This window comes from Ruegeria sp. O5, from assembly GCF_056535105.1.
This window is the reverse complement of sequence record NZ_JBQERN010000007.1, coordinates 1-57,671: the sequence shown is the minus strand read 5'-3', so window position 1 is coordinate 57,671 and position 57,671 is coordinate 1. Positions and strand designations below refer to the sequence as shown.

Sequence of the window (57,671 nt, the reverse complement as noted above, 5' to 3'; positions counted from 1 at the left end):
CTCAAGCGTGGCATTTTCGATGTCGATATCGGCCTCGGCCGTTCCAATCTTGGCCCGCGCCGCTTCGATCCGCGAGGTCAGCCCCTCAATCTGCGACTGGCTTTCGCGCACTTTCGCTTGCGTTTCTTTGATAAGCGCTTCGAATTGCTGGTTCGACATCTCTGCTGTCCTTTTTTTCTTTAATTACCCAATAAGATAGGGAATGTTACGGTCATTTACATCCCCTTGAGTCCAAAAATCACGCAAACTCTGGCAAACTTGGGGTGGAAAGGAAAGCCACGTGATCGCAACCTGACGTAGAACTCAACGCTGCGACTATGCTGCAACGATTGGGTCTGAAAATAATTTGATCAAATCTGGGCTGATCGACCCGCATCGGTGGACATAGACAAAGCCCTCAACACCTGATTGGGTGCGGCAACTCAACTTCTGCGCGGAGAATGACATGCTGGACGCAACGACCGATCTGAAATCAATTCTGAAGAATCCTGACTTGCTTGTAACCAAAGCCTATATCGGTGGTCAGTGGGTGGACGGTGACAACGGAACTTTCGACGTGACCAACCCGGCCCGGGGCGATGTGGTGGCCAAAGTGGCCGATGTCAGCCGAGCGCAAGTCGCCGGAGCAATTGCACAGGCCGAAGCCGCGCAAAAGGAATGGGCCAAGTTGACCGGCAAGGAACGAGCGGTGATCCTGCGGCGCTGGTTCGACCTGATGATGGAGAACGCCGAAGATTTGGGCAAGATCCTGACCGCGGAGCAGGGCAAACCACTGGCTGAGGCCATCGGAGAAATCGGCTATGGTGCCTCCTTCATCGAATTTTTCGGGGAAGAGGCCAAGCGGGTGTATGGCGAGACCATCCCCGGGCATCAGCGCGACAAACGGATCATGGTACTGAAACAGCCCATTGGTGTGGCGGCTTCGATCACACCCTGGAACTTTCCCAACGCCATGATCACTCGCAAGGCAGGACCTGCGCTGGCGGCGGGGTGTGCTTTTGTTGCCCGCCCGGCGGCAGAAACGCCACTGTCCGCGCTGGTTCTGGCGCTTCTAGCGGAACAAGCCGGCGTGCCAGCTGGTGTGTTCAACGTGGTGCCTTCTTCCCAGGCCAGCGAGATCGGCAAGGAGTTCTGCGAAAACCCCGGTGTACGCAAGCTGACCTTTACCGGCTCGACCGAGGTGGGGCGCATCCTGCTGCGGCAAGCTGCTGATCAGGTCATGAAATGTTCGATGGAACTGGGCGGCAATGCACCCTTTATCGTGTTTGATGACGCGGATCTGGATGCTGCGGTCGAAGGCGCGATGCTGTGCAAATTCCGCAATAATGGCCAGACCTGTGTCTGTGCCAACCGCATCTATGTACAGGCCGGTGTTTACGACGCGTTCGCTGCCAAACTGAAAGCGGCGGTCGAAGCCCTGAAAATCGGCGACGGTCTGGCCGAGGGCACCACAACCGGTCCGCTGATCAATGCCGATGCGGTCGCCAAGGTGGAAGAGCATATCAAGGATGTCACGGACAAGGGCGGCGCTGTTCTGACCGGCGGCTTGCCTCACGATCTGGGCGGTACGTTCTTTCAGCCGACCATCGTGACCGGAGTGACTCAGGACATGATGGTGGCGCAGGACGAAACCTTTGGCCCGCTAGCCCCGCTGTTCAAGTTCGAGGATGAAGATGACGTGATCGCAATGGCGAATGACACGATCTTTGGCCTGGCCTCGTATTTCTATGCAAAAGATCTGAGCCGCGTCTACAAAGTGGCCGAAGCGCTGGAATATGGCATTGTCGGCGTGAACACCGGCATCATCTCGACCGAGCTGGGCCCGTTCGGCGGCGTCAAGCAATCCGGTCTGGGTCGCGAAGGCAGCCACCACGGCATGGAAGACTATCTTGAGATGAAATACGTCTGCATGTCGGTCTGATCTGGCGGCCATCGCCTTGGGGCGGTGGCCATTCTGCCCACAGGCAAGGCGTTGTTCCGGTCAAACGGGCCGGTGACGGCTGGGCAATGACCCAATTTCACCAAGCATGAATTCCCCGCGGGCTAGCTTCGTGGGGACTTTTCCTCTAGGCCTGATCCGATCCCAAGCTTAAGTCTTTCCCTCTTTCGTTATCACGGTCGTTACGGTGCGCGTCACCCGACTTCTGGTGATTGCAATCGCCCCTATGACCAAGGCACAGGCTATGGCTTGCGCAGTTGTGATTGCTTCTCCAAACGCGAAGAACCCGACTGCAAACATTGTGGGCAATTCAATGCTTCCGACAACCGCAGTTTGAGAAGCTCCGATCAGCGGCGAACAGATCGTGTAAACAAGCTGCGGCACAAGCGCCGTGACCAACCCAATTCCAATGATCAGAACCCATTCGGACTGACCTTCAGGAAACAGCGTGGAAACGTCTGCATTCAGCATCAAAGGCAAAAGCCCAAGAACCGATCCCAGAGACACCGAGGCGATACGTGCAAGTGGCGCAATTCGTGACAACCTGTGGACCAGAACAGAAATCCCGAAGCCAAAACCAAATGGCGCTGCCAGAGAGATTAGAAGCGTAGGAATGTGCTCGACCGGAACGGATGCTGGCGAGCCTGCTATGATGGCAGCCAGAATGATGAGACCAGACGCAAGAAACGCGCGCCTTGTGGGTGTATCGGCGAACAAGACCCACGCAATGATCAACGTGAAAACCGGATATGTCATATAGAGCACGCCCACCGTCGATGCGGGCAGTGTCTTTAGGGCTGTGACATATCCGATCCAGCCAAGCCCCATCACCACTCCGACCGCAAGACCCCAACAAATCTCGCGCCAGGCTGTTCGATGTACGACGAGAACTGGCAGTAACAAAACCGCCGGAACGATGTAGCGGTAGAATGCGACGGCGAAAGGTGCGACGCCCTGCTCGGTCAATCCCCTGCTGAAATAGGGAACAAGCCCGAAACAGACTGATGCGAAAAGTACGCCAACAACCGCAAGCGATTGAGGAATAGCCGGTCTGGTCTGCGTGGATGCCGTCGACATCTGCAAGTTCTAGCACAGGTTCACGACGAGTGTAGCCGAGTTTACCGGGCCCACGCTTTGATGTGCAAAGGCGCTTTCATCAAAGAACAACGCCCCGCGTCTGGAGGAACGCGGGGCGCGGGTGTTGCGGCAGTCCGGGAGGAGGAGACTGCCGCTAGGCTTTCAAAGCCTCAGTTCACGGCCTTGGCGTCAACCACATCTTTTTCGATGGCTTTGGCCGAGGTAATTTCGATCCGGCGCGGTTTCAGGGCCTCGGGCACTTCTCGCTTCAGGTCGATGTTCAGCATTCCGTTTTCATGGCTTGCGCCGGTGACACGGACATGATCGGCCAGAGCAAAGCGACGCTCGAACGCGCGGGTTGCGATGCCGCGATGCAGATAGCTGCGGCTCTTGTCCTCGGATGCCTTCTTACCGGCAACAACCAGCGAGTTTTCTTTCACTTCAACGGACAGGTCGCTTTCCGAAAAACCAGCGACGGCCACCGAGATACGGTACGTGTCGACATCGGTTTTTTCGATGTTGTAGGGCGGATAGCTTGGCTGTGCCACATCATTGGTCAGAACGCGATCCATCATGTCGGCGATCTGGTCAAAGCCAATGGTGGCGCGGTGCAGCGGTGCAAAATCAAATGTACGCATGTGTCATATCCTCAGTCTTGAGCGATTCACGATCTGGCCCTCCGGCTGGACGGACCAATGTTAATGACGGACCCCGTTGTGGCGATCCGATATCAGTGACATGGGAAGCGATTTGACCGAGTTCAACCCCCGCCGGAGCTGATGAATTTCGCACCAGACCCGGACGTGCCGGACCCAGCCTGTAACCGGCGGATCGTAGCCGTTGGTTTTGGCGCATCGCGCCGCATGATAGACTTGAGTTCGGCCACTATCTCGTCAAGCTCCATGCCGAACCCCACCTTTCTGCGACCGTTCGTGCCTACCGCTGAAACCACGGACAAAACCTGCCAGCGCGAGCCGTTTTTTGCCAGAATGGCGGATCCGGAAGACCCGAAGGTGACGTCGCAATCAAAAGTGATCAGGCCCTGCCTGCGATCCAATACGCGGCACGACCTTTCCCGCGTGATCGCCTCGGATCGTCCGCGCCCATACGAGGCTATGCTGATCTCGTTTCCCGAAACTCGCCCGCTGTGCAACACGAAAGGATCGGCAATCGAATACGGGATGGGCTCATTCAGCCGCATAAGGGCGACATCCATCCGAACGCCTTCGTGCGAAAGCGGGTTATTTGAAGCGTAGCCGGGCAGAACGGCAATTTGCGTAATCTGACGCTCGGCCAACACGGTGCCGTTGCTCAGACCCGCACGAAACGTGATGTCTTCGGGCGCGTATGTTTCCCCGGTACGGCGGTCCACAGCACAATGGGCAGCGGTCAGCACCATGTCCTGCGCGATCAGCGTACCTGTGCAATAGGACTCTTCGCGCACATCCAGCCGCCCGATTGCTTCCCAACCATAAAGGTCGTCCCGGTCTGTCAGCTTGCGTTTGTTGGCTTGCGCATGGGATGCGGTCGCCAGAACACTCAGGCCCAAAAGCAGACTTAGAAAGACCTTGGTCATGGCCGGATAAACCTTGCACCGACGTTCTTGCCCGTCCCTGAACCGGAGGTCGACAATCCAAATCCGTGCCCGGCAGACAGCTCGTCGCGCAGCAATTGCAGCGTATGTTCAACCGCAGTCCCGATCGCAACGCTCTGGCCATCCATGCTGGCCTTTGCCGCCACAACCGACACGATCTGAGGGCGTGCGCCTGTAAAGGAAAAAACCGGTGCTCCTGAAGATCCGAAGTCGACGTCGCAGGACATGATCATAACGCCTGCCTGCCGGTTCATGACCGAACAAACCTGTTGCAACGAAGGCGCTTCTGACCGGTCATGTGCATAAGACACCACGCCCACTTCCGCACCCCGGCGCGGCTGATCTCCTGATTCAAACGGAATGACCGATGTGTTGCGGATCGGCTGCCAAAGCTCGATCAGGGCAACATCCGCGCCGACACGGTCCGTCGACGACTCGGCACTGAATTGATAATCCGGGTGAATTACAGCCTGCCTTGCCGTTCGATAAGCCAAAGCACGGCCCAGCCGCCACCCGGCCAGAAATTCGATATCGGACGGGTTCACCCGCTGCCCGGACACCTTGTCAAACAGGCAGTGCGCCGCTGTCAGCACAAGGGTCGGCGACACAAGCGTTCCGGTGCAAAACCCTTTTCCGGCAATATCCAGACGCCCGACAGCCATCCAGTCGCGCCCGGAATCCGAGGTCTCCAGGCTTTCCAGCCTGGTGTCCTGTGCTGTAGCCGCCATCGGCAAAGCACAAAGCACAATCGCCTTAATCCATTTGCGCACTCGGGTCTCCGGGGACTCACTCTGAAGCTTTTGTCCTACGTGTCACGTTGGGCAAAAATAGGGCGATCGGTGTTCAGGTGAATTTCCTGAGGAAATGATGCGGGGCGGCATCAGAGTGGCTTATCGCAAAATTGGAACAGAATCTCCTGCCCGTTGCAACGCGGGTGGTTTCGGCCCCCCTGTTGCCCAATCCAGCAACTCGACCGTATGAACGACTGGCACTTGGGTGCCGGACCCGATTTGCATCATGCAACCGATATTGCCTGCTGCGATGATATCAGGTTTCTTGACCTCAAGTGTCCTGATTTTACGCTGCTTCAACTGACCCGAGATTTCCGGCTGCATCAGGTTGTAAGTCCCTGCGCTACCGCAGCACAAATGGCTGTCGGCAGGCTCGACCACTTTGAACCCGGCACGTTTCAGAAGGTCTTTGGGATAGGTCTTGATCTTCTGCCCATGCTGCAGCGAACAGGCTGCGTGATACGCAACTGTAAGGTCCTGATCACGCCGTTCGGGTAGACTCAGCTTCATAACCAGCTCACTGATATCCATCGCGATACCCGAGACCCGCGCAGCATCGACCGAGAGCGCGTCGTTCCGGAACATATGCCCGTAATCCTTGACCGTCGTCCCACAGCCTGAGGTATTGATCACGATGGCGTCCAATCCGCCGCCGTCCATCTCGCGAATCCAGGCCCTGATATTGGCGATTGCGGCTGCGTGGCTGTCTTTCACCTTGCCCATGTGATGGGTCAGCGCTCCACAACATCCTGCACCCTCAGCCACCACAACCTCACATCCCAGCCGGGTCAGCAGACGGATCGTGGCGTCATTAATGTCAGTATTCAGCGCTTTCTGTGCGCAGCCCGTCATCAGCGCCACCCGCATTTTCCGCTCGCCTTCGGGCGCAAAGCTTTGAGGGTCATCGTTACGGCTGACCGGCGGAATGTTCTTGGGCGCCATGTCCAGCATGGCACGCAAACGGGCATCTGGCATCAAAAACCGGAACGGGCGACCCAGTTTCGCCCCGATCAGCGCCCAGCGAAAGCGCATCGGATAGGGCAGGATCTGTGCCAGAACCCAACGCAAAATACGATCCGCCAAAGGGCGTTTGTAATTCGCCTCGATATATTCCCGCGCGTGATCGACCAGATGCATATAGTGCACACCTGATGGGCAAGTGGTCATGCAAGCCAGACAGGACAGGCACCGATCGATATGTTTGACCGTCTTTTCATCGGGCTGCCGCTCGTTTTCGAGCATATCCTTGATCAGATAGATGCGCCCGCGCGGACTGTCCAACTCGTCGCCAAGAACCTGATAGGTCGGACAAGTCGCCGTGCAGAATCCGCAATGGACGCAATTGCGCAGAATTTCGTTCGAGCGCTTGGTTGCCGGGTCTTGCAGCTGCCGTTCTGAGAATGATGTCTGCATAAACCTATCCCATCAGCCCCGGATTAAACAATTCACGTGGGTCAAACTTAGCGCGCAACCCCTTTGTCAGGCTCGAGACGGCCACGTTTTCCGGTTGAAAACGCCCCAGTCGCGCGACTGTTTCTGCATCCGCTCGTACAAGTGTCGCGTGGCCAGAAAACACACCTAGACGCGCGCGCAGATCCGTACCTTTCGGGACGCGCAGCCAGACAAGCCCACCGCCCCAGTCGAAAAGCAACTGATCCGCTTCGGCACGCGCTGAAACTTCGGCCGCATCTCCGGGTTTTACTGAAAGCCGCCAGACATCCCCGTCCTGCCCCTGAAACGGATGAGCATCGCGGATACCAGCCCACAGCGTGTCTGCATCCGCTTCCTCTGAAATCTCTCCAAACCGGGACAGTTCAGCCGCCAACTTGCCTGTGCGATATGCGACCGCGTCCGTGAAGCCTTCGACCCTAAGCAGGGCTTTCCCGGCGTCGGGATCATACGCGGCCCCCGTTACTTCGAACGGCGATCTCAGCGCAGCGGACAGAACCCGAACCGCAGTTCCAGCTTCCCGGACCCCAACAGATAATGTTGCCACCCGTTCCGGTTTTGGAAGCACCTTCAGCGAAACTTCGGTCAAAACTCCTAAAGTACCCCAGGACCCGCCCATCAATTTGACCAGATCGTACCCGGTGACGTTCTTCATGACGCGGCCACCGTTCTTGATCACCTGCCCGCGCCCATCGACATAGCGTACCCCCAGCAGAAAATCCCGGCAGGCCCCGGCCTGAATCCGTCGCGGGCCCGAAATATTGGCCGCGACGACGCCGCCAATGGTCGGTTCACCTTGTGTCCCCAGCAATCCGCGATGATCCATCGGCTCAAACGCGAGGTGCTGGCCCTCTGCTTCCAGCGTCGCCGTGATCTCGGCCAAGGGCGTCCCCGCCCGTGCAACAAGGGTCAGCGCCCCGGGTTCGTATAGCGTAATACCGCGCAAAGCTCCGGTTTCGATTTCCGCATACGGGCTGGCAATTCCACGCGTCCCGCCTCCGACAATGCGTACAGGGTTTTCTAACCCGACCACCAGCTTTGCCAGATCGGCCTCAGTCTCAGGTCTCATTGGCTTCATCTTTTCCAAAATACTCCGGGGGCAAGGGGGCAGCGCCCCCTTATTCTGCAGCCATACGCCGCGGCTCCGACACGTCGAGCGGAAACACTTTGGCCGCGTTCAGCAGCCATTTGGGATCGAAAACGTCCTTAACCGCCATCTGCGCCTCAAGATCGGCAGGTGAATATTGATGAGACATCAGATCCCGCTTTTCGATCCCCACACCATGTTCCCCAGTCAGACAGCCGCCCTCGTCAACACACAGCTTCAGAATCTCTGCCCCAAAAGCTTCGCATTTTTCCAGATCGCCGGGTTTGTTGGCATCGAACAAGATCAGCGGATGCATATTTCCGTCGCCCGCGTGGAACACATTTCCGACCGGCAACCCAAACTCCCCACTCAATTCTCCGATACGACGCAGAACGGTTGGTAGGGCTGACACCGGGATCGTGCCATCCAGACACATGTAATCGTTCAATTGTCCCATGGCACCGAATGCAGATTTCCGACCCAACCAGATCTTGGCGCTTTCCTCGGCCGACTGGCTTTCGCGCAATTCAACCGGGTCATGGCGTTTTGCTATCTCGATGATTTTCGAAAGCTGAAAATCTATTTCAGCGTCAGACCCCTCCACTTCGACGATCAGCAGCGCGTTGCAATCGGGATACCCGGCATGGGCAAAGTTTTCGCAGGCCCTGATGCACAATGTATCCATGAACTCGATCGCGACCGGCAATATGCCCGATTGGATGATGTCCGAGACACACTGCCCCGCAACCTCATTGTCATTAAAACCCATCAGGACCGGTCGTGCGCCCTCGGGCTTGCGAAGAATACGCAGCGTGGCCTCGGTCACCACACCCAGTTGACCTTCGGACCCACAGATGACGCCCAACAGGTCCAGACCTGGTGCATCCAGATGCGCACCACCGATTTCGACAACGCTGCCGTCCATCATGACCATGGTCACGCCCAACAGGTTGTTTGTTGTTACCCCATATTTGAGGCAATGCGCTCCGCCCGAGTTCATCGCGATATTGCCAGCAATGGCACAGGCCAGCTGCGAAGACGGATCGGGGGCGTAGAAGAAATCCTTTTCTTCGACCGCACCGGTAACGCTTAGATTGGTGCGACCCGTCTGTACTTTGATGAAGCGGTTGTCATAGTCGATTTCCAACACCTCATTCATCCGTGCGACGCCCAGAATGACGCAATCCGCCGTCGGCAAGGCTCCACCGGCCAGTGAAGTGCCCGCACCGCGCGGCACCACAGGCACGTTTTCGTCATGACAAATGCGCAGAACATCCGAAATCTGCTGTGTGCTTGACGGCAGCACGGCCAGCATTGGCGGGCATTTATAGGCCGTCAAAGCGTCACACTCGTAAGCGCGGGTTTCGGAGGGGTCATGGATGATCGCATCTTCGGGCAGAACCCGCGACAGCCGCGCAACAAGCGCAGATTTCCGGCTCAGAACATCCGGGCTTGGCTTTGGCATCTCCATGGCATTCCTCCTTTTGGTAAAATTATATTACCAATTTATCGCACTGGCAAGTTCCCATGCCCGACCTTACTGTCGCGGTCATGATCTGGATCGAACGTGCCGCTCTTTTTGCCCCTCTGGACTACGCATCATTGCTTTTGCTGCTGGTTGCGTGGCTGTGGATCGGGTGGAAAATCGAACATCCGTCACCGCAGAGGCAATCCGTAGCTCTTATGATGGACGATTACCGGCGCGACTGGATGCGCGAGATGGTGACCCGCCAACCGCGCATGTTCGACGCGCAAGTCGTGGCGGCCATGCGGCAGGGCAGTACATTTTTCGCGTCGACCACGATGATTGCCATCGGGGGCGGGCTGGCCCTGCTGGGCAATACCGAAAGACTGGCAGGCGTCGCAATCGACCTCGCCATCGGCAGTGTCCCGGCAATGGTCTGGGAGATCAAAATCCTTTTCGTCGTATTGCTGCTGGCCAACGCATTTCTGAAATATGTCTGGGCGCACCGCCTTTTCGGATACTGCGCCGTGTTGATGGCTGCAGTTCCCAATGACCCCGAAGACCCGCAAACCTATCCCCGCGCCCGTCAGGCGGCTGAAATCTGTGTCACCGCCGCGCGCAGCTTCAACCGTGGTCTGCGCGCCACTTATTTTGCACTGGCGTCGTTGGCATGGTTTCTTGGACCTGTCGCGCTCATTTTGGGCACAGCGGTCACGTTTGGCGTCTTGTATCGGCGCGAGTTCGCCTCACACTCCCGGGAAATACTCATGGCCCGAGCCGCCAGCACGGATACGTGATACCGATGCGCTATCCCACTGGTTACACTGGTGCGATGCGATACTTGATTCTCTGCGCCATGTTGGCGAGCCCCGCCCTTGCCGACCCGCCAACAATCGAACAGGTCCGCACCAGTGCAAACGGTGATACATGGCGGTTCGATGTGACGATCCGGCATCCCGATACGGGTTGGGATCATTACGCCGACGGCTGGCGTGTTCTGGATATGGATGGAAACGAGTTGGGAATGCGCGTCCTGCTCCATCCTCACGAAACCGAACAACCCTTTACCCGCTCTCTGGGCGGGGTGGTCATTCCCGATGGCATGACACAGGTGCAAATTCAGGCACGGTGCATCGTCGATGGATGGAATGAAGGCACCACAGTGGTTAACCTGGATTGACCCTCAGAAAATTCCCATGGCCAGACCCGCACCCAAAGCGGCTCCTGTCTCGCGGCATTGATCCAGTTGGTCTTGCGGGATTGTCTTTTCGGCCAAAATGGCCTCGGGCGTTTGCGCATGAGTACAGATGATCAGCGGAGGCTGAACAGCTTTCAATCGCCAACCGGTGGCTATCCGTGCGATCTGACGGGCGGCGTTTTCACCATCCGATCCTGCGCAAATCATCTGCGCATAGGGTCGGCCTTCTAGCTTTCCCAGCACCGGGTAGTAACAGCGGTCAAAGAATTCCTTCATCAGACCCGAAATTGCCGCCAAATTTTCTGGTGCGCAAAAAATGTAACCATCGGCAGCCAACAGATCGTCCGGCCCGGCTTGATCGGCTGGCATAAGCTTTGTGTCAGCCTCACCTCGCGCAGCTTCAGCCGCGGCTTCGGCCATCTGCCGGGCACCGCCTGTGCGGGAGTGATAAACGATCAGAAGCTGCGCCATGTCAGACCCGGTGATAGGGGCCACCTGACAGAATGGTCGCGGCCCGGTAAAGTTGCTCGGCCAGCATCACACGGACCAGCATATGGGGCCAGACCATCGACCCGAAGGAAAAGGAAAAATCCGCCTCGGTCCGCAGAACCGGGTCAATTCCATCCGCACCACCGATCACAAATGCCAGGTCCTGCCGACCCGCGTCGCGCCAATCACCCAGCTTCTTCGCGAAATCGGGCGAGGACATGACACGCCCCCGTTCATCCAGCGTGCACAACACTGCCCCTTTGGGCAGGGCCTTACGCAGCAGCGCGGCCTCGGCTGCCATCCCTGCGTTTTTCTTGTCTTCAACCTCGATCACCTGCGCAGGCCCAAGGCCCAGCGCACGGCCGGTCCGGTCAAATCGGGTCAGGTAATCGTCAAGCAGTGTCTTCTCGGGTCCGGCGCGCAATCGCCCGACCGCAACTATGCTGATACGCATGTCTCTCTCGCCTCCGGCCTGTTAATGCAGGCCGGGATAGCGCCTCAGTTCGCCGAGGCGCTGCCGCCCTGAGGCAGCCACATCTTTTCCAGCTGATAGAATTCACGCACTTCGGGGCGGAAGATATGGACGATGACGTCGCCCGTATCGATCAGCACCCAGTCGCCGGTATCCTTGCCTTCGACCTTCGAGGTGAAACCGAATTCCTGCTTGATGCGATCCGTCAGCTTTTCCGCCATGGCCGACACCTGACGGGTCGACCGACCCGAGGCAATCACCATGTGATCCGCAACCGATGACTTGCCCTGCAGGTTGATCTGCACGACGTCTTCGGCCTTGTCATCGGAAAGTGAGGAAAGGATTCGTTCAAGCAGCTTGTCGCTGATTGACTGAGAGTGGGCCATTATGTTGACCCCATCATCGGCGGGCAAACCCGCCTGTGTATGTAGAGACAGGACATAGTCCTCCTTTGCTGCGCGCCGTGAAACCCCGGCGCCGGGGTACTAATAAGGTAGCAAGGGGAATGCAACATTTCAATGAATGCACGCTGCAGGGCGCACACAGGCGCTTACTCTGTAATGATCTGTTGCGCAGTTGCGCCGTCTGGCAGCAACCGGATTTCGCGCTGCGGGAAGGGGATCGAGATACCTTCTTCCTTGAATGCGTCCCAAAGCGCCAGATAGACATTGCCCCGGATATTGGTCAGCCCCTTTGTCGGGTCGCTGATCCAGAACCTCAGCACATAGTCCACGCTGCTGTCACCAAACCCGGTGATGTGGCAAACCGGTTCATGTTTGCCGCAGCTCAGGACCCGGGCAACCGCCTTCACCGCCCTGATTGCGGTTGCGCGCACTTTATGCGGATCGTCGTCATAGCTGGTACCAAAATCCAGATCCAATCTCACGAACCGGTCGGAATGCGACCAGTTCACCACCTGGTTGGTAATCAGATCTTCGTTTGGTATCAGGTACTCGCGCCCGTCCCGCGTTACGACAGACACGTATCGCGCGCCAAGCGCATTGATCCAACCGAACGTATCCCCCAACGAGATCACATCGCCCGGCTTGATCGAGCGGTCCATCAGGATGATGATCCCCGATATCAGGTTCGACACCACTTTTTGCAAACCGAACCCGATACCCACGCCGATGGCGCCAGACAAAAGCGCGATGCCGGTCAGATCGAACCCCAACGTTCGGATCGCAGCTATAAAGACTGCCCCGTAAAGCAGAACCTGTATGCCTTTTGACAGCAGCACCTGCATGGACGGGGTTATGTCGTCATTGCTTTGCAATGCGCGTTCGGCTGCGCGCGTGCCGATACGGGCCAGTGTCAGCAGGATGCCAATCAGCAAAGTTGCCTTGAGAATCCCAAGAGCCGAAATATGCAGGTCCCCAATGGAAATCGCGACACCGTCAAGAAAACCCGCGACATCATCCGTCAGATTCAGCGCGACAAGCGTTGCGTAGATCCACATTGCCCACTTGAAAATCCGGCGAAGCGTGCGGTTTTGGACCAGTCTCGCGACCAGTGCTATCGCCAGCCACGCCGCCGCCAACGTAGCTATCACCCCGATAATATAGCTGCGCGATGGCCAGGTGAGCTGCTGCATGGTCAGATACAATGCCCACGAAAGCAGGATGAAGTAGACCAGCGCCAACCGCCGCATCAGCTGTACCAGAACCCGCAGCCGCCATTTTGGCCATCCCGTGCGTGAACGAGCCCAGGCATCCCATCTAGACTGGGTCAGGAATTTCAGCAGCAAAGCCAGCGCCCACAGCAACAGGATGATGAGCAATTGATATTGTCGCCAGCCTGGCGTGACGATCAGATCAAGCAGCCTCTCGAATTGCGCGGAAAAAGCCGCAACCATGTTGTTATAGAGGTCGGTCAGCGTACTTGGGATCAGGTCTTGGTTCATGCACGTCTCCTGCGGGGCCAGCTTGGACAGCAATGCAGGGCGATGCAAGCCTGACACTGGTTTTGAACCTTGATTGCCGGAAGGGCGCGGTATATCTGAACCGCATGAGACTCAATGTGGCCCAACTTCAGAATCTGGAAGATCGCGCGCGCTTGCGTGAACGGTTCTTTGGCGCTGCCCGCACCGTTCTGGCGCGCCTATCCGTCGCCTGAGCCAACTCGCCAGCTATTTCTCATTACATACGGGAGAGGACCGATGTCCCCCAAGACACTCTATGACAAGATCTGGGATGCCCATGTCGCGCACGAAGCCGATGATGGAACCTGCCTGCTTTATATCGACCGCCATTTGGTGCACGAAGTCACCAGCCCGCAGGCATTTGAAGGGCTGCGCATGGCAGGGCGTAAAGTGCGCGCGCCGGAAAAAACCATCGCTGTACCGGACCACAACGTGCCGACCACACCGGACCGCGTGAATGGGATCGAAAACCCGGAATCACGCATTCAGGTCGAGGCGCTGGACAAGAACGCCAAGGATTTCGGCATTCACTACTACCCGGTGAATGACGTGCGCCAGGGCATTGTCCACATCGTTGGACCGGAACAGGGTTGGACCCTGCCGGGTATGACCGTTGTCTGCGGCGACAGCCACACAGCGACCCACGGTGCATTCGGCGCGCTGGCCCACGGCATCGGAACGTCCGAGGTTGAGCATGTTCTGGCCACGCAAACGCTGATCCAGAAGAAGTCCAAGAACATGAAGGTGGAAATCACCGGCAAGTTGCAACCGGGCGTGACCGCTAAGGACATCACTCTGGCTGTGATCGGTGAGACCGGCACTGCTGGCGGTACCGGCTATGTCATCGAGTATTGCGGCGAAGCAATCCGTGATCTGTCGATGGAAGGTCGCATGACCGTCTGCAACATGGCGATTGAAGGCGGGGCTCGTGCCGGCCTGATCGCGCCGGATGAAACAACGTTCGACTATGTCAAAGGCCGCCCGCACGCGCCGAAAGGGGCGCAGTGGGAAGCGGCTCTGACATGGTGGAAAACGCTTTACACCGACGAAGACGCGCATTTCGACAAGGTCATCACTCTGCGCGGCGAAGATATCGCGCCGGTCGTGACCTGGGGCACCAGCCCCGAGGACGTTCTGCCGATCACCGCAACCGTCCCGAACCCCGAGGATTTCGAAGGTGGCAAAGTCGACGCAGCCCGCCGCTCCATCGAATACATGGGGCTTAAAGCCGGCCAGAAGCTGAGCGAAGTTGAGATCGACACCGTCTTTATCGGCTCGTGCACCAACGGCAGGATCGAGGACCTGCGAGCCGCCGCCGAGATTCTGAAAGGCAAAAAGATCAAGGACGGCATGCGCGCCATGGTCGTTCCGGGCTCGGGCCTCGTCCGCGCGCAGGCCGAAGAAGAAGGTCTGGCGGATATCTTCAAAGAAGCCGGTTTCGAGTGGCGTCTGGCAGGATGTTCGATGTGTCTGGCGATGAATCCCGACCAGTTGCAACCGGGTGAACGCTGCGCCGCGACTTCAAACCGCAACTTCGAAGGCCGTCAGGGCCGGGGCGGGCGTACCCACCTGCTGAGCCCGGCAATGGCCGCCGCAGCGGCAATCACAGGACGGCTGACAGACGTTCGTGAAATGATGTAAGCTACCCTCATAACTGGATATTTGAGGGATTGAAGACATGAGTGACTGGACAAAATGGCTATTGCTTGGACTTCTGTCCATCGTGTTCGGCATCTTTGTGCTGGGCGCACCGGTCGTGGCATCAATTACCGTGACGGTGTTCACAGGTGTATTGCTGTTGATTTCGGGCGCATTGCAGGTTGTTGGCGGCTTCACAGTCGAAGGGACCGGCAACAAGATACTGTCACTTATCATGGGTGTCGTTATGCTGTTTCTGGGCTGGTCCTTTCTGGATCACCCACTGCAAGGAACGCTGACACTGGCAACCGTCTGCCTGATCCTGTTCATGGCTGGCGGCATTGCCCGCGTGATCCTGTCGTTCCAGATGCGTGGAACACAGTATTTCTGGGCGACGCTGGTCTCGGGCATCATGTCGATTGTTCTTGCAATCCTGATCTGGCGCTTTGCTGCAATGGACCCTTCAGTGCTGCTGCAATTGCTGGGCATCCTGCTGGGGATCGAGATGATCTTTAACGGGCTCGGCCTTGTCTTCATGGCGTTCTTCGTCAAGGACGCACCAAAAGAAACGAAACAAGCTTAACGCGGGGTCTGGGCGCGGCCCTCTCCCGCAGGAGTGTGAACATGGATAAGTTTGAAAAAGTCCACGGGGTGGCCGCCCCAATGCCGCTGATCAATATCGACACCGATATGATCATCCCTAAAGTGCACCTGAAAACCATCAAACGGTCGGGCCTGGGTGTCGTTCTGTTCGACGAGATGCGTTATCACGATGACGGTCAGGAGAATGAAGAATTCGTCCTGAACAAGCCCGCCTATCGCGAGGCCGAGATTCTGGTTGCTGGCGACAATTTCGGCTGTGGGTCCTCACGCGAACACGCGCCCTGGGCGATCAAGGATTTCGGCATCAAGGTCGTGATCTCGACCAGTTTTGCCGACATCTTCTTCAACAACTGTTTCAAGAACGGCATTCTGCCGATTGTTGTCGGGGCAGAACACCACGCGATCCTGATGGATGATGCGCATAAAGGCGAAAACGCCCGCATGACCGTACATCTGGAAGACCAGCAGATCACCACATCGGACGGCGTCGTGATCGATTTCGAAATGGATTCTCACCGCAAGCACTGCCTGCTGAATGGTCTGGATGATATCGGGCTGACGATGGAAAAAGATCATCACATCGACAAGTTCGAGGATCACGCCAGTCAGGCCCGTCCCTGGGTGTGATTCTGGGGACGAATCTGTGGATACTCAACCTGACGGGGTCGCCAAGGCGGCCCCGCTCGCATTCTTGGGGTTGATTTTTCGAAAACCACAACATGTGGGTATCAATTTGAGATACACGTCGGATTTGCGTCGAAAATGATGCAATACCGCACCAGTTGCGCCATCTTTTTGCCCGAAATCCCGTGTTTTCTGCACCTCGGCTTGAGCAAAATGCCGCTTATCGTTCATGTTGACGCTGAAGAGGCATCCGTCAACGTCAGACGAAGCGACGGGCACAAGTTGGAAACAAGTCGACAAAGATCGGCTGATCCGGTTTGAAAAAGGGTTCGGATAGTGATTGCGCGCACAACAGGGGCGGCGATACGCGGTATACTTGTTGCACTTATGGTGCTGACACCTGCGTTGTACCTGCCTGTCTCATCTACGAACGGGACCGAGATACTGGTCTTTCTCGCGATCCTCGCGTTTATCCTGACCTTTGCCGAATACAATTCCGCCTTTCCCAGCTTCATCGAATTCCGCGACGCGCCCCCGGTCAATCGCCTTCGGTTTGTCGGCCTGATGTCGATGGTCACCTTTCTGACGCTGATCTGCAAAAACGCCTTTGAACCAACGCAGTTGACCACATTCTCTTATTCGGTTGGTTTGGCTGTCGCAAATGTGGTGGACTTCCCCTATTCTCCGGTGCGCCTCATCGTGTTGATGTTGCCCCCGGATGCCAGCCACGCCTTGATTGAACTGGTCCGCATCACGGCCAGCGTGGCTTATGTCGCGGCATTGGTCACGATTGTCAGCTTTGCCTATGCGGTCAGGGTTCGGGGATGGCCAACCGGAAATGGCGCCTTCAATGTTTGGACAAACCTGCCGCTGTTTGACCCGACCAAAGGGGGCGATGTCGTTACGCGCCTTCAACGGGATGGCCGCCTGAACATCTGTATCGGCATTCTGCTGCCATTCCTCATTCCGGCGATAATCAAGTTGATGAGCAGTGTGATCGCCCCGATCTCTCTCGGGAACCCACAGACCTTGATCTGGACCATGAGCGCATGGGCCTTCCTGCCCGCCAGCATGATCATGCGCGGCATGGCGACCCTTAGGATCGCGGGCTTGATCATGGAAAAACGCCGCGCTTATTCGACCAGCGAGTCAACACAGGCCGCATGATCCGCACCCTATGTCTGCTATTGCTGCCCTTTGCGGCACAGGCAGAGGTCGTGCGTATCGCCACCTATAATACCGAGCTCAGCGAAAAAGGTCCTGGCCTACTGCTTCGCGACATTCAACGCGATGACGCGCAGGTTCTGGCCGTTGTTGACGTTATTGCATCGGCACGCCCTGACATAATCGCCCTTCAGGGTATCGATTGGGACCTGAACAATACTACTGTAATCGCCCTGACCGGGAAACTGCGCAACGCGGGGCTTGATTACGGATATTACCTTGCCGCACAACCCAATGCCGGGCTGGAAACCTCGCTTGATCTGGACGGTGATGGCAAGACTCAAGGCCCCGGCGACGCCCAAGGCTGGGGGCAGTTCACAGGTCAAGGTGGGCTGGCGGTGTTGTCGCGATACGAAATCATCACCGCTGAGGTTCAGGATTATTCCGAGCTGTTGTGGCGGAGTTTACCGGGCGCCATCCTGCCTAGAGCAAACGGGCACCCCTTCCCGTCTGACGCGGCACATCAGATACAACGCCTGTCTTCGACCGCACATTGGGTTGTACCGATCGAAACCCCTTATGGGCGGCTCAATCTCATGACCTTTCATGCCGCGCCACCCGTTTTCGATGGGCCCGAGGATCGAAACGGATTGCGCAACCAGGATGAGATCCGGCTCTGGTCCGTTTTACTGAACGGTGAACTGGGGCCAGTTCCCGAAGGTCCCTTCGTAATCGCCGGCGATGCCAACCTTGACCCAACGCGTGGAGAGGGCCGTAAACAGGCCATTCAGTCCCTTCTGGCCCATCCGCGTTTGCAAGACCCGCTGCCGAAAGACCCGTCAGGTTCGACCTCAACGGTCGCGTGGAAGGCCACGGGTGAAATGCGCGTGGATTATGTGTTGCCGTCGGCCGACCTGCGCATTTCGGACGCCGGTGTAACGTGGCCGGAAGAAGGCACCACGCTATACGAATCCGCCCTGCGCGCCAGCAGGCACCGGTTGGTCTGGATTGACGTCACCCTGCCCTAAGGCGTGACCGACTCTCCGTTCGCATAGGGCAAAGCCACAAGGGTGGGTGAGATCGCAGAACGCAATGCATCATCCAGATCTGTCTGATGCACAGAACCCAGCAACTCGGTCAGGTACGATCCGTCCAACTGATGTGGCACCTTCCACAAGTACCGCATTTCAATCAGGTGTGAGGACATGCGCCAGAATGGTCGCGCCAGCTGCAATGGCCACCATTGCATAGGCTTCACGGATATGTCCCGTCCGGTCACTCTCCTCAGAGACTGCGCGATCTCAGCTCCGGTCAGGGTGTAGCCAGCAAAAGGAACATCGCAGAACCGCGGCAGATCCTTTCGGATTTCACATAGCGCGACGGCAGCTTGGGCCAGATCAGGCAGATAGGCCCAGGCGTGCGGGGCCTCCGGATCTCCGGGATACACGAATTGATTGCGCGACAGATGCTTGATCATGACCTGATCGAACCAGTTTCCAGATGCCTCAGTGTCAATGAAATCGCCTGCTCGCAGAAGGATCGTTCTGACGGTTGAAGCGCGATACGCCTCCTCCATTTCAATCCGGATACGGCCAAGCGGATTGGTGGCCAAGTGCGGTGTAAGGCCGGACCATGGGCCTTGCGTGTCCGCTCCAAACACATAGACGTTTCCGGGAACCAGTACGGTGGCTCCGGTCTCGGACGCGGCGTCTATCACACGTCTGGTCAGGTCGGGCATTTCACGCGACCAATCAGGATAGAGCGGGTTCCACCCGTTTACGATGACATCCACCCCTTTTGCCGCCTGGGAAAGAGAATCGGACCCGCGACGGAATGTCTGCACGGTCCAACCCGCATTCCGAAACGCCTTTGCAGCATTACGCCCAAACCGGCCCGACGCGCCGAGTACCAGAGCAGTTTGTGTCATTGATGCCTCCTGTTTCAGACCAATCTACCCATTCAATGCACATATGGAATTGCCGGGAAATGTAGAATGTGTATTCAATTATGAATGGATAAAGCACTGACACATGCGGATTGGTCTCTGATCCAAAGCTTTCTGGCCGTGGCCGAAACAGGATCCCTGTCTGCCGCTGCACGGCACCTTGATCGCAGCCAACCCACATTGGGGCGGCAAGTACAAAGCCTTGAGACCGAACTGGGCGTATCCTTGTTCGACCGCCACGCGCGCGGCCTGAAACTAAGCGTGGCAGGTTCCCAGCTCTTGCCGATGGCGCAGCAAATGCACAGCGCCATGACTGCCTTCAGCCTTGCCGCCGCAGGGCAGTCGCAGCAGCTTGAAGGCTCGGTCCGCATCACCGCTTCGGTCTTCGCGTCGCATCATCTGCTGCCTCCGATTCTGGCGAATATCCGAAGGCAGGAACCCGCCATTCAACTTGAGCTGGTCGCCACCGATACCACGGAAAACCTGTTATACCGCGAGGCAGATATTGCCGTTCGCATGTATCGCCCCGCGCAGATGGATATCATTTCGCGTTATCTGGGCGAGGTGCCGTTATGCTTTTGCGCGGCCAGGTCCTATCTCGACCGTAAGGGACGCCCCAAGACACCCGAGGAACTTTTTTCCCACGACCTTGTGGGGTTTGACGCCAATCAGGAAATCATCAAGGCCATGCGCGAAAAAGGATGGCCCGCAAGCCGCAACAGTTTTGCGACCCGCTGCGATCTGCAAAGCGCCTATTGGGAACTGATCCGCGCGGGATGCGGCATTGGCTTCAGTCAGGTCCAGATGGCAGAAGCCGACCCGGATGTCGAAATCTTGCCGCTGGATGTTGAAATCCCGGTTCTGCCCGTGTGGTTGGCTGCGCCGCAGGCCATGCGCCAGACCCCACGTATCCGCAGGGTCTGGGATTTGCTGGCAGAAGGGCTCAAGGCCAGCCTCTGAGGATCAAAGTGGGCCCGTATACGTTCCGCGCGCCGGGTAGTTATTGCCCAAAGTGAACTTCAGACCACCCGCGATATCCGACATCGACGGACGTCCAAAAGGCGTGGTCTGCTGCCACCCAAAATAAAGCGTCCGGTCAGGTGCGATGTAAAAATGTCCGGGTTCCGCAAACAGGTCTGGTTCGGCACTGCCTTCGCGCCTGGTCGAGATGTTCAGCCCCCAACCCTCCCGCGCCTCAGACAGGGGCAGGCTGTGGCCTACACGCAGGCGGGAAACATTGGCTTTTGCTGCGGTTTCAGCGGCACGTTCGGCGGTATCGGTGGTGATCATGATAACCTCGACACCCAGCGCCGCGAAATCGTCCAGCGCCGCCTCGGCCTCGGTCATCTGCCTGATGCAGATCGGGCAATGCAATCCGCGATATTGAATCACCAGCGTTCCGTTTTCGCCCTTGTTGGTCTCGAGGTCGAAACTGCCATGGGCGACAGTTTCAATTTTCAGCGCAGGAACCAGATTTCCGGGTGTCAGCATGTGTTTTCCTTGTGTTTTGACAGGTCTGTCTCATTGACCCGATGCTGCGCAGACGCTAGGGCCTGTGCAACAAAACGCAAGGAGACCCTTCATGCCCAACCCCTCGCTCCTCATCCTGCCCGGAGACGGAATTGGCCCAGAAGTTATGGCCGAAGTGCGCAGAATCATCGATTGGTTCGGTGCCAATCGTGGTCTTCAATTTGACGTGAGCGAGGACCTGGTGGGTGGTGCCGCCTATGACGCCCACGGCAAGCCTCTGTCCGATGAGACCATGGCAAAGGCGCAAGAGGTTGACGCGGTTCTGCTGGGCGCCGTCGGCGGTCCGAAATACGACGATCTGGATTTCAGCCTGAAACCCGAACGTGGCCTGCTGCGCCTGCGTAAGGAAATGGACCTGTATTCGAACCTGCGCCCCGCGCAGTGTTTTGACGCGCTTGCCGATTTCTCTTCGCTGAAGAAAGACATCGTTGCCGGTCTGGATATCATGATCGTGCGCGAACTGACGTCGGGCGTCTATTTCGGTGAGCCGCGCGGCATCTTCGAGGAAGGCAACGAACGCGTCGGCATCAACACCCAGCGTTACACCGAATCCGAGATCGAACGCGCCGCGCGCTCGGCTTTTGAACTGGCAATGCGCCGCAACAAAAAGCTGTGCTCGATGGAAAAAGCCAACGTCATGGAATCGGGCATCCTGTGGCGCGAAGTCGTCACCCGCGTCGCAGCGGACTACCCCGAAGTTGAGCTGAGCCATATGTACGCTGACAACGGCGCGATGCAGCTTGTGCGCGCACCGAAACAGTTTGATGTGATCCTGACCGACAACCTGTTCGGTGACATCCTGTCCGACTGCGCCGCGATGCTGACCGGGTCGCTGGGCATGTTGCCTTCGGCCTCTCTGGGCGCGCCGATGGCTAATGGTCGGCCCAAGGCAATGTATGAACCCGTCCATGGCTCGGCCCCGGATATCGCCGGTCAGGGCAAAGCCAACCCGATCGCCTGTATCCTCAGCTTTGCTATGGCCCTGCGCTACAGCTTTGATCAGGGCGAAGAAGCGGATCGTCTGGAGGCCGCGATCGAGAAAGTACTGGCCGATGGTGTACGCACCGGCGACCTGCTTGCAGATGAGGGCGTTCAGCCCGTATCAACCACTGAAATGGGCGACGCGATCCTTGCGGCCTTGGATGCCAGCGTCTGAAACACGAAACAGCGAAATGACAAAAGGCGGTGCCCGATGCACCGCCTTTTTTCGTTTTTTCCCTCAGAGAAGGCTCTAGTTTCCACCGAAAATATTCTTCAGAAGATTGTTGATATCATCGGCAAAGCCTCCGCGCTTTCGGCGCGGTTGTGGCTGTGCGACCTGAACCGGCGGCGCTGGTGCCATCATCGGCAAGGGTGTCGGTGTCATCCCTTCGGTGACACGCAGCATGGTTTCTCTCCAGATTTCCGCAGGCAAACCTCCGCCGGTCACACCAGATAGGGGCGTGTTGTCGTCGTAGCCCATCCAAACACCGGTTACGTAATCCGCAGTAAATCCGATGAACCATGCATCCCGCGCCGCCTGGGTTGTGCCCGTTTTGCCCGCCACCTGCCAGCCGGGCAACTTGGCCCGTCCACCTGTGCCTTCGGACACCACACGTTCCATCATCCATGTCAGCTGTTTGGCAGCCGCGTCGTTAATCACCCGTTCACCGATACCGGTTGTCGTAACCATGACAGGTGCTTCATCACCCAGTAGCTTCAACTCGGTCAGGCCATAAGGTTCAACGGCAGAGCCGCCGTTCAGAATACCTGCATAAGCCCCCGTCATCTCAATCAGCGTGCTTTCCGACGCGCCCAGCGCCAAGGCCGGACCTTGCGCCAGATCGCTGGCAATGCCAAAACCACTGGCCACGGTGCGGACGTTATCCAAACCCGAAATCTCGGCAACTTTCACCGCCGGAATATTCAGCGAGTTCTTCAACGCATCCGCCAGTGACACGCGCCCGTAGTACTTGTTGGTATAGTTCTTGGGGCACCATTGACCGGACCCGGGAATGTCCACGCAGTAAGGTTCATCCATCACCGTATCCAGCGGCGAATAGCCGAGTTCCAGCGCGGTAGCGTAGACAAAAGGTTTGAAGGACGAACCGGTTTGGCGCTTGGCGATGGTGGCCCGGTTGAACACCCCGGCAACCCGTGTTTCTCGGCCGCCGACCATGGCTCTCACCGCTCCGTCCGCGGACATGACCACGATGGCCGCCTGCGCCTTGGAGCCTTCGCGCACCTTTTCCTGAAAGATGAATTGCAAAGCCTCTTCCGCCGATCGCTGAATCCGCTGATCCAAAGTCGTCTGAATCACAACATCTTCGGTTGTGTTATCACCAAAATAACTGGGAAGTTCCGAAACAACCCAATCTGCGAAATAGCCGCCCGCTCGGGCAGCTGCAGCTTCAGACAGTTGCGCCGGGCGCGTACGCGCTTCGCTGGCTTGTGCGGCGGTCAGATATCCCTGATCCTCCATCAGACCGATCACCAGCCGCGCTCGATCCTGAGACCGTTGCAGGTTGTTGGTCGGCGCATAGCGTGTAGGCGCAACCAGCAGGCCAGCCAGCATCGCGGCCTCTGCGGGCGAAACCTCGGCGGCAGATTTTCCAAAGTAGCGCTGGCTTGCGGCTTCGAACCCACGCGCGCCTGCGCCAAGAAAAGCGCGGTTCAGGTAGATCGTCAGGACCTCGTCCTTGGAGTATTTCACTTCCATTGCCAGCGCATAGACAGCCTCCTTGGCCTTGCGCCACAAGGAGCCCTGACGGCAGTCGGCCTCATACGCGGCCTCGGAATCCCAATCGCCGGGATCAAAGGGAACACCCAGACACAGCAGTTTCGCGGTCTGTTGCGTGATCGTCGATCCGCCATGCCCGGACAAAGGCCCTCGGCCTTCTTTCAGGTTGATGCTGACCGCGCTGGCGACACCACGCGGGCTGACCCCGAAATGCCGGTAAAATCGTTTGTCTTCGGTTGCGACAACCGCGTTTTTCAGATGTGGAGACACGGTATCGGCTGTGATCACGCCACCAAACTGATCGCCACGCCAGGCAAAGACCTTGCCGTCACGATCCAGCAAGGTCACGGAACCCCGCGCGCGCCCATCTAGCAAGGCATCCACATCCGGCAAGGTTGCGTAAACGATACCCACCGCCAGCGCGAGCAGCATGGCCGAAACCGCACCGACACGCCAGGTCAAGCCCCAGATCAGCCGCCAGATCCATCGGAACAAGCGACGAAAGATACCCCCGCCTTTGCCCCCTGATGACTTGCGGGTTTTCCTGCGTGTGGTTTTGCGCGTGGCCGTTTTGCGCGCCGTCGATTTCTTGCCCGCCGCGCTTTTGGTCGCCGCCGGTTTTCGGCCCTTTGAAGGGTACCGTCTATCCGCGACCAATGTCGGCTTGCGGCGCTTGGACTCAGTCATGCTCAAACTCTGCCCGGTTATACTTTTTGGTCACCATACCTCGACAACCGCAGTATGTAGAGGTCCGAATTTCCGGAATTTCCCCTCTCTATAGTGCTCAATTATTAGTCGCAACGACTGTGTTGTGCAAAAATTGTGCAACTTCGCATTATTTTCCGACAGGTTTTGGCCCCGAAAGCGTTTCTTACTGCGCCGCGGCGCGCTTTTTTTCTGCAGGTGCAAACAAGCCGGTCCCACCGGACAATCAGAGGGGAAAGACGTGAAACTGATCATTGCGACAATCAAGCCGTTCAAGCTGGAGGAGGTGCGCGAAGCACTGACCGAGGCTGGCGTGCGCGGCATGATGGTAACCGAGATCAAGGGCTTCGGCTCGCAGTCCGGTCACACCGAAATCTATCGTGGGGCCGAATATGCGGTGAACTTCGTGCCCAAGATCAAGCTTGAGATCGTGGTGCCTGCGACAATGGCCGACCAGATCGTCGAGACCATCACCAAAACCGCCAAAACCGGCAAGATCGGTGACGGCAAGATTTTTGTCCTCGATGTCGAACAGGCGATGCGTGTGCGTACCGGGGAAACCAACGAGGACGCGCTGTAAGTGCGCCCACTCACAATCATTCGAGGACTGACAATGAACCTGATGAAATCTCTCATCCCTGCCGCCGCCATTGTTGCGCTGCCGCAGATGGGTCTTACGCAAGAGGCCGCCGCAACCGGCGAAGCGGCACAGCACACCCAGTATATCTTTACCACGCTGCTGTTTCTGATGGCGGGCTTTCTTGTTTTCTTCATGGCCGCAGGTTTCGCCATGCTGGAAGGCGGTCTGGTACGATCCAAGAACGTTGCCATGCAGATGATCAAGAACGTGGCATTGTTTTCATTTGCCGCAATCATGTACTGGCTGATCGGGTTCAACCTGATGTATCCCGGCGACGGCTGGTCCATCACGGGCTGGCTTGGCCCGTTCTTTTCGACCACAACGCTTGATGCGGTTGGTGTTGCGCCGGCGGATGCGGCACTGGACTATGCTTCGGTCGGTTCAGACTTCTTCTTCCAGCTTGTGTTCGTGGCCGCGACCGCATCCATCGTTTCCGGCGCCGTGGCGGAACGGATCAAGCTTTGGCCTTTCCTGATCTTCGTCATCGTGCTGACAGGCATCATGTACCCGATTTCCGGTTCATGGAAATGGGGCGGCGGCTGGCTGGATGCCAAGGGCTTCTCAGACTTTGCCGGTTCGACCATCGTACACTCGGTCGGTGGCTGGGCTGCGCTGGCAGGGGCCCTTATCCTGGGTCCGCGGATCGGCAAGTACAAAGATGGCAAAGTTCACCCGATGCCCGGCTCTAACCTGGCGCTGGCGACCCTGGGAACGTTCATCCTGTGGCTGGGTTGGTTCGGATTCAACGGCGGCTCGCAGCTGGCGATGGGAACAGTGGGTGATGTATCGGACGTGTCACGCATCTTTGCCAACACCAACATGGCGGCTGCTTCGGGCTCGGTTGCAGCGCTGATCCTGACTCAGGTTCTGTACAGGAAGCCCGACCTGACGATGGTGCTGAACGGCGCGCTGGCGGGTCTGGTCTCGATCACGGCCGAACCGCTGGCCCCAACCCTGTTCGGTGCCCTGTGGATCGGTGCCGTGGGTGGTATTATCGTGGTCTTCGCGGTCCCGATGCTGGACAAGTTCAAGATCGATGATGTTGTCGGTGCCATCCCGGTCCACCTGTTCTGTGGCATCTGGGGCACCATCGCCGTCGTCTTCTACGGTGACGCAAGCCTGGGCGCGCAGCTACTGGGCATCGTCGCATACGGCGTTTTCACCTTTGTCGGCGCACTGATCCTGTGGACGATCCTGAAATCCACCGTCGGCATCCGTGTCAGCGAAGAGGATGAGATCAACGGCCTCGACATGGCGGAACTGGGAATGGAAGCATACCCCGAATTCTCGAAAGGCTAAGCCTTGCCGCCACCTGACAAAAAAACCCGGGCGTTCGCGCCCGGGTTTCCGTTTCGAATGTCGCGTCGGCGTTTAAACCCCGACATCCACAATTGCTTTGGCCAAAATCGGCACAGTCGCTGCGTTCAGCCCGGCAATGTTCAGGCGACTGTCGCCGACCATGTAGATACCGTGTTCAACGCGCAGTTTCTCGACCAGTTCCGGTGCCGCCCCAAGACGCGAGAACATTCCGCGGTGCTGGGCGATGAACCCAAACCGGTCGGATCCGGCCAGACGCTGCAACTCGTCAGCCAATTGCTGGCGCAGGCCCAGCATGGACAGCCGAACCTCTTCCAGTTCAGTTGCCCAGTCTGCCCGCAACGCCTCATCCATAAGAATGGTCGTCACCACGCGCGCGCCGTGGTCAGGCGGGAAGGAATAGTTCTGGCGATTCAAAAACGCCAGCGTGGCCTGATTCAACGCCGTTTCAGCCGCGTTGTCACTGACGGCCATCAGCAACCCGGTGCGCTCGCGATAAACGCCGAAGTTTTTGGAACATGACGCCGCAATCAGACATTCCTTTACCGATGAGGCCACCAGCCGCACGCCTTGCGCATCCTCTTCCAGACCGTCACCGAAACCCTGATAGGCAATGTCGATCATCGCAACGAGGCCCAGCGCATTGATCAGGTTCACAACCTCCTGCCATTGCACCATGTTCAGATTGGCACCGGTCGGATTGTGGCAGCAGCCATGCAGCAAAACCACGTCACCCGCTTTGGCGGATTTCAGGTCTGCGATCATCCCATCGAAATCGACGCCCCGGGTCTCTTCATCGAAGTAACGATACTGAACGGTTTCCATCCCCATGTAATTCAGGATCGACAGATGGTTGGGCCAGGTCGGGTTCGACACAAACACACGTGCCGAAGGGTTCGCCATCCGGATCAACTCGAACGCCTGACGGCAGGCGCCGGTGCCTCCGGGTGTCGCCACTGCGGCGATGTTGCCGCGTGGCACAGAAGTACCCAAAATCAAACCGATCATCACATCCGCATAGGCCGGATCACCGGCCAGACCGGTATAGGCCTTTGTTTCCTGTTCTTCCCAGATGCGCTGTTCGGCGGCTTTCACCGCGCGCATCACCGGCGTCACGCCTTCGGCATTCTTGTAGACACCAACACCCAGATCGATCTTCTGATCGCGCGGGTCTTCGCGGTACATCTGCATCAGCGCCAGAATCTTGTCGGCGGGCTGCGGTTTCAGGTTCTCGAACATCAGTTCTCTCCGGTTGCGACGGGCAGGGTCGGGAAGGCACCCCATTCAGCCCAGGAGCCGTCATAAAGCGAGTGGTCTTTCTTGCCCATGCGTTCTAACGCAAGGCTGAGAATCGCGGCCGTGACGCCAGACCCGCACGAGGTAATCGCCGGTTTCGACAGATCGACACCTGCAGCCTCGAATATGGCGCGGCAGTCCTCGGGCGACTTCATTGTTCCGTTGGTGTTCAACAACTGCCCAAAGGGCACATTCCGCGAGCCGGGAATATGGCCCGAACGCAGCCCTTCGCGCGGCTCGGGAGCGGTTCCGGCAAACCGGTCGGCCGAGCGGGCATCGATGATCTCGTGATCTGCCAGCTTGGCGGCGGCGGAAACTTGCGTGACGTCCCGGACAAGCTGGTTTTGCACGCGAACAGTCATGTGGCGGTCGCGAATGACCGGAGGCAGATCCTCGATCTCGCGCCCCTCGGCCTGCCATTTTGGCAACCCCCCATCCAGAACCGCGATGTTTTCCTGCCCCATAAGACGGAACAGCCACCAAACGCGCGCTGCGGACATCAGCCCGGCACCATCATAAACCACAACCTGATGACCATCACCGACACCCATGGCCCGCAGGCGTGACATGAATTTTTCGACCGGTGGTGCCATATGAGGCAGGTCGGAACGGTGATCTGATATCTCATCAATATCGAAGAACCGTGCTCCGGGGATATGCCCGGCATCATATTCGGCCTTGGCATCACGGTTTTGCGCGGGCAAATACCACGACCCGTCCAGAATCCGCAGATCCGGGTCTTTCATATGCGCGGCCAGCCATTCGGTGGATACGAGGGTTTTCGGATCGTCCTGCATCAAAGCCTCCCCTAAGCGAGCTTGGGGTTTCCCTATACCCCGTGGCATGGGCGTTCAAGGCTGGATAGCGCTAGCGCTTGTGAACCTCTGGATTTATCGTGCCTTGCGCAGGCGGAAATGCTGGATGATGCCGATGATGCTGATCACAATCCAGAAGCCTTCGATCAGCATCGAAGCCAGATTGAAATTCTCAAGCAGCGAAAAGACGATCAGGACAGACCCCAGCAGGTTGATCACCGGAAAGGCCAGATCATCGGAATTCATCATCCGCATCTGCGTCGCGAAATACGCGGCCACCACGATCAGCGCCCCGAATGAGCCGATGGCATCCACGATGGTAAGAGTGTCAAAAATGGCAGTCATGAAGGTGCCTTACCAATTTCAGGAGTTTCTGTGTGTTGGGCGTAGTGATGCATATTCAGAAACGCAGCCCCCTGCGAACCGGCGCGATATCCGTGCGGCAGGTCCGCAGCAAAGCGCAACCCCTGCCCGGCCTGCAAGGGAACCCATTCCTCGCCACGCAGGATTTCCAAAGTACCGCTGAGGACAAACACTTCCTCGGTCACCCCGGCGGCATGAGCCGGGGATTCGTGACTTTGGTTTGCGTCAAGGTTCACGTGAAAGGTTTCGGCACCCAGTGCGGGATCGAAGGGAAAGACGATCTTGACCTCGATACTGCCGGGAAAGGTTACAGTCTGAAAGACCGATGGATCGCCCAGAGTCGTGTCGATCAGCCCGCTGAGCGGTATTTGAAAACCCTTGGCGATTTTCCAAAGCGTGGCGATCGTTGGGCTCGATTCGCCGCGCTCAATCTGGCCAAGCATGGCTTTGCTGACCCCGGTCATCTCGGCGACTTTGGACAGGCTCAACCCCGAAGCTGTCCGCACATCCCGTAATTTCAGCGTAATGTCGTCCATAGCCATACCCGCGCCCTGCGATTTACCTTGTACGTTATAACGCACATGTGCTACGTGCGCTATAACGTACGAACCCCGAATTATGCAACCCGAGGCAACAGGGAAAACAGCATCATGCCAATGTACCGATCCAGAACCTCTACCCATGGCCGCAACATGGCTGGCGCACGTGGCCTTTGGCGGGCCACAGGTATGGGTGACGACGATTTCGGCAAACCGATCATCGCCATCGTCAACTCGTTCACGCAGTTTGTGCCGGGTCACGTGCATCTGAAGGACCTGGGCCAGATGGTCGCGCGCGAGGTCGAAGCCGCGGGTGGCGTGGCGAAAGAGTTCAACACCATCGCCGTGGATGACGGCATCGCAATGGGCCATGACGGGATGCTGTATTCGCTGCCCTCGCGCGAAGTGATCGCGGATTCGGTCGAATATATGGTCAACGCCCATTGTGCGGATGCGATGGTCTGCATTTCGAACTGTGACAAGATCACTCCCGGCATGCTGATGGCCGCCATGCGCCTGAACATCCCGGCCATTTTCGTCTCAGGCGGTCCGATGGAAGCGGGCAAGATCGACATCGCAGATCTGGAGGCCAAGAAGATTGACCTTGTGGACGCTATGGTGGCCGCTGCGAACGACAAGTTCACTGACGAACAGGTTCAGCACATCGAAGAAAACGCCTGCCCCACATGTGGTTCATGTTCGGGCATGTTCACCGCGAATTCGATGAATTGTCTGGCTGAGGCACTGGGTCTGGCCCTGCCGGGTAACGGCTCGACTCTGGCGACGCACGCAGACCGCAAAGAACTGTTCCTTGAGGCTGGCCGCCGCATCGTCGAGATCACCAAGCGCCATTACGATCTGGACGAAAAAGGCTTTCTGCCCCGTGAGATTGCCACCTTTGATGCGTTCGAAAATGCCATGAGCCTCGATATCGCCATGGGTGGATCAACCAACACGGTGCTGCACCTGCTGGCCATCGCACATGAGGGCGAGGTTGACTTCACCATGGCCGATATGGACCGCCTCAGCCGTCGTGTTCCCTGCCTTTGCAAAGTCGCGCCGAACACCGAGAACGTGCATATGGAAGACGTCCACCGTGCCGGTGGTATCTTCTCGATCCTGGGTGAGCTCAGCCGCGCGGGCCTGCTGCACAACGAATGCAGCACCGTGCATTCGGCCACGATGGGAGAGGCGATTGCCAACTGGGACATCACCATTGCCAACAACCCCAAGGCACAGGAGCTGTTCAAGGCCGCCCCCGGCGGTGTGCGCACCACACAGGCGTTCAGCCAGTCGAACCGGTTCAAGGAACTGGACACCGATCGTAAGGGTGGCGTGATCCGGTCCAAGGAACACGCGTTCAGTCAGGACGGCGGTCTGGCGGTTCTGTTCGGCAACATCGCACGTGACGGCTGTATCGTGAAAACCGCTGGTGTGGATGCCAATATCCTGCAATTCACCGGCTCAGCCTATGTATGCGAAAGCCAGGATCAGGCGGTCAGCGACATCCTGACCGGCAAGGTGAAAGAGGGCGATGTTGTGGTGATCCGCTATGAAGGCCCGCGTGGCGGTCCGGGGATGCAGGAAATGCTGTACCCGACATCCTACCTGAAATCGAAGGGGCTTGGCAAAGCCTGCGCCCTGCTGACCGACGGGCGGTTTTCGGGCGGCACGTCCGGTCTGTCGATCGGCCATGTCTCGCCCGAGGCGGCCGAAGGCGGTGAGATTGGTTTGGTCCAGAATGGCGACACAATTGAAATCGACATCCCCAACCGCTCGATCCATCTGGCCGTCTCAGATGAAGAGCTCGCCGCCCGGCGCGAAGCACAGGACGCAAAGGGCTGGGTGCCTGCTGCGCCGCGCAAACGCAAGGTGTCTACTGCGCTTAAGGCCTATGCCAAGCTGACCACCAGCGCGGCAAAAGGAGCCGTGCGTCAGGTTTGAGATTGCGAAATAGATATCGACCCAGAGCCACACCTGCAGCTCTGGGTGTGTTGCGCAAGATCTTCTCGTGCTAAGGTTGTTTTCTAGCTTTTGCGTACTTAAATAGGCTTCACTCACTCATTTGTGAGGAAAATACCAACATTCAAAGGAAAAAAGATATGGGAAAAGGTGCACCTCAAAACGATCCAAACGGAGCTGGGTACCCTTCACAAACTAACAACCCATCTGGCGGAGGTCGTGGTAACGACAATGCCGGCGGCAAAAAATAAACTACATATGCCTGAAGTCTTGGATGCGGTTTTCTGACGTGGATATCGCGACGAAAAGACGGCGCTGCGTAAGTGACTTACTTAGGCAGCGAAATACAAACTCTCAAACCATCAATCGCCCAGCTTGGCGTGAATTTCGTCCAGATCGATTTCGCCAATCGGCATCTTATTTGCCGGGTTTTCGAAATCGTATTTGAACAACTCGAAATCCTGCTTGTAGATTTCATAGACCAGATGCATCGACAGGTCGTCGAAATAGTCCTCAACCGGATGTGCGCGCTTGGGTCCATGGCCTTCGGATTCGTTGAATCGGGGTATTTCGGACAGCGAAACTGAATGCTTCAGCTTGGTATTATCCAGAACCCTCTGCATCCCATCGTTGAACGCTTCGGTCCAGAAGATCCGATCATAACGACCGCCGTTCACGATGAAGGTCGACACATGACCAGACATGGCAGACCAGTGAATATCCGGGTCCATCGGGCGTCGCCAGCGGATGGTATCACGCGCAAACAACAGGAACCGGCGAAAGCTGGCGATCTGGTCAAACTCTCCCTTGCCATCGTCTCCGCCCACTTCGATCCCGTAATTGTAGATCAGCGTTGGCACCAGATTGCCACGATACCGTTTGCCGTTACGCTGGATCCCGCAGATCTTGTCGAAAAACGAGCTCAGAATACGCGTGTACGGGTTGCGCACACAGGTAAAGGAATACGAGGCGTGATCGCGCACATTTTTGGAAATCAGGTCCTGGCTCTGATCAAAGGCCCACTTGTGCATACCATCCTTGGCGTCATGGATATCGCCGTCAAAGAACTGGCCATGATCCGAATAATACATGATCTGTCCAATGGTCGAGCAGGCGCATTTGGGCACGACGCGGTACACCATGCTTTCGCTCTCGGTCATCCAGGTACCGGGAAAACCCATCTGCTGTGCCTCCTACGCTGGTCTGGTCTCAAACCGATATGCCAGCTTTTGATAACAAGGAACCAAAATTATTCTGTTTATTCAATCGCTCATCCTCAGTATCACGGTTGAAACCGGGCAGAAACGGAAATTACCTAACCTCGATGGCTAAGATTGCCTATATATTGTTGTGCCATAAGGACCCTGATGCAATCATTGCACAGGCTGAACAGCTGACTGCTGCGGGCGATTGCATGGCGATCCACTTTGACGCCAGCGCCAGCCCCGAAGCTTACGGGCGCATCCGTTCCGCGCTGGATCAAAATCCGAACGTGACCTTTGCAAAAAGGCGCATCAAATGCGGCTGGGGAGAGTGGTCGCTGGTGCAGGCCACGCTGAACGCGCTGCAGGCTGCTGTCGAAACCTTCCCACGCGCCACGCATTTTTATATGCTGTCCGGTGATTGCATGGCGATCAAAACGGCAGAATACACCCATCGGTTTCTGGATAATCACGACAAGGATTTCATTGAAAGCCACGACTTTTTCGAAAGCGACTGGATCAAGACTGGCATGAAAGAAGACCGGCTAATCTATCGCCATTATTTCAATGAACGAGCCCAGCCCAAACTATTCTACACCGCCTATGAAACGCAGAAGCGTTTTGGGTTGACGCGCAAAATTCCCGAAGACCTTCAGGTGATGATTGGCAGCCAATGGTGGTGTCTTCGCCGCCGAACGGTCGAGATGATTCTGGATCTTCTGCAGCAGCGTAGGGACATAATCCGGTTTTTTTCGACCACCTGGATACCCGATGAAACCTTCTTTCAAACGCTGGTTCGTCACCTGATCACGAAGGGCGAAATCGAAAACCGTACACCGACATTTCTGATGTTTTCGGATTATGGAATGCCCGTCACGTTCTACAACGATCACTATGACATGCTTCTGGGTCAGGACTATTTGTTTGCCCGCAAGATCAGCCCAGAGGCACATGAGCTGAAAGAGCGTCTCGGCTCACTTTACGCGAGTGAGGGCATCGACTTTCCCATCTCGAACGAGGGGCGCAGCCTGTATGCGTTTCTGGCTGGCCGGGGGCGCATCGGGCGCCGGTTCGGGCAACGTTTCTGGGAGGCCGAAAGTGTTCTGGGCCCTGACCGAGAGCTGTTCGTGATCGTCTGCAAGAAGTGGCATGTCGCCAAAAGGCTGGTCGATCAGATCGCGTCTGAAACAGATATCCCCTGCGTCGAATACCTGTTTAACGAAGAGGATACCCAACTGCCTGATCTGGGCGGTATTGAGACGACGCTGACCAAGCGCTCACGCCATCGGCGGGCCGTTGTACGAATGCTTTTCGAAAGTTTCGGATCAGACCAGTTGGTTCTGTGCCTCGACCCGGCCAACCTGGACGTTGTTCAGGATTTCTGCGGTGATCAGGCCAAAACCCATGTGCTTGAGATCGAATGCGAATACTCGGACGAATACCTGATCGGACATGCGCGCCGCGTCGGATTGGCGGGGGACAACAGCCCGGTCGAGACTGTTTCCCATCTGCTGCCGACACTTCGCAACGATCTGAGTTACGAGTCCCAACAAATCCGCGCCGCCGGTTTGGACAATTACCTGCGACTGCGGGAAACCACCCAGCGCGCCGAAAACGTAGCTGTCATATCCGAATTTCTAGGGGTGGACGAAGAAAAGGCCAGCGCGGTTATGCGGCTGGACTACCTGTTCGCCGATTAAACGGAAGATCAGCCTGAAATCCGACAGCTTTTCGGCCCCCTTCGGTGCATAAGGTGCACCGCATATTTGCCTGCCGGAGCGGACGGCCTAAACCCAACATCACTGCCATCGTGATTTTTATTCAAAAATCGGATACTGTGCAGCCAATTGGGCCAATTTGCTTATACTTTTTCTTTGGCAGGCCGGCCCTGGCCAGTGACAGGCAAAAACAGACCCGCCCTTTATTCAGAATGACGGGTATCTGCACATCGCAAAACCCGAAAGCCCCGGCTGGCCGCACTTAGACATTTGAAACGCAACTCCGGGGGGAACAGTTGTGCTTATAGATCAAATTGAAACGTCCAGATCATATATCCCAAATGACGCAGACTGGAACCTGATATACAAGGTTCTGCCGGGCGAGGCCAAGATTGCCGACCCGTCAGTTATTAACCCTCATTTCGAATGTATCGAGGTGACCGACAACACGGTTCTGCCAGCAAGCGGCATGTATGTTGTTCTGCGCGGTGTGGTTCAGCTGCGGCAGAATGGAAATCCTTTGGCCAGCGCGGATGTCGGTGACTATTTCTATGAAGAGCACCTTCAGATATCGGACATTCCCGTCAGCCTCGAAGCGCTTGCGCTGGACGGATCGCGGCTGGCTTTTCTGTCCAGCGAGAACTGGCGGCAGATACCAGAGGAAATCCGGCAACCCTGCTTCGCCACGATGTTCGGCGATCTGGTCAGTGTTCAATTGCAGAATTTCCAGCAGCCGATCAATTGTTGCAGCGTGACGGCTGCCGCCCTCAGCATGTCCGCGTTGGGCTTCAGTTGCGAAGTGAACGACATTTTCCGTGAATGCGCGCTGCCTTCGTCTTTCGTCGTCAATGACGGTATCTCACTGGGTGAGCTGTTTGACGTCGCGTGTACCTACATTCATTCGCAGGGCCTGCGGGACAGGGTTCAGGTTCAGGCCTATTTCATGGACGAGGACACGACAAACGTGCAGCTGTTGCTGGATGCGATTGACGAATCCAACCGGCTGGGTGGTGACAACGATATTCTGGTGGCGAATTTTCAGGTCGGCGTCGCCCATGGCAAAGCGAATATGCCGGGCGGGCATTTTGCCGTCATCGCCAAGTGCAACCCAAGCACTGGGCTGGTGCACATGATGGACGTACATCCTGAGAAATACGGCAAGCTTTGGGTTACAACCGCAGACCGGCTTTGGAAGGCGATGTCGGACCGTGATGGAACCTCGATGCGGTCGCGTGGTATTTTGCGCTTCTCGGCGCGTGCCGCGGTCAAGACGCATCTGAAGACATTCAGGCAACGATGCAACTATGTCGACAGCACACTCTATCTGGCGAAAGACCCCAAGAAACGGCGCAACCTGTTCCGCCGCGCCACTCCGAACATGAACTCCTTGGGGGTATTGGTGGAAAGCCTCGCCATTCACGGCGACGACAAGGTAGACGAAGACGAGCTGCTGCGGGCCACCGAAGCCTCTTTCACGGATGTTGTCTCACGGGTGGCCACGGCCGCGGACATGCACGACATGGCCCAGAAATACCTGAACGGGTCCGAAAACGTGCACCTGAGCAGTTCACTTCGCAGTTTCGGAACGCGCGAGGACACATCGATCGATACCCCCGAAGACTGGTTCAAGATGCAACTTCAGGGCCTGGACGCCATTACGGACCGTCACCTGATGATCAATATCGACTTTAATCGGGTCACCGGGATCGAAGCCATCCGCCCACCAGTAAACGTTTACCGGGAAACCGCGTTGCTCGAAGAATTCTGGTGCCTCTGTATCGCATATGATGAAGCAACCGACCTTGTGACGATCGTCGACATGAGCCCCGCAACGTCACAGGTCTGGCAAGCCCCTCGCGGCAACATCTTCCGCGGGCTGCGCGATCTGGAAAACCCGGCGTTGCTGGTGATCGAAACGGTTGAGCCGCCCGAAGACCCCGGAGATGTCACCAGCATTATCCGGAACAACCCCATGGTTCTGTTTTATGAAGATGAAGACCCATGGTCCTACATGCTCAGAAGTGTTCTTTCGAACATCGGTGCGACCAGCGTAAAGCAGGTAGATGTGGGCGGTCGCGACCCCAACGCGATAAAGATGCGACGTCAGCTGATATCTTTAGGTGAAAAACCCAAAGTTCCCTACCTGTTTTTCCAAGGCCAATGCATCAGCAAAGGCGAAAAGCTGGAAGACATTGTGGACATGATCAAGGCGGGTCACCTTCAGGACCGCATGATCGAAGCGGGTCTTCCCGTTTCCAAGCTTGAAGAGACGCCCAGCCTGAACAAGAACATGTTCGGCTATCCCAAAGGTGTGATGAACCAGGTAAGCAGCGGCAAACGCAACGTGCTGCTTTGTGCCTGCGGATCATCAGCGGCAGACAAGATCCCCGAACTGGTTGAGCGCATCGTCGACGCCGGACACAATGTCAAACTGATCCCTTCCACTTCGGCCGAGAAGTTCTTTCGGGACTTCGGCGCTGAACGGATCGACGCCAAGATCACCCATAACGACTACTACCGCGACGATGATGAATGGAACTTCCGTTACATGGAATTCGACATGCCGGTGCGTGCGTCGCATCTGGCGCTATGCGACTGGGCCGATTGCGTGATCGTCGCTCCTATCACCTGCAACACCATGGGCAAAGTGGCAAACGGGATCGCCGATAACCTTCTGACCTCAGTCTTTGTGGCGTGGCAGTACCAGAAGAAGCCCGTGATCCTGTGCCCGGCCTGTAACACGAATATGTGGAACAACATCACCACCCAGAACAATGTCGCAAGACTGAAGACGCTGGGCATTGATTTCATAGGTCCCCGGGAAGGCCGGCTGTCAAACGGTCGGATGGGGATTGGCATGATGGCCACACCTGACCAGATCATGGAGGCACTGGGCGAGGCGTTCGAAGAACTGGACGACCAGAAATACCGCGTGTGCAAATGGGCCCGAGAGGCTGCCGCCGCTGACGATATCAATGAATGGAAACGTGTGTTCCGCGCCATCGATGAAGGTGTCGTGGGCATCAATATCGTGGACGAAGCCCACGGCGATTCATTGCTGCATTATGCGGCCGGTGGCGAAGGCGAATTGAACGAAGGTGGTCACGATCTGGGCAAGCCCGACTATGAAGCGGCGCAGGATTTGATCGACCGCGATATCGACGTCAATATCGTCAACGATCACGGTTTCACCGCATTGCATGTGGCTGTGATGAACAAAGCCCCAAGGATGGTCGACATCCTGTTGCGCGCCAAAGGCATGGATGCAACCTCGTGCATTGAATTTGTTCAGGGCATGGATATCCCGCCCGAGATCCGAAGCATGCTGGATGCTTGGGCGCAGGACCACAACCTTAAGATTAAAGACGCGGAACAGGGCCGTGACGAAACCTTTGTTGCCATCCAGGAACCCACCTATCTGTATTTCACATACGGCTCCCTGAAACAGGGGTTCCCGAACCATGAGGCTCACAGCCGGGTCTTGAATGACTTCGTCGGGCCTGCCCGCACGCGGCAACCAATGCCCCTGATCGTTCCAAATGAACCGTACTGCGACAATCCGAACTGTGGCTTCCTGCACCGAATGGCGACCCTTGTCGATCAGCAGGGCATGGGCAAACAAGTAAGCGGAGAGGTTTACCGGGTGACGGAATCGGGCCTGCACGAGCTGGACAAGCTGGAAGGTTATCATGGTCCGGGCTCGTCCAAGAACGTCTATATCCGCAAGAAGATCAACGTGATCTTGGATGGGGTGATGAAACCCGCCTACGCCTATGTGATCGCCGATCCTGAAAAGTACATGCAAAACTGGCGTGACGGAAAATCAGATGTCATCAGCGACTACACACTGGATATGGCGCAGGGTGAACCCAAGCCCGGATTCGAGCCGGCACTCTAGTTTTCCGCTGTGCTGACTGGTGGAGGTTTCGGGCTTTCCTTGGAACTGAGATTATAGGCCGTGATCACGACCATACACAGCAGCACGAACGGCCAGAACCCGGCCTTGGGAATAAGGTTGTCCCGATAGTGGATAATTCGAAACGACGACTCTACGTCAGACGCAAACAGGTATGTATTGACCGAAACTGCCAGCAGCATGAAGTACATAAGGAAAAAGAACGACTCCATATAGATCACAGGAGAACCTGCGAACCCTTCACGCAGCTGCACATGGGCCAGCAGGATCACGAAAAACAGAACCGAGCTTGTTCCAATCACACTGGAGGTGCTGAAGTCATGCCGATCGGCCAGCCCCTCGCGGCGTGTGACGGTCATCAGCGCCCCAAACAGCAGCATTGTCACGACAAGCAGCGGGACCATGTGCACGATAAACGCGTTTGCGAAATTGCGTTTGATGACAAAGTTATAATGCAGTTCGGGCATGTTGGTTTGATAGGTGTTCTGCGTGATGCCCAACGTCGTATCCAGGTTTGACAGCTTATAGTCGAAATAGGTGTTCTCGCGTTCCCACGTGCCCATCACGATCTGACTGTCGATGCCGAAAATATCATCCGGACCGGTCGCGGAATAAGCCTCAAAGTCAGGAACCAGCGCAACATTGATGTCAAAAGATGCGGGCCAGAAGCGCACCCAGACCGTTTTGTGATCAAAGGGGTAGCGGGTGTAGTCAAAACTCTGCCGAAGGGTTTGTTCAAAATACCACCCGATCAGCAACCCATCTTGTTGCGGCAGCCGATAGGCCTCTTCGATCAGGCCGTTTGCTGTATCGACCGCTTCCGGCAGAAGAAAACCGATCTCACCCTCGGCCGGACGGATCTCATCATGAACACCTGTGATGTAGCGCTGCCAGACGTAACCGGTGACCTGCACGTCGCTGGCACCAAGAAAGCTGAATGATTTTAAGAAGATCCCCGTTTTAACGCGGTAATCCGGCACGGCATCCAGTTTTTCCAGATATGCGTCCACTGATGCCTGATCCGGAAGTTGAGTGGGATCACCCTCAAAATGATTCAGTTCGATCCAAAGTTTGAGCAAGAGACCCCCAAGCCCAAGGGTCAACAAGCCAGAAATCAGCCACACCTTTCTTTCAACGCTCATTCAGCCTCCTGCCGTGTCACCTAATCAGCCAGAAACCCCACTGAACCCAGAAGGGATTGCGTGATACCCATAGCGGCAAACTGCGTTGTCAGATCGGCATACCCCCCGTGTTGTATTGGCGGAGTGTTCTGCTGTCCGCTTTCAGCCAAAAGTCGTGTTTGACAAATGGATAAATCGACCATTGGCAAAGGCTCGGTAGTCGTGAAGGCTGCAAGCCCATCCGCATATTCAATTGCTGCGTCCCAATCGCCGCGCGCCAGCATGACGGCGCAGGCGTCCGAGTAAAAGTGAAGGTGACTGTGACCCACACATCCCTCGGAAATGATCTCAGACCCCAGGTTCAACAAGCGCGTTTGCTCATCAGGGTTGGCCTCGGCCATTGCCAGGGCCGACAAGGCCTTGGGCCCTACAAAGTTCCGCCCATGTTCAAGCGCGATTTCAACCGCGCGACGACCTGTTTCCCGACCGTGGTCCAACTTTCCGGCATAAACCTGCGTTCGCGCCAGATGTTCAAGGGCCTGCGCCTCAAGGCGTTTTGCACCGACGCGTTCCGCAATTTCAGCTGAAACACTGAACGCTTCCAGTGCCTGATCAAGGTTGCCCAAAAAGGTCTCGGCCACGCCAAGGCAGGTCTGTGCAACGCATTCCGGAACAAAGGCAAAATACGTTTGCGAGACTTCGATGGCCTCAATGGCGTCCGCCTTGCCCTGTGCTACGTCCCCGGTGTAACTGCGCGCGACGCTGAGATTGTGCAGATTGGCGGCCAGATCGCGGACCAGCCCTTTTTCGCGCGCCCGCTCAACAGCCTGCGTATAAAAGCCTGTCGCTGTCTTCATGGTGGCTTTCATGAAGTTTGCATCACCAAATCCGCTTAGCGCCCCTACCTCAAGGCGGGCAGAGCCAAGTTTGCGGGCAAGCGTCAGGGCGCGTTCATTGGCGCTCAGCGCTTCCTTGTCCCGGCCCAGAGGGAAATAAACATTACCGCGCACGTAGCTGATCTGAGCCACATCCCGCTCTGACCCGCAACGCTCGGCGGCGGATTCAGCCATATCGAGTGCCTCCAGGGCATCCTGATACAAGCTGGCTTGCCGTGCGGCCTGCGCCAGCCCGATATGCGCGCGGCTGATTTGCTCATCGGTTTCGGCAACCCGGGCAGCTTCCCGAAATTCACGCAGTGCGTCGCCGGACAGACCCTGAAGCCTGTGCGTCTCAGCACGAGCGCACAGCAGGTCGAACCGGACACCTGCAGGGGACGGCAGTTCCAGGGCGCGTTCGATCAATGGGCTGGCATCGTCGAATCTGAAGGCCTGGATCAGTTTGTCCGCCGCCTCCAGATACGCCTGCGCGGCGTTATTCGCTCCGGCCCGGTCCAGATGCTGTGCGCACAGGGTCGCATCGCGATCCTCGAACCACTTGGCGGCCTGCCTATGCAGGCGCGCACGCTCGGATTTGACCAACGTTGCATAGGATCCATCCCTGATCAGCGCGTGGGCGAACATGAGGTCAGGCCCCGCCTCTCGGACCAGCGCGGATCGGATCAGGCTGGTCGTATCCAGATGCCCTTCACCCAGAATAAAGTTCAGCACTTCTGCAGAGAACCGTTGCCCCAGTACCGATGCTGCCTGAATGGCGGAGCGGCTGGTTCGATCCAGTGCATCCAGTCGGGACTGAACGATCCCCTGAATACTGCCAGGCACGCTTTGCTGTGTAAGCACATCCGTATTGCGCAACAACTGCTCAAGAAACAGCGGATTGCCCCCGGCGCGTTTGACGCAGGTGTCCAGCAACTCGGGGTCGATGGCCGTGAATTCTTCGACCAACAGTCTGGCCTGTTCCTCGCCCATCGGCGCCAGTTCCATCTTGGATACCAGCGCGCCATCGGTTGCCATTTGCCAATCCCGGTCAATCGGGTCGCCTTCGGCCCGGCTGGTCATCATCAACACGCAAGGGATATCTCGCGTTGCCGCCGCAATATGAGAGCAGGTCATCAGGGTCTCGGGCGAAGCCCAGTGGATGTCCTCGATCTGGATCAGCAGGGGGGCTTCCTGGCTGCAGGCCGACAGCAACTCTTCAATGACCTGCCGCCGTCCGCGCAGGCGGGTTTTATTGTCCATCACCGCAAACACCTCGGCCAGACCCGAATCCTGCTCCAGCTCAAGCAGCGCATTGAGGTGCGCGGCGTTCGGGGGGCTGACCCAGCCCCTGGCGATTGCGTCCCTAGCCGCTGCGGCAACTGTTTCCGCGCCATCCGACGGGTCAAGACCCAGAATGCTGCGGGCGACCATCTGAATGGCCGAATGCCCTTCGCGCGCGCCGAAATCCATCACGACACCGTTGTGGATCGTGTAGGACTGGCCGGATGCCAGCTCAGCGACTTGCTCGGACAAATGAGTTTTCCCGATCCCGGGCTCACCCAGGATCACATGGACTTCGCCCTTGCCGTGGCGCTTGCATCGGTCAAATGTGGCCGAAAACACCGACAATTCCCGCTCGCGCCCGATGAATTTGTGACGCCGTGTGCGAATGTTCCGGGCCAATCGATCCAGACGCCAAATTTCAACGGGATCATTCAGCCCTTTGATGGCCTTCACACCAATGGATTCGCCCACGAATAGCGGCCCCAACGCGCGCTGAATGTCGTGTGAAACCAGAGTCTCACCCCCCGCGGAAATATCCGTCAGGCGGGACGCCAGATTCACCCCGTCTCCTGTAACGGTGTATTCCGTATGCGACTGACTTCCGGTCGTACTGGCAATGACTTGACCCGAGGAAATACCGATGTGGCAGGAAAGCGGCGGTGACAAGGTCGGCAGAGCTGCATGTATCTCGGCAGCAGCACGCGCGGCCCTTTCGGTATCATTGGTGTGTGAAATCGGCGCTCCGAAGACGGCCATGACCGCATCGCCGATATGCTTGTCTATACGACCACCGTATTTTTCGACGACATTGTCCACTTTGCTAAAGAATTGATTCAGCAGCGCATGCAGATCTTCAGCATCCAGCTCGCTGGATAGTTTCGTGAATGCGGTCAGATCGGCAAACATCACAGTAACCTGTCGCCGCGCGGGCTCGAGCTGTGCAGCAGATTCAGGTTCTGCTGAGGTTTGGCTGGCATCAATCTGTTCGATGGCGCGCAGCAGCCGCCGCCGATCACCGACGGCCGTCACCCCAATTTCGATCAAATCCTCGGCCGTCAAATCAGGCAGGATGGAGAAATCGATTTTGTTGTCTGCGAAGGCCTGCGCGTACTCGTTTAATCCAATTGCGCTCAGCCAGCCCCTCAGGTCCTGAGACATGTTGCCCCTCTGAAGTCCCCCACTTCATTCAGGAACCTAGCATGTGCGCCGCTTCGAGTCTGCTAGAACCTATTTAATTTATGCTTTTGAGCAGGGTTAATCCTAAACTGGCTCCTGCACCAAGCCAGCGTTTCCAAAACCGCTCGACAGGATATACGAACAGCAGGCCTGGGCGATCTCGCGGAAGCGGGCTCTTTCCCGACGGTAAATATATACCTCTCGCTTGTCTGGCAAATCTGAAATCGGACGAAAGGCGACCGCATCCGGGATGAACTGTGCGACGGTCTGCGGCAGGACCGTGATCCACTGGCCTGCCCTGACAGTCGTGATCAGGGAATGCGTGTTGTGAATGGTAACCTCGGCCCTGTCCAGGATCTCTCGGAAAGGCGCGGACTCGATAAAGTCGCACAAGGCGTTTCGCACGAAGGGCGCCGCCATCAGGTCACAGATTTCAGGCGGTTTGGCCCGTGTCATAAGCGGATGATCAGAAGCTGCGACCAGTCCGAACCGATCCTGAAACAGCGGCTCGGCACTGACCCCGTTCAGGGGATGATGACCGGATGCAATGCCGATGTCCGCCTTATCCCCGGCAACGGCGTCCAGAACCTGTTGCGAATCCCCGTCTCGCAACTCGATCTTCAACCCGGGAAAGCGTGATGTCATATGTCCCAGCAAGGCGGGAAAGACCAAGGCCCCCACCGACGGCACGGATACGATGCGGATCAACCCTTGTTCCGCCTGCGCCGCCATTTCTATGTTCTGAACAGTCTGATCAAAATCGCGCACCTGTTTGAGCGCAAGGTCAAGAACTTGCTGACCCAGTGGCGACAGGTGGTTTTTTCGTTCACCTTCAAACAGTTTCTTACCCAGATGATCTTCAAACTGCTTCAGCATCATTGAGACGGCGGATTGTGTCCGACCCAGACGGCTGGCAGCCTCGGCAAGGTTTCCGGTTTGGGCCACGGTACAAAAACACCGCAGCATCTCGACTTTCATCGCCATACTTCAAACTTTCTGAAGTTTTCTAAAGTTATTTGAGTTTGACTGATGTTGACCGAAAGTTCCATCCTGACCCAAATCGAAATTTGCGAATTTGGGGCATGACGTGACCAAACTGAACCTGATTGCCGGCGAATGGCTGGCCGGCGAAAGCGAAATTGAAAACCGCAATCCTTCGGATTTAAGCGATCTGGTTGGCATGTTCACACAAGCCAGCGCCGATCAGCTTGAGGCGACTCTGGATCAGGCGCGCGTCGCGCAGGCCGAATGGGCCGCCTACGGGCTGGAGCGCAAACAGGCCGTCCTGAACGCCATCGGCAACGAGTTGATGGCCCGCGCCGAGGAACTCGGCACTCTGCTCAGCCGCGAAGAAGGCAAGCCGCTGGGCGAAGGCAAGGGCGAGGTTTACCGCGCCGGTCAGTTCTTCACGTATTACGCCGCCGAGTGTCTGCGCCAGATCGGTGAAAACGCCGATTCCGTGCGCCCCGATATCGAAGTGGATGTGCGCCGCGAAGCTGTTGGCGTAGTTGCGATTATCAGTCCGTGGAACTTCCCCACTGCAACCGCCTCGTGGAAGATTGCCCCGGCGCTGTGCTATGGCAACGCGGTGGTGTGGAAACCCGCCAACATCACACCCGCCTCGGCTGTGGCCCTGACTGAAATCATCGAACGTCAGGATATCCCGAAAGGTTTGTTCAGCCTTGTGATGGGCTCGGGCCGTTCGGTCGGGCAACGTCTGGTGGAAAGCCCCAAGGTCAATGCAATTTCCTTCACCGGGTCTGTACCCGTGGGCAAAGGCATCGCCGCCGCAGCAATCCAGAACCTGACCAAGGTGCAGATGGAGATGGGGTCCAAAAACGCGCTGGCCGTGATGGACGACGCCGATCTGGATCTGGCGGTGACACTGGCACTGGGCGGGGCCTTTGGCGGGACCGGTCAGAAATGCACCGCCTCGTCGCGGCTGGTGGTTCACGCGGGCATCCACGATGCCTTTGTCGAGAAACTGGTTGCCGGTGCGCAGGCAATGAAAGTGGGTCACGCGCTGGAAGCAGGCGTGCAGATGGGCCCCGTCGTCAGCCAGCAGCAGCTGAATGAAAACCTCGCCTATGTCGACCTGGGCAAATCCGAAGGGGCCGAGCTGGCCTGTGGCGGTCAGCGCCTGGAGATGCCTCATGACGGATTCTACATGTCGCCGGGCGTGTTCCTGAACACCACCAACGACATGCGCATCAACCGCGAAGAAATGTTTGCGCCCCTGACATCCGTCATCAAGGTCGGCAGCTATGACGAGGCGCTGAGTGTGGTCAACGACACCAATTTCGGCCTGACCTCGGGCATCGTGACCAAGTCGCTGGCCCGCGCCACCCATTTCCGCCGCAACGCGCGCACCGGCGTGGTGACGGTTAACCTGCCCACCGCTGGCACCGATTACCACGTGCCTTTCGGTGGCCGGGGCGACAGCTCATATGGTCCACGCGAACAGGGTAAGGCAGCGGCTGAATTCTATACGACGGTCAAAACCGCCTATATCAGCGCGGGCCCCGTCTGATGAGGGTCGACGGCCTGCAATATGCCAATTGGTCGGAGAAGATATTTCGCCAATTGCGCGAAGGGCGCGTGGACGCGATCCACGTCACCATCTCCTATCATGAGAATTTCCGAGAAACGGTTCTGAATTTCGAGAAATGGAACCGTTGGTTCGAGCAATATCCGGATCTGATCATGAAAGGGCGGTGGGCCGGCGATATCGACACGGCCCGTGAAACAGGCCGGACCGCCGTGTTTTTCGGGTTTCAGAACCCATCGCCCATCGAAGACGACATCGGGCTGGTTGAAATCCTGCACGATTTGGGCGCGCGGTTCATGCAACTGACCTATAACAACCAATCCCTGCTGGCGACCGGTTGTTATGAGGCCGAAGACACCGGCATCACCCGAATGGGCAAGCAGGTGATCAAAGAGATGAACCGCGTGGGCCTTGTGGTGGACATGAGCCATTCGGCTGACCGGTCCACAATCGAGGCGGCTGAACTCTCAGACCGGCCCATCGCAATCACGCATGCCAATCCGCACGATTGGTCCCCGGCCCTGCGCAACAAGCGAGATGATGTCATCCGCGCCGTGACTGAAAACGGTGGGATGCTGGGTTTTTCGGTCTACCCTCACCACCTGAAGGACAAGTCTGACTGCACGCTGGAAAGCTTTTGCGAGATGATCGCCCGCACTGCGGACAAATACGGGGCCGAACATCTGGGGATCGGCACTGACCTGTGCCAGGATCAGCCTGACAGTATCGTTGAATGGATGCGTGTGGGGCGGTGGACAAAAGAAATCGACTATGGCGAAGGCTCGGCCTCGGCTCCAGGGTTTCCACCAATGCCGGGCTGGTTTCAGGACAACCGAGACTTTGGAAACATCGAACAAGGGTTACGCGCGACCGGCCTGAACGATGACGAAGTGGCCGGGATCATGGGCAGGAACTGGTATCGGTTCTTTGCCGAGAACTTCGTCCCACAAAGGTAGCCAAATGGAACCACACGCGCAGACAGAGATCGCCAGACGTGACCCCGCTACGGTCATGCGGCTGTCACGGCTGGGATCATTGCATCAATGCCGGCTCAGCTTTATGCGGCAACTGACACGCCGCATGGCCGATGAAAACTGGAGCTTTTCGCGACCTGCATTCGAAATTGACGACAAAGGTGTCGGCCATGCGGTCTATACCGCACAAGGCCCCGATCGCGCCTATTCGCTGGTTGCATTTGCCCATGACCTGCCTGCCGATCAACGGTCAGACCGGGTTATTGCCGAAGCCTGGGACGCCACCTTTGCGCTGTTCGACGGTATCCCGACGCCAGAAGACATTGATCGGCTGTCGCGGAACGTACCGCTGCAAGAAGCAGGGCGTGTCAGCGAAACCGAATTGTCACTGTCACGCGCCAACCGTTCCGTGCGACTCTGGGCTCATGTGGTGGATCGTCTGGCTGCGGGCCAACAACCGGACCTGGAACAGATTTATCAGGTCGGCTATCTGATGAGGACCACGGCTGTTTACGGGTCGGGCAAATTCGGCGCTGCGGATCGTGAGAAAACGGCGGACCGGGATGAGGTCAGCGGTCCCTTCCAGATCGAAATGCTGTCGGTGTACCTGACCCGGATTTTTGTACGCGATCTGGTGCAATATATGGCGCAGGTCAAAGGTGGGGATCAAACCGCCGAGCTTGATCCTGAAATCGCACGCTGGCTGGGCATCGGAAATTCCACAGGACTGGGAATGGCGCCGTTCATCGTGAACCATCCCGTTCTGTTCAACAACTGGATCATGGCGCGGGAAGAGGCCATCTCGCGCGTGCGGTCAATTAAGACAGCGACCGAAAAAGACGCGTGCGTCTTTCGCGACGTATTCGCGCGCAGCAAACAGTCAATCGCGTGGTGGCAATCCGAACATCCGATACAGGTGGAAAAACTGGCGGCACTGAAGGACGACCTGAATTCGATCGACGTATTTCTGGCTACAGACGACCTGACACGAGACCATCCGTGGGATCGCATGATCCGATGGTCGGAAACCGCGCTCAGCGAAGAAGGCCAGGAGTTGCTGGCCTCGCTGATCCTTGAGCCTTACGGAGATGTCGTGGATGGGCTGTCCAGCTGCATGGCGGACACAAACACGGCTGCACAGGTTATTGATGGAACAATGCCGGTGTCAGGGGTGCGTACCTTGATCCGGAACAGTTTTGACTGGGCGCTGGATCTTGATTGGAGTGATCCGAAAAACTGCGCGCGCGCCTGGTACGTTTCCGAAGAGAAACTTGAACCCCGACTGGGTGAACGGTTTGAAGAACCGATTGCAGACTATGAACAACCGCTCGCGCCCGCGCGTGATGCGGCACTGGCTTTCAAGGCTCTGCAAGAGTGGCCGGATGATGCGCCGATAGCAGAGTTTCTTATGCGCCACCCTGAGCACCGCCACACCGTACGCCGGGCACAAATCAGCCGTGTCGCGCCATATGGTGAGATCCATGACAACACAATCGGCGCGAATGTGATGCCCATCGATATGTTGCGCGCAAAACTATCCTTCTTTGGCGCGACGCATTTCGACCCTCGTTCAGATCGCTGGGTCCGCATCTGCATGTATGCCGGCGCCCCCTACCCCGATGAGCTAAATACCGCGAACGCAGATTTGTGGGTTTATCCGGAGGTTGCGCAATGACCTTTTCATTGAACGAAGTCGAAGCAACCGCCAAACGCGCAACCCGTGGGGCCGGATATGCCTGGGGCGTGGCGGAAGAGGCTGCGAAAGCCACCCGGTGGCTAAGCGCCCAAGGGTTCGACGGGCCCGCCATTCTGGCCCAACTGCTCAAACGTGAATATGCGCCCTGTCTGGAACGCCACATTCCTGTGCTTCAGAACGGAGTATGGGTTGGCCAACAAGACCTGTGCCCCCTGATGACCGGAGCTGTGATATCGGATTCCCCGACCGTCCTGTCCCAAGGCACCATTGCGATTTCAAATCTCGCAGCACCGCTGCTGTTGCTGCCCTTTGTCGCTGCGGGGGCCAAAAAGCTGGGAAAGACAGTAAAAGTCACCTTCGACGGGTATTCTGCGACAACTGATGGTGTTCATCTAAGCTGTGCAGACAGCAATTTGGACCGCGCTGATCATGTTGAGATAACTGAGGGCGGCCACATTCAAAACAGTCGTCCTCTGCAAAGCCGTGCCGCTCCAAATGCAGAGGTGTGGCAGATCCTCAACTCCATGGCGCACCGTACATATGCCCCTGCAACCGAAGAATCCCGACTGCTTGGCGCTGGTTCCGGCCTGTCGGACAATGACTGAAGGATCATCAGATGACCGAGACCCAAACCCTGTCGCTTGCCGAAATCGAAAAGCTGTCCTTCACCGCGTTGGTTGCCGCTGGCACAAGTGAAGAAAGCGCGCGCCCTCTGGCCGTGGCCACTGCGGCAACCGAAGCGGATGGGGTGGCCAGTCATGGTCTGGCTTATATCCCGATCTACTGTGAACACGTACAATGCGGGAAGGTTGACGGTCAGGCAGTACCGACGCTGGAAACGCCGCGCCCCGGCCTTATCCGCGTAGACGCTGCGACCGGGTTCGCACATGCAGCCATTGAAATGGGCTTTGATGCATTGATCCCGGCGGCTCGTGAACAGGGCATCGCGGCCCTTGCGATCACCAACAGCTACAATTGCGGTGTGTTGGGTTATCACACGTATCGACTGGCGCAGGCGGGTCTGGTTGGTCTTGGATTCACCAATGCACCAGCATCCATTGCACCTTCGGGTGGATCGAAGCCCGTTGTCGGCACCAACCCGTTCTCTGTTGCGGTACCGGGTCCAGACGGGCAACCCGCGTTGCTGATTGACCAGAGCGCCAGCACCATCGCCAAAAGCGAAGTGATGAAACACGCCAGAGAAGGCAAGGCCATCCCGGTCGGCTGGGCACTGGACCCGGACGGAAACCCGACAACAGACCCGAATGTCGGTCTGAAAGGAAGCATGGCCCCATCCGGCGGGTACAAAGGTGTGGGTATCGCTTTGCTGACTGAAATCATGGCGGCCGCTTTGACAGGATCTACTCTTGGGCTGCATGCCTCTCCGTTCTCGGGAACGGTCGGGGGTCCACCGAAAACCGGGCAGTTCTTCATCGCTATTGACCCTGCGGTTTCGTCAAATGGACTGTTTTCAACCGCAATATCGGATCTGGTCGTGTCGATCAGAGATCAGGACGGCGCGCACCTGCCCGGAGATGGGCGCCGTGCATGTCGCCTTGCCGCAGGTCAAAAAGGTGTCGCCGTCAACACTGCTACATTGGCCAGGATTGACGCGATAATTCAGGAAAACAGTTAAGAGCAGCCACCAGACCGGGCGGATGTGGTGGCCGCTTGCGCCTAGTTCACGAAATGCAGCGTGTCGAATTCACTACGCCAGGCAGAGACTTCCGAAGCGACAGGCGCGTCGTCCAGTCCTCGCCTGATCAAATCGGCGAGGCGATCAGCATCTCGAGAGGTCATGCCCCAGCGAACCAATTCAGGAGTGCCAATCCGCAACCCGTTCAAGTCCCCTTCAACCGGCTTGACAGGCAATCCGATGCCGCACGCAAGAAACCCGCTTTCGCGAAGCTTCTTCGATGCCGCCTGCCCTCCGCCATAGGGCTCTGCCAGAACCGCGAACTGATGCGAATTGGTGAAGCCTTCCGCACCCTCAAAGACGCGAACACCCTGCGCATCCAACGCTGCGGCCAGTGCTTTTGACAGTGCGATCATCTCGTTCGCGTACGCCTGACCAAAGTCTTTCCAATCCAGCATGGTAACCGCAAGAGCGGCCGTTTTGGCGGCATCGAAATTGGCTGTCATCCCGGGAAAAGCAATAGCATCCAATGATTTGGCAATGTCGACATCATTCGACACGATCAATCCACCTGCTGGTCCACCAAGGCTTTTATAGGTGCTCATGGTCATGAAATGCGCGCCCTCGTTCAACGGGTTCGACCAGGCACGCCCCGCGATTATCCCGCACTGATGCGCGGCGTCGAACATGACTTTCGCTCCAACTTCGTCCGCAATGGCCCGCACCTCGGCAACAGGGTGTTCAAAAAGGTTCAGACTTCCGCCGATCGTGATCAGCTTGGGGCGCTCAGCCCGCGCCAGGTCGCGCAGTTGGTCCAGATCGACTGTGTAGCCATTTGTGTTAACCGGTGCCTCGATCGTGCGCAGCCCGAACAGCCCTGCACAGCCCGCAGTATGATGGGTCACATGGCCGCCGATCATTGCGGGTGGCGCAATGATTGTATCACCCGGCTTACAGGTCGCCATGAAGCCATAAAGATTTGCAATTGCGCCCGACGGCACACGAACCTCTGCAAATCGGGCATCAAAGACCTCTGCACAAAGCTCGGCCGCGATGACTTCGATTTCTTCGATTGCTTCCAGCCCCATTTCATATTTGTCACCGGGATAGCCCAGCGAAGGCCGCGACCCGATGCCCGACGACAAAAGCGCCTCGGCCTTGGGGTTCATGACATTGGTCGCGGGGTTGAGGTTGAAACACTCTTCCTCGTGAATACGGCGGTTTTCCTCTGCCAGATGCACGATCCGGTCCAATAGGTCGCCAGACGATGCCGATGCTGTCTTTGTCGCGATATTCTGAACCAATGTTTCGCTTGCGGTGGGCACCCAGTCTCTATGTGCAAGTGTCATCTGACATCCTCCTGTTTCGTGCACTGTGACTGCTGCTGCGTGACTTCGCAAAGCAGATTTGTTATTTCTTGGCGTAGAAAAACTAAGGCTAAGGTGATGAGCGTTTCCCCAAAGCGTCCCAAAGGGCCCCCACTGAACGCAATGCGCGCTTTTGAGGCAGCGGCGCGCCACATCAGCTTTGTCGCCGCGGCTGAAGAGTTGAACGTCACACCGGGTGCAATCTCGCAACACGTCAAAACGCTGGAAGGCTGGGCCGGTGCAGCACTTTTCCGGCGCAACGCGCAAGGCGTAGAACTCACGCCCGAGGGGCAGTCGCTTGTCGCTGAATTTACCAGGGCTTTTGACCAATTGGCCGACGCGGCCCGTGCGCTGCGCAACCTTAAACCCAATGCAGATTTTCATATCGCTGCTTTACCGGCCATTGCTCAGCTCTGGCTTCCCAAAAGGCTGCGCCAGATCCGATCTCAATTTCCTGACATCAGTTTTTCAGTCACTGCGCTGGAAGCGCCGCCGAGCCTGGGGCGCGAACTGTTCGACCTGTCAATCTTCTTCGCTCCACCGGACGACACGGCCAATCAGGTGGTCGTTTGCCCGGACGAGATCGTGCCGGTTTGCGCCCCGGCGCTTAAGGACCAAGTTTGCCGCGCAAACGGTTTTCTGGGCGTACCGTTGCTGCACGATCTGGTGTGGAACGAAGATTGGACCAAATGGGCCCAACACTCTGGCTATGACCTGCATAGTGCCAAGGGCGGTGCTCAATTCTCCCTCTACAGTCTGGCCGTAGAGGAAGCGAAGGCGGGCGCAGGAATACTGATGGGACACCTGTGCCTGATCGAAGACGCCTTGGCCACAGGCGAGCTGACAGCTGCGCACACCAAATTGTTCCGCACCGACCGATCTCTGGTTATCCAAATGCCACAACGAACCCGCAGGAGACCGGAAACGGACCAGATTATCGCATGTTTGTCCCGTTGACCCAAATTGTCCCAGACCTCAGCGCGGGATAGATGGGAACTGAAAGGGGGGCGAAAGATTGCCCAAAACACCGGGCACTTATCTTCGTCAAACTCGAACGCTTGGTCCCAACTTTGCATGTTCAATCATGTTTGGGTACACACGAAAAACTGTCAGAGCGCTTCCGCAATCGTGGCCGCTCGGTTTGGCCAGCGACACGTGGAGGGTTACAGTGCACCGCGCCCGTCGAAGAAAGGCTGCGTCAAACGGGTTTAGTCGGTCTCAGCTTTTGGCTTTGCCTGCGACCTTGGAGGCAGCTTCCATGTTTTCGCCGATGATGTCTGCTTCTGTTTCGCTTACGTATTTTGCACAGCGCGACACCATTTCGAACCATTCACGTGCGTCTTCCACCATTCGTTCCATGGAATGGCGTTGCCATTCGGCGACGGCTTGCATCGTTTTGCTTGGATCTGGGCTGTCGCCAAACGTAGCTTCCCGGGCAGTTTGCAGCGCGGTGCGTGCAGCCTCATGGCGGCGCTTGAACCAGAGGCGGGAGTATTCCTCCGCCTCGCTCAGCAGGTGGTCCTGCGCTTTCCAAAACTGCTCGATCTGCGGCGTCACCGCGGAGTTCATGGACATCATGCCCTGCATGGATTTCAACACGTCGGTAAGGGCTTCCTGTGTCTCGATTTCGGCTGATTTTGTGGGCATTTGAACTCTCCCTGGAAAAGAAGACGGTGATTAATTTTACCACACCCAGAGGTGCACTCACATTAACCGAGATCAAATTCACTGGGTAATTCGCGCCGTCGTTTCACAATACGCCCGTCCACAACATACACGGTCGGTTGATATCAACTCATCTGGGCGACTGACCGTCTGAACATAACCAGACTTGTCATCAACAGGGCCAGACCCAACACAGCCATCCAAACGAATTCCGGCCAGACCGTTTCAATTCCAGCACCTTTGAAAACAATTGCTTGGCTGGCTGACATATAGTGGCGCGATGGCAGAAACAGCGTTCCGGCTTGCAACCAGCCTGGTTGCCCTTCGACTGGTGTTTCCCCTCCGGACAGCATCAGCATTGGCAGGACAATCAGCATGACCAGAAGCGCAAATTGCGCCATTGAGCGCGCGATCGTCGCCAGAAATACCCCAAGCGCCGTAGCTGTAAACAGAAAAAGTGCGGTTCCAAATAGGAACAGTGTCTTTGATCCGGCAATGCGAATGTCCAACGAACCCTGCATGACAAAAGTCAGCGATAACCCCGCAGCGATCAGAACAACGGCCGCATTGGCCCAGATTTTTGCCATCGCAATGTCGAGCGGAGTTAGAGGCATGGCGAGCAGATGCTCAATTGTTCCATGCTCTCTCTCCCGGATCATGGCAGCGCCGGTCAGGATGGTCGTGAGCCACATGATCTGACCGATCAGCGCAACGATGCCCGCAAAACGCACCGTATCTCTGTTTGGGTTGAAGGCACTTCTCAGAATGACATTGATTGCGGGAGGATCTACGAGGTCAACACCAACTGCAAAGCGATGGATTTCAGCGCTCAATATACTGGTGATGTAATTGGCGCCGATACCTGCCTGCTCCATAGCCGTGGCGTCTATCAGAACCTGTATCTCTGGTGTGCTTCTGGCGCGCAGGTCTTTTTCAAAACCTGGAGGAATGGCAACGATGAAGATAAACCGCCCGGCATCCATGTGCGCTGGACCGGTCCCCGGTTCAATTTGCACGACCGGTTGAAACTCCGGTGGGAAAAACGCAGTGGCAAGGGTGCGCGATAGTGGAGAGTTATCCTCATCTGCAAATGCGATTGAGGCGTTATTCACCGAGCTTGCAACGCCTGTTGCTTCCATGATCGGAGCCAGCGTGAATGACCAGACCAGCAAGGCCATCATCACCCAATCGCGGCGCAGGCTCATCATTTCCTTCAATCCCAGCCAGAATATGCAAAAAAGGCGCTGCATTCACTTCTCCTGCGCGCGCAGGCAAAGGGCGGCGGCGAGTGTCAGCACTGGACCGAAACAGGCAAGCGCAAGAATGTCCGGGGCAAGTGATTCCCACCCTAAGCCCTTGGTGAACGCGCCGACGTTCAGGTGCAGAAAATAGGAAGATGGCCAAAGCGAGCCGATGAACTGAGCCCCCCCTTCCAAAGTGGAGACGGGCTGCAACAGGCCCGAGAACTGGATGGTCGGCACAACCGAGGCGATGGCTGTCGCAAATGTCGCTGCCACCTGGCTGGATGTCATTGTGGCAATCAGCAATCCATAGGACGTCGTTGCCCAGATATACAAAAACGCACCAACCGCTAGCGGAATGGGATCGCCTTTGAGCGGCACACCGAAGACGAAAATGGTCATCGCTGCCAGCAACAGAAAGTTTGCAAAAGCAATTGCAATATAGGGAATTTGCTTACCAATCAGGAATTCGAGCCGGGTTGTCGGTGTTACGTAGAAATTCACCACAGATCCCAGCTCACGCTCACGCGCGACACTGACCGCCGTCAAGACGGCCGGCAACATGATAAGCAAAATCGCCGGCATGGCCGGGGCCATTGCTGCAATGCTTTCAAAACTCTGATTGTAGCGAAATCGCGGTTCTATCCGGGCAATCTCGAAGTCCCGTTGCCCCGTCTTTCGGGCGTGTTCGTCCAGAAAGGACTGATGCAGTCCCGCGACATATCCTTCAACGGTCTCGCCTTTGAACGGAATGGCACCATCGACTGTCGCGAGGACCTGTGTTGGCTCGCCTGTGCGCAGCTTACGACCGAAGTTCGGTGGCAACTCTAAGACCAGTGAAACGTCTCCTGCCTGGAGCCGGTTGTGGCCTTCCATAGCGCTTTCCAATGGCGGCGTGGGTTTGAAATAGGACGACCCCGCGAACTCAGTTGCATAGGCACGGCTCTCAGGACCCTGAGAAAGGTCTAGAACGGCAAAGTCCAGTTCATCAATGTCAAGCGTGATGCCAAAGCAGAAAACCAACATCAAAATGGCTGACCCAAGAAACGCAAAGGCAAGGCGCACAGGATCGCGCGCCACCTCGACGGCCTCGCGTCGCGTATAGGCCAGTGCGCGCCCGACACTGCCACCGACGTGTTTGGAATTGGTGGCCAAATCAACTCTCGGTGCTTCAACCGGCGCCGGTCTTTCTGCCGCCTCCAGAATTGAGATGAACGCAGCCTCAAGGCTGTCGGCGCTTTCAGCGGCGATCAATTCGGCTGGTGTGCCTTCTGCCAAGACCTGGCCTGCGTGCATAAACGAAACACGGTCACATCGTTCTGCTTCTGCCATGAAATGGGTGGAGACAAAGATCGTTACCGCGTCTTGTCGGGACAACTCGACGAGCAAGGCCCAAAACGTATCTCGCGCCTCTGGGTCCACTCCGGATGTCGGCTCATCCAATATCAGCACACGCGGGCGATGGATGATCGCAACCGCCAGCGACAGGCGCTGTTTGATCCCAAGGGGCAGGGCGGCCGCAAGGGTATCACGATGCGTGCCGAGTCCGAATCGTTCCGTCAGTTCCGAAATGCGCGCGTCGCGGTCAGGGATTGCGAAAATCCGGGCGTGCAACTGAAGGTTCTGATACACTGACAATTCACCGTACAATGAAAACGCCTGACTCATGTACCCAATCTCGCGGCGCACCTTTCGATCCCTGGCGTCAACGGGTTTGCCGAATAACAATGCCTCGCCTGAGCTTGCAGGCAGCAAACCGGTCAGCATTTTCATCGTCGTGGATTTTCCGCATCCGTTTGATCCCAGAAACCCGAAAATCTCTCCGCGATTGATCGAGAAATCAACGTTGTTCACGGCGATGAAATCGCCAAAGCGCCGTGTCAGCCCGCGTGCAGTAATCACGGGATCCGATTTGATCTGTCGAACGATTGATTGACCCGGCGCTGAACCAGATGCCTCGTCTGCCCGCAAGCGTCGGTACGCAGTTTCGAAGTCCTTATCGGCACGCTTCAATTCGGCGGGTTTACCCTGAAAGATGACGCGACCTGCGTCCATCGCGACGATCCAGTCAAAGCCTTCGGCCTCCTCCATATAGGCTGTAGACACAAGGACAGAGAGCTTGGGGTTTTCCGTTCGGATAGCGTCGATCAATGCCCAAAACTGTCGACGCGACAACGGATCAACCCCGGTTGTTGGCTCATCCAGAACCAGGAGTTTGGGGTCATGAATCAACGCACAGCACAGGCCAAGCTTCTGTTTCATTCCACCAGAAAGCCTGCCCATCAGGCGATCCTCAAATGGTGCAAGCGCGGTCGCTGTCAGCAATGCGGTGATCCGGGCGTCACGCTCGTCGTGTCCCTGTCCGAAAAGGCCCGAGAAGAACTCCAAATTTTCGCGTACCGACAGTTCTGAATAGAGATTCCGACCCAAACCTTGCGGCATGAATGCGATCGCAGGGCATATTCGTCTACGATGAGTGGGCTCATCAATCGCTCCGCCCAGAACGTCGATTGATCCGGATTGAAGCTTTTTTGCACCGGTGATCAACCCAAGCAATGTGGACTTGCCCACCCCGTCTGGGCCAATGAAGCCGACAAGCTGTCCGGTTGGAAGGTCCAAGGTTACAGAGTTCAACGCGATGTGTTTTCGATACCTGTGTGTAACACCGGCAATTCGAAACTCTGACGAGGCGACTGTGGCATTCATTTGAACAGCTCTTGCGGGATGGGCTGTTCAAGCGCCTCGGGCCATGCGCTGGTGGGATCGATCCGTATCACGGCAATGCCGCGCAGGCCCGTTTTTACGTGTTCAATCCGGCTTTCAACCAGGTCCTGGGGGATACGAACGCGGACACGAAAGACCAGTTGCTCGCGTTCATCCAGAGTCTCGACTTGTTTGGGCGTGAATTGCGCCTCGGGAGAAACAAAGCTGACATATGCAGGTGTGGCGTATTCGGGTAAAGCATCAAGCACGATGCGAGCTTCGGCTCCAATCGGCAACAGCCCGGCTTCCCGCGCAGGAAGGAAAACTTCCATATACACGTTCTCGAGACTGAGAAGGGTCAGGATCGGTTCACCCGCTCCGACGACCTCGCCCGGCTCGGCCAATCGATAAAGAACGCGACCCGGCATTGGTGCCAGCAAGGAACTGTCTTCGATTTGCGCCTCAATCCTGCGCACCTCGGCTTCTGCAGCGGCAATCCGGCTTTCTGCGGTTGCAACTCGGGCTTTGGCGGCACCCAACACAGCAGACGCAACTTGGTGGATGGTTTCACGTTCCTCAAAAACTGTCTTAGAGATATTGTTCCCGGTCAGTAGCGCTGTAGCACGTTCAAGTTCCTGCGCCGCCCGACGTTGCTCACTTTGGCGTTGCAGAACCAAGGCTTCAGCTTCTGCTTTTGTCTGGCGCGCCAAGGCTACCTCGGCTTTTGCCCGGTCCAGCGCTGCGGACAGTTCGTCTATATCCATCCTGGCAAGTACATCACCGGCGGCGACCATGCCGCCTTCAGGTGCCAGAACTTTGGCAACACGCCCGGCGATCGTTGGCGCAATTTCAACCTGCTCTGCCTCAATCCTTCCATTACCCTGTACGAAGCCACTCGGCAATTGATCGCCGTCTTGGGAGATGACGGAGTAAACAACCGCGCCAGCAACCACGATGACTACCAGAGCAAAAAAGATGGGCGAACTCTTCTTCATAGCTTTTGCCAGATCGTTGAATGCGACGGTCAGTCTAGTGCCTGGCAGGATTGGGGACTTTGCGATGGATCAAGCGTTTCCAAAGCATGCTTGGGGGAACAACATATCCTGTTGGTCGGAGTGGACGTGTCGCGGTTTGCTGCCGCTCCTTTGATAGCATTTATTGCAGCAAAGGAGACGAACTATGGGACTGAAACGGACGGACGAATTTC

Annotated in this window: 50 protein-coding genes (1 of these 50 running past the window's edge); 22 read left to right on the top strand and 28 right to left on the bottom strand. The window is 57.0% G+C overall.

The genetic code is table 11. The features are described from left to right. Positions 1-159 carry the beginning of a hypothetical protein gene (locus ACR0M3_RS11165; protein WP_480483898.1) on the bottom strand. The gene continues 921 nt to the left of window position 1, outside the view, so 159 of the gene's 1,080 nt are visible here — the first part of the coding sequence; the start codon lies at positions 157-159; its stop codon lies beyond the left edge, outside the window. Positions 160-445: 286 nt separating this feature from the next. Between ACR0M3_RS11165 and ACR0M3_RS11160 the strand changes: the two genes are divergently transcribed. After that, a complete protein-coding gene (locus ACR0M3_RS11160) occupies positions 446-1,921 on the top strand; it encodes an NAD-dependent succinate-semialdehyde dehydrogenase (RefSeq protein WP_480587288.1) in 1,476 nt (491 codons plus the stop codon). Between the two features lie 168 nt (positions 1,922-2,089). Here the strand turns inward: ACR0M3_RS11160 and ACR0M3_RS11155 are convergent, their stop codons facing one another. From ACR0M3_RS11155 to ACR0M3_RS11125, 7 genes are all read right to left on the bottom strand, one after another. Further along, positions 2,090-3,016 (bottom strand): DMT family transporter, encoded by a 927-nt coding sequence (locus ACR0M3_RS11155; protein WP_480910760.1) that lies wholly within the window; start codon positions 3,014-3,016, stop codon positions 2,090-2,092. Between the two features lie 170 nt (positions 3,017-3,186). Next, a complete protein-coding gene (locus tag ACR0M3_RS11150; RefSeq protein ID WP_209599221.1) occupies positions 3,187-3,654 on the bottom strand; it encodes an Hsp20 family protein in 468 nt (155 codons plus the stop codon). A gap of 122 nt (positions 3,655-3,776) precedes the next feature. Further along, positions 3,777-4,592, bottom strand: a complete 816-nt coding sequence (locus ACR0M3_RS11145) for a trypsin-like serine peptidase (RefSeq protein WP_480910757.1) — start codon at positions 4,590-4,592, stop codon at positions 3,777-3,779. After that, a complete protein-coding gene (locus tag ACR0M3_RS11140; protein ID WP_480910754.1) occupies positions 4,589-5,380 on the bottom strand; it encodes a trypsin-like serine peptidase in 792 nt (263 codons plus the stop codon). The genes ACR0M3_RS11145 and ACR0M3_RS11140 overlap by 4 nt, the downstream gene beginning before the upstream one ends. Before the next feature lie 120 nt (positions 5,381-5,500). Next, positions 5,501-6,814 (bottom strand): glycolate oxidase subunit GlcF, encoded by a 1,314-nt coding sequence (gene glcF, locus ACR0M3_RS11135; RefSeq protein ID WP_480773966.1) that lies wholly within the window; start codon positions 6,812-6,814, stop codon positions 5,501-5,503. Positions 6,815-6,818: 4 nt separating this feature from the next. After that, the gene (locus ACR0M3_RS11130; RefSeq protein ID WP_480773965.1) at positions 6,819-7,919 is read right to left on the bottom strand and encodes an FAD-binding protein; all 1,101 of its coding nucleotides are present in this window, start codon (positions 7,917-7,919) and stop codon (positions 6,819-6,821) included. A gap of 49 nt (positions 7,920-7,968) precedes the next feature. Beyond that, positions 7,969-9,408, bottom strand: a complete 1,440-nt coding sequence (locus tag ACR0M3_RS11125; RefSeq protein ID WP_480910752.1) for an FAD-linked oxidase C-terminal domain-containing protein — start codon at positions 9,406-9,408, stop codon at positions 7,969-7,971. An 80-nt stretch (positions 9,409-9,488) separates the two neighbouring features. On the opposite strand from ACR0M3_RS11125, the gene ACR0M3_RS11120 reads away from it, so the two are divergent. Both ACR0M3_RS11120 and ACR0M3_RS11115 read left to right on the top strand, forming a co-directional pair. Continuing rightward, on the top strand, positions 9,489-10,199 hold the full coding sequence (locus tag ACR0M3_RS11120; protein WP_480774008.1) for a DUF599 domain-containing protein: 711 nt from the start codon (positions 9,489-9,491) through the stop codon (positions 10,197-10,199). Between the two features lie 35 nt (positions 10,200-10,234). After that, entirely contained in the window at positions 10,235-10,582 is a 348-nt protein-coding gene (locus ACR0M3_RS11115) for a hypothetical protein (RefSeq protein WP_480900095.1), read from the top strand. 3 nt (positions 10,583-10,585) lie between these two features. Here the strand turns inward: ACR0M3_RS11115 and ACR0M3_RS11110 are convergent, their stop codons facing one another. The 4 genes from ACR0M3_RS11110 to ACR0M3_RS11095 all read right to left on the bottom strand — a co-directional run bounded on the left by ACR0M3_RS11110 (position 10,586) and on the right by ACR0M3_RS11095 (position 13,464). Further along, complete coding sequence (locus ACR0M3_RS11110; RefSeq protein ID WP_480910749.1) at positions 10,586-11,071, bottom strand: flavodoxin family protein; 486 nt, start codon at positions 11,069-11,071, stop codon at positions 10,586-10,588. A gap of 1 nt (position 11,072) precedes the next feature. Beyond that, complete coding sequence (rlmH, locus tag ACR0M3_RS11105) at positions 11,073-11,543, bottom strand: 23S rRNA (pseudouridine(1915)-N(3))-methyltransferase RlmH (protein WP_480910747.1); 471 nt, start codon at positions 11,541-11,543, stop codon at positions 11,073-11,075. Between the two features lie 44 nt (positions 11,544-11,587). Beyond that, positions 11,588-11,947 carry a ribosome silencing factor gene (rsfS, locus tag ACR0M3_RS11100; protein WP_209599225.1) on the bottom strand — a complete coding sequence of 120 codons (360 nt, stop codon included), beginning with the start codon at positions 11,945-11,947 and terminating at the stop codon, positions 11,588-11,590. 164 nt (positions 11,948-12,111) lie between these two features. Beyond that, positions 12,112-13,464 (bottom strand): mechanosensitive ion channel family protein, encoded by a 1,353-nt coding sequence (locus ACR0M3_RS11095; protein ID WP_480910745.1) that lies wholly within the window; start codon positions 13,462-13,464, stop codon positions 12,112-12,114. Between the two features lie 116 nt (positions 13,465-13,580). On the opposite strand from ACR0M3_RS11095, the gene ACR0M3_RS11090 reads away from it, so the two are divergent. The 6 genes from ACR0M3_RS11090 (at position 13,581) to ACR0M3_RS11065 (ending at position 18,539) form a co-directional block, all read left to right on the top strand. Then, complete coding sequence (locus tag ACR0M3_RS11090) at positions 13,581-13,676, top strand: isopropylmalate isomerase (RefSeq protein ID WP_245220657.1); 96 nt, start codon at positions 13,581-13,583, stop codon at positions 13,674-13,676. 43 nt (positions 13,677-13,719) lie between these two features. Then, positions 13,720-15,123, top strand: coding sequence for a 3-isopropylmalate dehydratase large subunit (gene leuC, locus ACR0M3_RS11085; RefSeq protein ID WP_480488169.1), 1,404 nt, complete (start codon positions 13,720-13,722; stop codon positions 15,121-15,123). 37 nt (positions 15,124-15,160) lie between these two features. Next, entirely contained in the window at positions 15,161-15,703 is a 543-nt protein-coding gene (locus ACR0M3_RS11080; RefSeq protein ID WP_480483886.1) for an HdeD family acid-resistance protein, read from the top strand. Positions 15,704-15,744: 41 nt separating this feature from the next. Then, complete coding sequence (gene leuD / locus ACR0M3_RS11075; RefSeq protein WP_480910742.1) at positions 15,745-16,350, top strand: 3-isopropylmalate dehydratase small subunit; 606 nt, start codon at positions 15,745-15,747, stop codon at positions 16,348-16,350. Between the two features lie 333 nt (positions 16,351-16,683). Continuing rightward, a complete protein-coding gene (locus ACR0M3_RS11070; RefSeq protein ID WP_480483884.1) occupies positions 16,684-17,514 on the top strand; it encodes a hypothetical protein in 831 nt (276 codons plus the stop codon). Continuing rightward, the gene (locus ACR0M3_RS11065; protein WP_480910739.1) at positions 17,511-18,539 is read left to right on the top strand and encodes an endonuclease/exonuclease/phosphatase family protein; all 1,029 of its coding nucleotides are present in this window, start codon (positions 17,511-17,513) and stop codon (positions 18,537-18,539) included. Before ACR0M3_RS11070 ends, ACR0M3_RS11065 begins: the two co-directional genes overlap by 4 nt. Here the strand turns inward: ACR0M3_RS11065 and ACR0M3_RS11060 are convergent. Next, a complete protein-coding gene (locus tag ACR0M3_RS11060; protein ID WP_480910736.1) occupies positions 18,536-19,438 on the bottom strand; it encodes a Rossmann-fold NAD(P)-binding domain-containing protein in 903 nt (300 codons plus the stop codon). The two genes, ACR0M3_RS11065 and ACR0M3_RS11060, sit on opposite strands and share 4 nt — an antisense overlap. Before the next feature lie 84 nt (positions 19,439-19,522). Between ACR0M3_RS11060 and ACR0M3_RS11055 the strand changes: the two genes are divergently transcribed. After that, complete coding sequence (locus tag ACR0M3_RS11055; RefSeq protein ID WP_209599231.1) at positions 19,523-20,416, top strand: LysR family transcriptional regulator; 894 nt, start codon at positions 19,523-19,525, stop codon at positions 20,414-20,416. Positions 20,417-20,419: 3 nt separating this feature from the next. On the opposite strand, the gene ACR0M3_RS11050 is transcribed toward ACR0M3_RS11055, so the two are convergent. Beyond that, positions 20,420-20,947 (bottom strand): redoxin domain-containing protein, encoded by a 528-nt coding sequence (locus ACR0M3_RS11050; protein WP_267364240.1) that lies wholly within the window; start codon positions 20,945-20,947, stop codon positions 20,420-20,422. A gap of 91 nt (positions 20,948-21,038) precedes the next feature. Between ACR0M3_RS11050 and leuB the strand changes: the two genes are divergently transcribed. Continuing rightward, positions 21,039-22,142, top strand: a complete 1,104-nt coding sequence (gene leuB / locus ACR0M3_RS11045; protein ID WP_209507247.1) for a 3-isopropylmalate dehydrogenase — start codon at positions 21,039-21,041, stop codon at positions 22,140-22,142. Positions 22,143-22,217: 75 nt separating this feature from the next. Here the strand turns inward: leuB and ACR0M3_RS11040 are convergent, their stop codons facing one another. Beyond that, positions 22,218-24,392 (bottom strand): transglycosylase domain-containing protein, encoded by a 2,175-nt coding sequence (locus ACR0M3_RS11040; protein ID WP_480910733.1) that lies wholly within the window; start codon positions 24,390-24,392, stop codon positions 22,218-22,220. A 259-nt stretch (positions 24,393-24,651) separates the two neighbouring features. On the opposite strand from ACR0M3_RS11040, the gene ACR0M3_RS11035 reads away from it, so the two are divergent. Beyond that, complete coding sequence (locus ACR0M3_RS11035; protein WP_209507249.1) at positions 24,652-24,990, top strand: P-II family nitrogen regulator; 339 nt, start codon at positions 24,652-24,654, stop codon at positions 24,988-24,990. Between the two features lie 33 nt (positions 24,991-25,023). Further along, the gene (locus ACR0M3_RS11030; RefSeq protein WP_480910731.1) at positions 25,024-26,349 is read left to right on the top strand and encodes an ammonium transporter; all 1,326 of its coding nucleotides are present in this window, start codon (positions 25,024-25,026) and stop codon (positions 26,347-26,349) included. Positions 26,350-26,421: 72 nt separating this feature from the next. Here ACR0M3_RS11030 and ACR0M3_RS11025 read toward each other — a convergent pair whose 3' ends face one another. The 4 genes from ACR0M3_RS11025 to ACR0M3_RS11010 form a co-directional block, all read right to left on the bottom strand. Beyond that, positions 26,422-27,606, bottom strand: coding sequence for an amino acid aminotransferase (locus ACR0M3_RS11025; protein ID WP_480910728.1), 1,185 nt, complete (start codon positions 27,604-27,606; stop codon positions 26,422-26,424). Further along, entirely contained in the window at positions 27,606-28,460 is an 855-nt protein-coding gene (sseA, locus tag ACR0M3_RS11020; RefSeq protein WP_480910725.1) for a 3-mercaptopyruvate sulfurtransferase, read from the bottom strand. The genes ACR0M3_RS11025 and sseA overlap by 1 nt, the downstream gene beginning before the upstream one ends. A 93-nt stretch (positions 28,461-28,553) precedes the next feature. Next, positions 28,554-28,823 carry a CBU_0592 family membrane protein gene (locus ACR0M3_RS11015; protein WP_209507253.1) on the bottom strand — a complete coding sequence of 90 codons (270 nt, stop codon included), beginning with the start codon at positions 28,821-28,823 and terminating at the stop codon, positions 28,554-28,556. Next, on the bottom strand, positions 28,820-29,383 hold the full coding sequence (locus tag ACR0M3_RS11010; RefSeq protein WP_480773950.1) for a helix-turn-helix domain-containing protein: 564 nt from the start codon (positions 29,381-29,383) through the stop codon (positions 28,820-28,822). Before ACR0M3_RS11010 ends, ACR0M3_RS11015 begins: the two co-directional genes overlap by 4 nt. Before the next feature lie 108 nt (positions 29,384-29,491). Here ACR0M3_RS11010 and ilvD point away from each other — a divergent pair, with 108 nt between their 5' ends. Beyond that, positions 29,492-31,324, top strand: a complete 1,833-nt coding sequence (gene ilvD, locus ACR0M3_RS11005) for a dihydroxy-acid dehydratase (RefSeq protein WP_480559485.1) — start codon at positions 29,492-29,494, stop codon at positions 31,322-31,324. A 380-nt stretch (positions 31,325-31,704) separates the two neighbouring features. Here the strand turns inward: ilvD and ACR0M3_RS11000 are convergent, their stop codons facing one another. Continuing rightward, positions 31,705-32,523 (bottom strand): sulfotransferase family protein, encoded by an 819-nt coding sequence (locus ACR0M3_RS11000; protein ID WP_480910721.1) that lies wholly within the window; start codon positions 32,521-32,523, stop codon positions 31,705-31,707. A gap of 143 nt (positions 32,524-32,666) precedes the next feature. Here ACR0M3_RS11000 and ACR0M3_RS10995 point away from each other — a divergent pair, with 143 nt between their 5' ends. Further along, positions 32,667-34,244 (top strand): DUF5928 domain-containing protein, encoded by a 1,578-nt coding sequence (locus tag ACR0M3_RS10995; RefSeq protein ID WP_480910719.1) that lies wholly within the window; start codon positions 32,667-32,669, stop codon positions 34,242-34,244. A gap of 316 nt (positions 34,245-34,560) precedes the next feature. Next, entirely contained in the window at positions 34,561-38,160 is a 3,600-nt protein-coding gene (locus ACR0M3_RS10990; protein ID WP_480910718.1) for a flavoprotein, read from the top strand. Here the strand turns inward: ACR0M3_RS10990 and ACR0M3_RS10985 are convergent. The 3 genes from ACR0M3_RS10985 to ACR0M3_RS10975 all read right to left on the bottom strand — a co-directional run bounded on the left by ACR0M3_RS10985 (position 38,157) and on the right by ACR0M3_RS10975 (position 43,618). Further along, positions 38,157-39,320: a hypothetical protein gene (locus ACR0M3_RS10985; RefSeq protein WP_480910716.1), complete on the bottom strand. Its 1,164-nt coding sequence runs from the start codon at positions 39,318-39,320 to the stop codon at positions 38,157-38,159. The two genes, ACR0M3_RS10990 and ACR0M3_RS10985, sit on opposite strands and share 4 nt — an antisense overlap. A gap of 20 nt (positions 39,321-39,340) precedes the next feature. Continuing rightward, on the bottom strand, positions 39,341-42,616 hold the full coding sequence (locus tag ACR0M3_RS10980; RefSeq protein WP_480910713.1) for an adenylate/guanylate cyclase domain-containing protein: 3,276 nt from the start codon (positions 42,614-42,616) through the stop codon (positions 39,341-39,343). Positions 42,617-42,718: 102 nt separating this feature from the next. Next, entirely contained in the window at positions 42,719-43,618 is a 900-nt protein-coding gene (locus tag ACR0M3_RS10975) for a LysR family transcriptional regulator (RefSeq protein ID WP_480910710.1), read from the bottom strand. Positions 43,619-43,721: 103 nt separating this feature from the next. Between ACR0M3_RS10975 and ACR0M3_RS10970 the strand changes: the two genes are divergently transcribed. Genes ACR0M3_RS10970 through ACR0M3_RS10950 form a run of 5 tightly spaced genes read left to right on the top strand, consistent with a single transcriptional unit; the run spans position 43,722 to position 49,488 of the window. Beyond that, positions 43,722-45,164 carry an aldehyde dehydrogenase family protein gene (locus ACR0M3_RS10970; RefSeq protein WP_480910708.1) on the top strand — a complete coding sequence of 481 codons (1,443 nt, stop codon included), beginning with the start codon at positions 43,722-43,724 and terminating at the stop codon, positions 45,162-45,164. Further along, positions 45,164-46,138 carry a membrane dipeptidase gene (locus ACR0M3_RS10965; RefSeq protein ID WP_480773942.1) on the top strand — a complete coding sequence of 325 codons (975 nt, stop codon included), beginning with the start codon at positions 45,164-45,166 and terminating at the stop codon, positions 46,136-46,138. The genes ACR0M3_RS10970 and ACR0M3_RS10965 overlap by 1 nt, the downstream gene beginning before the upstream one ends. Positions 46,139-46,142: 4 nt before the next feature. Then, positions 46,143-47,831, top strand: coding sequence for a hypothetical protein (locus ACR0M3_RS10960; protein WP_480910705.1), 1,689 nt, complete (start codon positions 46,143-46,145; stop codon positions 47,829-47,831). Then, positions 47,828-48,457 carry a DUF3726 domain-containing protein gene (locus ACR0M3_RS10955; protein WP_480910702.1) on the top strand — a complete coding sequence of 210 codons (630 nt, stop codon included), beginning with the start codon at positions 47,828-47,830 and terminating at the stop codon, positions 48,455-48,457. Before ACR0M3_RS10960 ends, ACR0M3_RS10955 begins: the two co-directional genes overlap by 4 nt. A gap of 11 nt (positions 48,458-48,468) precedes the next feature. Beyond that, complete coding sequence (locus tag ACR0M3_RS10950; RefSeq protein WP_480483863.1) at positions 48,469-49,488, top strand: Ldh family oxidoreductase; 1,020 nt, start codon at positions 48,469-48,471, stop codon at positions 49,486-49,488. A 41-nt stretch (positions 49,489-49,529) separates the two neighbouring features. Here the strand turns inward: ACR0M3_RS10950 and ACR0M3_RS10945 are convergent, their stop codons facing one another. After that, positions 49,530-50,837, bottom strand: a complete 1,308-nt coding sequence (locus tag ACR0M3_RS10945; RefSeq protein WP_480910699.1) for an aminotransferase class I/II-fold pyridoxal phosphate-dependent enzyme — start codon at positions 50,835-50,837, stop codon at positions 49,530-49,532. A 96-nt stretch (positions 50,838-50,933) separates the two neighbouring features. Between ACR0M3_RS10945 and ACR0M3_RS10940 the strand changes: the two genes are divergently transcribed. Further along, positions 50,934-51,812 carry a LysR family transcriptional regulator gene (locus ACR0M3_RS10940; protein ID WP_480483861.1) on the top strand — a complete coding sequence of 293 codons (879 nt, stop codon included), beginning with the start codon at positions 50,934-50,936 and terminating at the stop codon, positions 51,810-51,812. Positions 51,813-52,073: 261 nt separating this feature from the next. On the opposite strand, the gene ACR0M3_RS10935 is transcribed toward ACR0M3_RS10940, so the two are convergent. The 4 genes from ACR0M3_RS10935 to ACR0M3_RS10920 all read right to left on the bottom strand — a co-directional run bounded on the left by ACR0M3_RS10935 (position 52,074) and on the right by ACR0M3_RS10920 (position 57,459). Continuing rightward, entirely contained in the window at positions 52,074-52,502 is a 429-nt protein-coding gene (locus tag ACR0M3_RS10935; protein ID WP_480483860.1) for a phasin family protein, read from the bottom strand. Between the two features lie 143 nt (positions 52,503-52,645). Beyond that, positions 52,646-53,770 (bottom strand): ABC transporter permease, encoded by a 1,125-nt coding sequence (locus ACR0M3_RS10930; RefSeq protein ID WP_480483859.1) that lies wholly within the window; start codon positions 53,768-53,770, stop codon positions 52,646-52,648. Then, positions 53,771-56,467, bottom strand: coding sequence for a ribosome-associated ATPase/putative transporter RbbA (gene rbbA, locus ACR0M3_RS10925; protein ID WP_480539467.1), 2,697 nt, complete (start codon positions 56,465-56,467; stop codon positions 53,771-53,773). Continuing rightward, positions 56,464-57,459 (bottom strand): HlyD family secretion protein, encoded by a 996-nt coding sequence (locus ACR0M3_RS10920; protein WP_480539469.1) that lies wholly within the window; start codon positions 57,457-57,459, stop codon positions 56,464-56,466. Before ACR0M3_RS10920 ends, rbbA begins: the two co-directional genes overlap by 4 nt. Between the last annotated feature and the right edge of the window lie 212 nt (positions 57,460-57,671).

Coding starts and splice junctions, on each gene's coding strand:
- ACR0M3_RS11120 (WP_480774008.1), top strand. CDS start 9,489: ATGATCTGGATCGAACGTGCCGCTCTTTTTGCCCCTCTGGACTACGCA.
- ACR0M3_RS11155 (WP_480910760.1), bottom strand. CDS start 3,016: ATGTCGACGGCATCCACGCAGACCAGACCGGCTATTCCTCAATCGCTT.
- ACR0M3_RS11125 (WP_480910752.1), bottom strand. CDS start 9,408: ATGGAGATGCCAAAGCCAAGCCCGGATGTTCTGAGCCGGAAATCTGCG.
- leuC (WP_480488169.1), top strand. CDS start 13,720: ATGTCCCCCAAGACACTCTATGACAAGATCTGGGATGCCCATGTCGCG.
- ACR0M3_RS11030 (WP_480910731.1), top strand. CDS start 25,024: ATGAACCTGATGAAATCTCTCATCCCTGCCGCCGCCATTGTTGCGCTG.
- ACR0M3_RS10945 (WP_480910699.1), bottom strand. CDS start 50,837: ATGACACTTGCACATAGAGACTGGGTGCCCACCGCAAGCGAAACATTG.
- ACR0M3_RS11160 (WP_480587288.1), top strand. CDS start 446: ATGCTGGACGCAACGACCGATCTGAAATCAATTCTGAAGAATCCTGAC.
- ilvD (WP_480559485.1), top strand. CDS start 29,492: ATGCCAATGTACCGATCCAGAACCTCTACCCATGGCCGCAACATGGCT.
- ACR0M3_RS11040 (WP_480910733.1), bottom strand. CDS start 24,392: ATGACTGAGTCCAAGCGCCGCAAGCCGACATTGGTCGCGGATAGACGG.
- ACR0M3_RS11115 (WP_480900095.1), top strand. CDS start 10,235: ATGCGATACTTGATTCTCTGCGCCATGTTGGCGAGCCCCGCCCTTGCC.
- ACR0M3_RS11130 (WP_480773965.1), bottom strand. CDS start 7,919: ATGAGACCTGAGACTGAGGCCGATCTGGCAAAGCTGGTGGTCGGGTTA.
- ACR0M3_RS10955 (WP_480910702.1), top strand. CDS start 47,828: ATGACCTTTTCATTGAACGAAGTCGAAGCAACCGCCAAACGCGCAACC.
- rsfS (WP_209599225.1), bottom strand. CDS start 11,947: ATGGCCCACTCTCAGTCAATCAGCGACAAGCTGCTTGAACGAATCCTT.
- ACR0M3_RS10920 (WP_480539469.1), bottom strand. CDS start 57,459: ATGAAGAAGAGTTCGCCCATCTTTTTTGCTCTGGTAGTCATCGTGGTT.
- ACR0M3_RS10985 (WP_480910716.1), bottom strand. CDS start 39,320: ATGAGCGTTGAAAGAAAGGTGTGGCTGATTTCTGGCTTGTTGACCCTT.
- ACR0M3_RS11080 (WP_480483886.1), top strand. CDS start 15,161: ATGAGTGACTGGACAAAATGGCTATTGCTTGGACTTCTGTCCATCGTG.
- ACR0M3_RS10960 (WP_480910705.1), top strand. CDS start 46,143: ATGGAACCACACGCGCAGACAGAGATCGCCAGACGTGACCCCGCTACG.
- ACR0M3_RS11110 (WP_480910749.1), bottom strand. CDS start 11,071: ATGGCGCAGCTTCTGATCGTTTATCACTCCCGCACAGGCGGTGCCCGG.
- leuD (WP_480910742.1), top strand. CDS start 15,745: ATGGATAAGTTTGAAAAAGTCCACGGGGTGGCCGCCCCAATGCCGCTG.
- ACR0M3_RS11050 (WP_267364240.1), bottom strand. CDS start 20,947: ATGCTGACACCCGGAAATCTGGTTCCTGCGCTGAAAATTGAAACTGTC.
- ACR0M3_RS10950 (WP_480483863.1), top strand. CDS start 48,469: ATGACCGAGACCCAAACCCTGTCGCTTGCCGAAATCGAAAAGCTGTCC.
- ACR0M3_RS11060 (WP_480910736.1), bottom strand. CDS start 19,438: ATGACACAAACTGCTCTGGTACTCGGCGCGTCGGGCCGGTTTGGGCGT.
- rbbA (WP_480539467.1), bottom strand. CDS start 56,467: ATGAATGCCACAGTCGCCTCGTCAGAGTTTCGAATTGCCGGTGTTACA.
- ACR0M3_RS10975 (WP_480910710.1), bottom strand. CDS start 43,618: ATGGCGATGAAAGTCGAGATGCTGCGGTGTTTTTGTACCGTGGCCCAA.
- glcF (WP_480773966.1), bottom strand. CDS start 6,814: ATGCAGACATCATTCTCAGAACGGCAGCTGCAAGACCCGGCAACCAAG.
- ACR0M3_RS10935 (WP_480483860.1), bottom strand. CDS start 52,502: ATGCCCACAAAATCAGCCGAAATCGAGACACAGGAAGCCCTTACCGAC.
- rlmH (WP_480910747.1), bottom strand. CDS start 11,543: ATGCGTATCAGCATAGTTGCGGTCGGGCGATTGCGCGCCGGACCCGAG.
- sseA (WP_480910725.1), bottom strand. CDS start 28,460: ATGCAGGACGATCCGAAAACCCTCGTATCCACCGAATGGCTGGCCGCG.
- ACR0M3_RS10930 (WP_480483859.1), bottom strand. CDS start 53,770: ATGCAGCGCCTTTTTTGCATATTCTGGCTGGGATTGAAGGAAATGATG.
- ACR0M3_RS11145 (WP_480910757.1), bottom strand. CDS start 4,592: ATGACCAAGGTCTTTCTAAGTCTGCTTTTGGGCCTGAGTGTTCTGGCG.
- ACR0M3_RS10980 (WP_480910713.1), bottom strand. CDS start 42,616: ATGTCTCAGGACCTGAGGGGCTGGCTGAGCGCAATTGGATTAAACGAG.
- ACR0M3_RS10965 (WP_480773942.1), top strand. CDS start 45,164: ATGAGGGTCGACGGCCTGCAATATGCCAATTGGTCGGAGAAGATATTT.
- ACR0M3_RS11025 (WP_480910728.1), bottom strand. CDS start 27,606: ATGTTCGAGAACCTGAAACCGCAGCCCGCCGACAAGATTCTGGCGCTG.
- ACR0M3_RS11010 (WP_480773950.1), bottom strand. CDS start 29,383: ATGGCTATGGACGACATTACGCTGAAATTACGGGATGTGCGGACAGCT.
- ACR0M3_RS11055 (WP_209599231.1), top strand. CDS start 19,523: ATGGATAAAGCACTGACACATGCGGATTGGTCTCTGATCCAAAGCTTT.
- ACR0M3_RS11065 (WP_480910739.1), top strand. CDS start 17,511: ATGATCCGCACCCTATGTCTGCTATTGCTGCCCTTTGCGGCACAGGCA.
- leuB (WP_209507247.1), top strand. CDS start 21,039: ATGCCCAACCCCTCGCTCCTCATCCTGCCCGGAGACGGAATTGGCCCA.
- ACR0M3_RS11000 (WP_480910721.1), bottom strand. CDS start 32,523: ATGGGTTTTCCCGGTACCTGGATGACCGAGAGCGAAAGCATGGTGTAC.
- ACR0M3_RS10940 (WP_480483861.1), top strand. CDS start 50,934: ATGAGCGTTTCCCCAAAGCGTCCCAAAGGGCCCCCACTGAACGCAATG.
- ACR0M3_RS11095 (WP_480910745.1), bottom strand. CDS start 13,464: ATGAACCAAGACCTGATCCCAAGTACGCTGACCGACCTCTATAACAAC.
- ACR0M3_RS11015 (WP_209507253.1), bottom strand. CDS start 28,823: ATGACTGCCATTTTTGACACTCTTACCATCGTGGATGCCATCGGCTCA.
- ACR0M3_RS11150 (WP_209599221.1), bottom strand. CDS start 3,654: ATGCGTACATTTGATTTTGCACCGCTGCACCGCGCCACCATTGGCTTT.
- ACR0M3_RS10995 (WP_480910719.1), top strand. CDS start 32,667: ATGGCTAAGATTGCCTATATATTGTTGTGCCATAAGGACCCTGATGCA.